Origin of the sequence: Streptomyces sp. NPDC053048 (assembly GCF_044547045.1) — a bacterium.
GTDB lineage: Bacteria > Actinomycetota > Actinomycetes > Streptomycetales > Streptomycetaceae > Streptomyces.
Genome location: NZ_JBITZS010000007.1, coordinates 57,672 through 115,342 on the forward strand (window position 1 = coordinate 57,672; position 57,671 = coordinate 115,342).

47 protein-coding genes (2 of these 47 cut by a window edge) are annotated in these 57,671 nt (G+C 73.0%); 34 read left to right on the top strand and 13 right to left on the bottom strand.

Annotation, left to right across the window (positions count from 1 at the left end; translation table 11 throughout):
• Positions 1 to 106: the 5' end (the start) of a GNAT family N-acetyltransferase gene (locus tag ACIG36_RS19560; protein ID WP_399929077.1), read on the bottom strand. 356 nt of this gene lie to the left of the window's left edge; 106 of the gene's 462 nt are visible here — the first part of the coding sequence; the start codon lies at positions 104 to 106; the stop codon falls past the left edge of the window.
• Between the two features lie 382 nt (positions 107 to 488).
• On the opposite strand from ACIG36_RS19560, the gene ACIG36_RS19565 reads away from it, so the two are divergent.
• A complete protein-coding gene (locus tag ACIG36_RS19565; RefSeq protein ID WP_399929080.1) occupies positions 489 to 1,346 on the top strand; it encodes a hypothetical protein in 858 nt (285 codons plus the stop codon).
• A 549-nt stretch (positions 1,347 to 1,895) separates the two neighbouring features.
• Here the strand turns inward: ACIG36_RS19565 and ACIG36_RS19570 are convergent.
• Genes ACIG36_RS19570 through ACIG36_RS19580 form a run of 3 tightly spaced genes read right to left on the bottom strand, consistent with a single transcriptional unit; the run spans position 1,896 to position 4,850 of the window.
• A complete protein-coding gene (locus ACIG36_RS19570; protein ID WP_399929083.1) occupies positions 1,896 to 2,153 on the bottom strand; it encodes a phosphopantetheine-binding protein in 258 nt (85 codons plus the stop codon).
• Positions 2,153 to 3,538 (bottom strand): condensation domain-containing protein, encoded by a 1,386-nt coding sequence (locus ACIG36_RS19575; RefSeq protein ID WP_399929086.1) that lies wholly within the window; start codon positions 3,536 to 3,538, stop codon positions 2,153 to 2,155. Before ACIG36_RS19575 ends, ACIG36_RS19570 begins: the two co-directional genes overlap by 1 nt.
• Positions 3,525 to 4,850 carry an MFS transporter gene (locus ACIG36_RS19580; protein ID WP_399929088.1) on the bottom strand — a complete coding sequence of 442 codons (1,326 nt, stop codon included), beginning with the start codon at positions 4,848 to 4,850 and terminating at the stop codon, positions 3,525 to 3,527. The genes ACIG36_RS19575 and ACIG36_RS19580 overlap by 14 nt, the downstream gene beginning before the upstream one ends.
• 112 nt (positions 4,851 to 4,962) lie before the next feature.
• Here ACIG36_RS19580 and ACIG36_RS19585 point away from each other — a divergent pair, with 112 nt between their 5' ends.
• On the top strand, positions 4,963 to 6,156 hold the full coding sequence (locus ACIG36_RS19585; RefSeq protein ID WP_399929091.1) for an acyl-CoA dehydrogenase family protein: 1,194 nt from the start codon (positions 4,963 to 4,965) through the stop codon (positions 6,154 to 6,156).
• 55 nt (positions 6,157 to 6,211) lie between these two features.
• Complete coding sequence (locus ACIG36_RS19590) at positions 6,212 to 6,625, top strand: SgcJ/EcaC family oxidoreductase (protein ID WP_399929093.1); 414 nt, start codon at positions 6,212 to 6,214, stop codon at positions 6,623 to 6,625.
• Between the two features lie 69 nt (positions 6,626 to 6,694).
• On the opposite strand, the gene ACIG36_RS19595 is transcribed toward ACIG36_RS19590, so the two are convergent.
• Both ACIG36_RS19595 and ACIG36_RS19600 read right to left on the bottom strand, forming a co-directional pair.
• Positions 6,695 to 8,284 carry an MFS transporter gene (locus ACIG36_RS19595; RefSeq protein ID WP_399929096.1) on the bottom strand — a complete coding sequence of 530 codons (1,590 nt, stop codon included), beginning with the start codon at positions 8,282 to 8,284 and terminating at the stop codon, positions 6,695 to 6,697.
• A gap of 127 nt (positions 8,285 to 8,411) precedes the next feature.
• Positions 8,412 to 9,035 (bottom strand): ScbR family autoregulator-binding transcription factor, encoded by a 624-nt coding sequence (locus ACIG36_RS19600; RefSeq protein ID WP_399929099.1) that lies wholly within the window; start codon positions 9,033 to 9,035, stop codon positions 8,412 to 8,414.
• A gap of 234 nt (positions 9,036 to 9,269) precedes the next feature.
• Between ACIG36_RS19600 and ACIG36_RS19605 the strand changes: the two genes are divergently transcribed.
• From ACIG36_RS19605 to ACIG36_RS19635, 7 genes are all read left to right on the top strand, one after another.
• Positions 9,270 to 10,241 carry a DUF1702 family protein gene (locus tag ACIG36_RS19605; RefSeq protein ID WP_399930063.1) on the top strand — a complete coding sequence of 324 codons (972 nt, stop codon included), beginning with the start codon at positions 9,270 to 9,272 and terminating at the stop codon, positions 10,239 to 10,241.
• A gap of 110 nt (positions 10,242 to 10,351) precedes the next feature.
• Positions 10,352 to 11,323: a DUF1702 family protein gene (locus ACIG36_RS19610; RefSeq protein WP_399929101.1), complete on the top strand. Its 972-nt coding sequence runs from the start codon at positions 10,352 to 10,354 to the stop codon at positions 11,321 to 11,323.
• A gap of 63 nt (positions 11,324 to 11,386) precedes the next feature.
• Positions 11,387 to 13,234: a CRTAC1 family protein gene (locus ACIG36_RS19615; RefSeq protein WP_399930066.1), complete on the top strand. Its 1,848-nt coding sequence runs from the start codon at positions 11,387 to 11,389 to the stop codon at positions 13,232 to 13,234.
• Positions 13,235 to 13,239: 5 nt separating this feature from the next.
• Positions 13,240 to 14,226, top strand: a complete 987-nt coding sequence (locus ACIG36_RS19620; protein WP_399929104.1) for an enediyne biosynthesis protein — start codon at positions 13,240 to 13,242, stop codon at positions 14,224 to 14,226.
• Positions 14,223 to 20,006 carry an SDR family NAD(P)-dependent oxidoreductase gene (locus tag ACIG36_RS19625; RefSeq protein WP_399929107.1) on the top strand — a complete coding sequence of 1,928 codons (5,784 nt, stop codon included), beginning with the start codon at positions 14,223 to 14,225 and terminating at the stop codon, positions 20,004 to 20,006. Before ACIG36_RS19620 ends, ACIG36_RS19625 begins: the two co-directional genes overlap by 4 nt.
• Positions 20,003 to 20,464 carry an acyl-CoA thioesterase gene (locus ACIG36_RS19630; RefSeq protein WP_399929110.1) on the top strand — a complete coding sequence of 154 codons (462 nt, stop codon included), beginning with the start codon at positions 20,003 to 20,005 and terminating at the stop codon, positions 20,462 to 20,464. Before ACIG36_RS19625 ends, ACIG36_RS19630 begins: the two co-directional genes overlap by 4 nt.
• Positions 20,461 to 21,807, top strand: a complete 1,347-nt coding sequence (locus tag ACIG36_RS19635) for a cytochrome P450 (RefSeq protein WP_399929111.1) — start codon at positions 20,461 to 20,463, stop codon at positions 21,805 to 21,807. Before ACIG36_RS19630 ends, ACIG36_RS19635 begins: the two co-directional genes overlap by 4 nt.
• Before the next feature lie 60 nt (positions 21,808 to 21,867).
• On the opposite strand, the gene ACIG36_RS19640 is transcribed toward ACIG36_RS19635, so the two are convergent.
• Together ACIG36_RS19640 and ACIG36_RS19645 are read right to left on the bottom strand one after the other, a co-directional pair.
• The gene (locus ACIG36_RS19640; RefSeq protein WP_399929113.1) at positions 21,868 to 22,632 is read right to left on the bottom strand and encodes a helix-turn-helix domain-containing protein; all 765 of its coding nucleotides are present in this window, start codon (positions 22,630 to 22,632) and stop codon (positions 21,868 to 21,870) included.
• Positions 22,633 to 22,677: 45 nt separating this feature from the next.
• The gene (locus tag ACIG36_RS19645; protein ID WP_399929115.1) at positions 22,678 to 23,589 is read right to left on the bottom strand and encodes a ParB N-terminal domain-containing protein; all 912 of its coding nucleotides are present in this window, start codon (positions 23,587 to 23,589) and stop codon (positions 22,678 to 22,680) included.
• A 414-nt stretch (positions 23,590 to 24,003) separates the two neighbouring features.
• Between ACIG36_RS19645 and ACIG36_RS19650 the strand changes: the two genes are divergently transcribed.
• From ACIG36_RS19650 to ACIG36_RS19670, 5 genes are all read left to right on the top strand, one after another.
• Positions 24,004 to 24,423 carry a DUF5987 family protein gene (locus ACIG36_RS19650; protein ID WP_399930069.1) on the top strand — a complete coding sequence of 140 codons (420 nt, stop codon included), beginning with the start codon at positions 24,004 to 24,006 and terminating at the stop codon, positions 24,421 to 24,423.
• Entirely contained in the window at positions 24,420 to 26,066 is a 1,647-nt protein-coding gene (locus tag ACIG36_RS19655; RefSeq protein WP_399929118.1) for an FAD-dependent oxidoreductase, read from the top strand. Before ACIG36_RS19650 ends, ACIG36_RS19655 begins: the two co-directional genes overlap by 4 nt.
• Before the next feature lie 5 nt (positions 26,067 to 26,071).
• Positions 26,072 to 27,076, top strand: coding sequence for a carboxymuconolactone decarboxylase family protein (locus ACIG36_RS19660; protein WP_399929121.1), 1,005 nt, complete (start codon positions 26,072 to 26,074; stop codon positions 27,074 to 27,076).
• A 48-nt stretch (positions 27,077 to 27,124) separates the two neighbouring features.
• Positions 27,125 to 27,916 (top strand): TIGR03084 family metal-binding protein, encoded by a 792-nt coding sequence (locus tag ACIG36_RS19665; RefSeq protein ID WP_399929124.1) that lies wholly within the window; start codon positions 27,125 to 27,127, stop codon positions 27,914 to 27,916.
• Between the two features lie 208 nt (positions 27,917 to 28,124).
• Positions 28,125 to 29,270 (top strand): serine hydrolase domain-containing protein, encoded by a 1,146-nt coding sequence (locus ACIG36_RS19670; RefSeq protein WP_399929127.1) that lies wholly within the window; start codon positions 28,125 to 28,127, stop codon positions 29,268 to 29,270.
• An 85-nt stretch (positions 29,271 to 29,355) separates the two neighbouring features.
• On the opposite strand, the gene ACIG36_RS19675 is transcribed toward ACIG36_RS19670, so the two are convergent.
• Genes ACIG36_RS19675 through ACIG36_RS19685 form a run of 3 tightly spaced genes read right to left on the bottom strand, consistent with a single transcriptional unit; the run spans position 29,356 to position 32,446 of the window.
• A complete protein-coding gene (locus tag ACIG36_RS19675; RefSeq protein ID WP_399929131.1) occupies positions 29,356 to 30,942 on the bottom strand; it encodes a 4-hydroxyphenylacetate 3-hydroxylase family protein in 1,587 nt (528 codons plus the stop codon).
• The gene (locus ACIG36_RS19680; RefSeq protein WP_399929134.1) at positions 30,943 to 31,158 is read right to left on the bottom strand and encodes a DUF6052 family protein; all 216 of its coding nucleotides are present in this window, start codon (positions 31,156 to 31,158) and stop codon (positions 30,943 to 30,945) included.
• The gene (locus tag ACIG36_RS19685; RefSeq protein WP_399929137.1) at positions 31,139 to 32,446 is read right to left on the bottom strand and encodes a phenylacetate--CoA ligase family protein; all 1,308 of its coding nucleotides are present in this window, start codon (positions 32,444 to 32,446) and stop codon (positions 31,139 to 31,141) included. The genes ACIG36_RS19680 and ACIG36_RS19685 overlap by 20 nt, the downstream gene beginning before the upstream one ends.
• Before the next feature lie 179 nt (positions 32,447 to 32,625).
• Between ACIG36_RS19685 and ACIG36_RS19690 the strand changes: the two genes are divergently transcribed.
• From ACIG36_RS19690 to ACIG36_RS19750, 13 genes are all read left to right on the top strand, one after another.
• Entirely contained in the window at positions 32,626 to 33,942 is a 1,317-nt protein-coding gene (locus ACIG36_RS19690) for an acyltransferase family protein (protein ID WP_399929140.1), read from the top strand.
• Positions 33,939 to 34,610 (top strand): flavodoxin family protein, encoded by a 672-nt coding sequence (locus tag ACIG36_RS19695; RefSeq protein WP_399929142.1) that lies wholly within the window; start codon positions 33,939 to 33,941, stop codon positions 34,608 to 34,610. The genes ACIG36_RS19690 and ACIG36_RS19695 overlap by 4 nt, the downstream gene beginning before the upstream one ends.
• Positions 34,607 to 36,058: a phenylacetate--CoA ligase family protein gene (locus ACIG36_RS19700; RefSeq protein ID WP_399929144.1), complete on the top strand. Its 1,452-nt coding sequence runs from the start codon at positions 34,607 to 34,609 to the stop codon at positions 36,056 to 36,058. The genes ACIG36_RS19695 and ACIG36_RS19700 overlap by 4 nt, the downstream gene beginning before the upstream one ends.
• A 17-nt stretch (positions 36,059 to 36,075) precedes the next feature.
• Entirely contained in the window at positions 36,076 to 37,545 is a 1,470-nt protein-coding gene (locus ACIG36_RS19705; protein ID WP_399929147.1) for an anthranilate synthase component I family protein, read from the top strand.
• A 17-nt stretch (positions 37,546 to 37,562) separates the two neighbouring features.
• Positions 37,563 to 38,189, top strand: coding sequence for an anthranilate synthase component II (locus ACIG36_RS19710; protein ID WP_399930072.1), 627 nt, complete (start codon positions 37,563 to 37,565; stop codon positions 38,187 to 38,189).
• A 47-nt stretch (positions 38,190 to 38,236) separates the two neighbouring features.
• Positions 38,237 to 39,394 carry an epoxide hydrolase family protein gene (locus ACIG36_RS19715; protein WP_399929150.1) on the top strand — a complete coding sequence of 386 codons (1,158 nt, stop codon included), beginning with the start codon at positions 38,237 to 38,239 and terminating at the stop codon, positions 39,392 to 39,394.
• Positions 39,391 to 40,398 (top strand): NAD(P)-dependent alcohol dehydrogenase, encoded by a 1,008-nt coding sequence (locus ACIG36_RS19720; protein ID WP_399929153.1) that lies wholly within the window; start codon positions 39,391 to 39,393, stop codon positions 40,396 to 40,398. Before ACIG36_RS19715 ends, ACIG36_RS19720 begins: the two co-directional genes overlap by 4 nt.
• A gap of 43 nt (positions 40,399 to 40,441) precedes the next feature.
• Positions 40,442 to 41,737, top strand: coding sequence for a class I SAM-dependent methyltransferase (locus ACIG36_RS19725; protein ID WP_399929156.1), 1,296 nt, complete (start codon positions 40,442 to 40,444; stop codon positions 41,735 to 41,737).
• Complete coding sequence (locus tag ACIG36_RS19730; protein ID WP_399929159.1) at positions 41,734 to 42,969, top strand: methyltransferase domain-containing protein; 1,236 nt, start codon at positions 41,734 to 41,736, stop codon at positions 42,967 to 42,969. Before ACIG36_RS19725 ends, ACIG36_RS19730 begins: the two co-directional genes overlap by 4 nt.
• Before the next feature lie 47 nt (positions 42,970 to 43,016).
• The gene (locus tag ACIG36_RS19735; protein ID WP_399929162.1) at positions 43,017 to 44,174 is read left to right on the top strand and encodes an aminotransferase class I/II-fold pyridoxal phosphate-dependent enzyme; all 1,158 of its coding nucleotides are present in this window, start codon (positions 43,017 to 43,019) and stop codon (positions 44,172 to 44,174) included.
• Positions 44,175 to 44,177: 3 nt separating this feature from the next.
• A complete protein-coding gene (locus ACIG36_RS19740) occupies positions 44,178 to 44,897 on the top strand; it encodes a class I SAM-dependent methyltransferase (protein WP_399929164.1) in 720 nt (239 codons plus the stop codon).
• A 139-nt stretch (positions 44,898 to 45,036) separates the two neighbouring features.
• Positions 45,037 to 45,480, top strand: coding sequence for an enediyne antibiotic chromoprotein (locus ACIG36_RS19745; RefSeq protein ID WP_399929167.1), 444 nt, complete (start codon positions 45,037 to 45,039; stop codon positions 45,478 to 45,480).
• Positions 45,481 to 45,627: 147 nt separating this feature from the next.
• On the top strand, positions 45,628 to 46,068 hold the full coding sequence (locus ACIG36_RS19750) for an enediyne antibiotic chromoprotein (RefSeq protein ID WP_399929170.1): 441 nt from the start codon (positions 45,628 to 45,630) through the stop codon (positions 46,066 to 46,068).
• A 62-nt stretch (positions 46,069 to 46,130) separates the two neighbouring features.
• On the opposite strand, the gene ACIG36_RS19755 is transcribed toward ACIG36_RS19750, so the two are convergent.
• Positions 46,131 to 47,198 carry a glucose-1-phosphate thymidylyltransferase gene (locus ACIG36_RS19755; protein ID WP_399929172.1) on the bottom strand — a complete coding sequence of 356 codons (1,068 nt, stop codon included), beginning with the start codon at positions 47,196 to 47,198 and terminating at the stop codon, positions 46,131 to 46,133.
• A gap of 104 nt (positions 47,199 to 47,302) precedes the next feature.
• Between ACIG36_RS19755 and ACIG36_RS19760 the strand changes: the two genes are divergently transcribed.
• From ACIG36_RS19760 to ACIG36_RS19780, 5 genes are all read left to right on the top strand, one after another.
• Positions 47,303 to 48,835 carry a tryptophan 7-halogenase gene (locus tag ACIG36_RS19760; protein ID WP_399929175.1) on the top strand — a complete coding sequence of 511 codons (1,533 nt, stop codon included), beginning with the start codon at positions 47,303 to 47,305 and terminating at the stop codon, positions 48,833 to 48,835.
• Positions 48,822 to 50,156, top strand: a complete 1,335-nt coding sequence (locus ACIG36_RS19765; protein ID WP_399929178.1) for a cation:proton antiporter — start codon at positions 48,822 to 48,824, stop codon at positions 50,154 to 50,156. Before ACIG36_RS19760 ends, ACIG36_RS19765 begins: the two co-directional genes overlap by 14 nt.
• Before the next feature lie 93 nt (positions 50,157 to 50,249).
• Positions 50,250 to 51,338 carry a methyltransferase gene (locus ACIG36_RS19770; RefSeq protein ID WP_399929180.1) on the top strand — a complete coding sequence of 363 codons (1,089 nt, stop codon included), beginning with the start codon at positions 50,250 to 50,252 and terminating at the stop codon, positions 51,336 to 51,338.
• Positions 51,335 to 53,641, top strand: coding sequence for an ATP-binding cassette domain-containing protein (locus tag ACIG36_RS19775; RefSeq protein WP_399929183.1), 2,307 nt, complete (start codon positions 51,335 to 51,337; stop codon positions 53,639 to 53,641). Before ACIG36_RS19770 ends, ACIG36_RS19775 begins: the two co-directional genes overlap by 4 nt.
• The gene (locus tag ACIG36_RS19780; RefSeq protein ID WP_399929186.1) at positions 53,638 to 54,846 is read left to right on the top strand and encodes a cytochrome P450; all 1,209 of its coding nucleotides are present in this window, start codon (positions 53,638 to 53,640) and stop codon (positions 54,844 to 54,846) included. The genes ACIG36_RS19775 and ACIG36_RS19780 overlap by 4 nt, the downstream gene beginning before the upstream one ends.
• Positions 54,847 to 54,910: 64 nt before the next feature.
• Here the strand turns inward: ACIG36_RS19780 and ACIG36_RS19785 are convergent, their stop codons facing one another.
• Positions 54,911 to 56,224, bottom strand: coding sequence for an extracellular solute-binding protein (locus ACIG36_RS19785; RefSeq protein WP_399929189.1), 1,314 nt, complete (start codon positions 56,222 to 56,224; stop codon positions 54,911 to 54,913).
• Between the two features lie 196 nt (positions 56,225 to 56,420).
• Between ACIG36_RS19785 and ACIG36_RS19790 the strand changes: the two genes are divergently transcribed.
• Positions 56,421 to 57,671 carry the 5' portion of an FAD-dependent oxidoreductase gene (locus ACIG36_RS19790; protein ID WP_399929191.1) on the top strand. The gene runs 144 nt beyond the window's last position, so 1,251 of the gene's 1,395 nt are visible here — the first part of the coding sequence; it begins with the start codon at positions 56,421 to 56,423; its stop codon lies off the right edge, out of view.

Below are 57,671 nucleotides of genomic sequence, written 5' to 3' on the forward strand. Positions count from 1 at the left end.
TGATGATCGTGGCGTACTGCCCTTGGTAGGCGCCGGACCTCCGCATCAGCGCGGTGAGGGCCTCGGCGTCCTGTTCCGTGGCACGCCTGATCGTCATGGGCTGCATATGCCGGAGTATAGGGGTGCAGGCCGTCTGCGGCCATTACACACCCCGCCCGAAGCTCGGGGGCCGGGCGGGGGTGACGTCGTCAACCGTGCGGCTACAGGTGTTTTCGCCGGTCCGCCGACACCTGAGCTTCGGGGGCCGGGATTCGAGCGCTTTCTTCAAGGAATGGGCGGTGGGTGATAACCCACCCACCCTCCCAAGTCCCGCCGCAGCACAGTCAGATGACTTTGTGCAACCTGGTCGCCACCATCCGCTGTCGGCGTGTAGCGTGCGCCACAACGAACAACCCCCGCCGGTGCTGACAACACCGAACGGGGGTCTGACCACCTTCGATCGATCAGGAGTCGATCTCGTGGCTGATGCCAACCTTACCGCTGTTCCCATGGCCGCGTCCGGATACGGCAAGCAATCCGCGCCCGACCAAGCACCCCGCACCCGCAGCGACTTCGCACACCTGCCTCTCCGTGAGGCCGCCGTCGCCGCCTTCGTCGACCGGCTCCCCGACGGTTCCGCCGTCGACATCAAGACCCTCGCCAAGCACATCCCCGCCTATGGGCAACAGGCCGTCGCCACTGCTCTCAACGCCCTCTCCAGGGCCGGTCACCTGCGGCGATTCCGGGAACCCGTCGGCGAGGGCCGTACGCAGTGGGTCTCCCGTACGTACTTCTCCCGCACCGCACGGGATGACGCCTGGTGGGGCCGCTTCCTTGCCGAAGGCGTTGTTCCGGAGACGGTTCCGGAGACGGTTCCGGTGCCAGCTCCGGAGCCAGTTCCGGTGCCCGCACCGTCGACCGGACGGCCCACCCACTCCCCCGCCTACCTCGCCCTCGCCACCCTCGGCCGCGTCGAGCCCCGCCTCGGCCTCTCCGCCGCCGAGTGCGCCGACCTCGAACCCCTCGCCGCCGAGTGGCTGGCCCGGGGCATCGCCCCGCCCGACCTCGTCCGGGCCCTCGCCGCCGGGATCCCCGATGTCATCCAGAGCCCCGGTGGATTCACCCGCAAGAGGCTCATCGACAAATTGCCGCCCGAGCTGCCGTCGCCACTGGCGCCATCGGTGCTCCCGCCTCGCATGATGGAATGCACCGGCTGCGGCGCCCCGGGCCACCCCGAAGCGCTCTCCGGCGGCCTCTGCCGCACCTGCCACGGCGACCCGCCGTCCACCGAGCTCCCCGTCCCGGCCGGCGCCGACGTCCACGCCCGCGTCAACCAGCTCAGAGCCCTCGCCCGCAGCAACCGCTGACTTACCGGCAACGCCCAACTCGCGGGCCACAAACCGCTATTGTGATCCGTGGCGCACCTCGTGCGCCCCCTCCCACGAGGACGCGTAAACCTCTCCGGACGCTCGCCCAGGGCGCCCGGCATGGGCGTCCTCCGGAGCACCCCCGGGCAGGGTGCAGCGTAGGGAGGGGGCGCCCATGGGACGCCACCGGAAGAAGTCACTTTTCGAACGCATCTGCGCGGTGATCCGCGAGTTCGGGAGGTGGCTGATCGGACGGTGACCGGCAGTCCTCACAGGCGCTGAGGGCTGACGGCCACACGCCGTCCTATCGCCTTTCGGCGGGCTCTCGTCGCGGAATTGCCCCTTCCGCGGCGGGGGCCCTTTTGAACAGCCGGGGTCGGCAGTCCTCAAAGAAGCTGAGGGCTGACGGCCACACGCCGTCTCATCATCTTTCGGCGGCTCTCGTCGCGGACCTAGTCCTCCACGGCGGGAGCCATTTGAGCCGCCGGGCGCCCAGCCGCTCGGACATCAAGCTAGCACTCGCAGCCTCGATCGCACCACGGCAACGCCTCAGGCCTCCGCCTCCGCCCGCGCCGCCGCTACGACACCGTCCGCGAACGTCTCCATGTCCGGGTCGTCGAAGAACGCTCCGACGTCGATCCAGACGCCCAGTTCCTCCTGGACCCGGCCCGCGATGCGGACCGCCGCGATCGACTGGCCGCTCAGTTCGAAGAACGTCGCCTTCTCCTGGCCCGGTCCCATGCCCAGGACCTCCGCCCAGATCTCCGCCGCCCGCTTGCCGATCTCCCTGAGCTCCCCGGTCTCCATCAGAGGAGGACCTTCTCGTCCGGAGTCGTCACGACCGTCCGCAACACGCCCAGGTAGTCCGCCAGCAGGCCGTCCATCGTGTCCGGGCGGAGGCGGTTGGTGTTGAAGCCCAGGCTGCCCGCCATGTCGCCCGAGTGGTCCAGGTGCAGGGTCCACAGCACGCCGTCCGGGACGTCCGAGCCCACCGGCTGGGACAGCACGCGCTTCCAGATCTTGGAGTAGCGCACGTCCCCCGCCGTCCCGCCGTCCTCCGCGAACGGCGGGATCGCCGCCTGGAACGCCGAGACCTGGCCGTCGTCCGCCATCGCCGGGACCATCAGCTCCGGGGCTCCCGCCACCACGTGCCCGAAGGGGATCTCGTGCGAGTAGGCCTCGAGACAGGTCCTGCGGACCCTCTCGACGACCTGCCGGAACGACTCGCACCCGGCCAGGTCCGTGCGCAGCGGCAGGAAGTTGATGAAGGAACCCACCGTTTCCTGGAAGCGCTCCTGGCCGCGGCCCGCCGAGAACGTCGGCACCACGATGTCGGTCGCGCCCGTCAGCCGGCTCAGCTGCACCTTGTAGGCCGCCAGCAGGATCATGAACGGGGAGCTCTTCGTGTCCTCCGCCAGCCTTCCCACCAGCGCGCCCAGTTCCGGCTCCACGCCGAAGCGGTGCCACGCCGTCGCCTTGGGCAGCTTCTCCGAGCGGGCCCGGTCCGTGGGCAGCGCGTGCACCTGGGCGCCGCTCAGCTTCTCCCGCCAGTACGCCCGGGACCTCGCCGCCGCCGCGCCCTCCGCCCGCTCGCGCTCCCAGCGCGCGTAGTCCTGGTACTGGGGGACCGTCGGCAGCGCGGGCGCCGTCCCGTCCCGCCGGGCCGCGTAGAACGCCATCAGGTCGCGCATGATGACGTGCATCGACCAGGCGTCGGCCGCCGTGTGGTGGGCGACCAGGGCCAGCACCGCGTCCCGCGCGTCGAAGCGGCCCACCACCGCGCGCAGCAACGGCAATTCGCCGATCGGCACCGTGCCCGACTCGACCTCGTTGAGCAGGTCCTCCGCCCGCCGCTCGCGGTCGGCCTCCGCCGTCCCCGCCAGGTCGCGGACCTCGAGGGCCGCCGGGGCCGGCGGAACGATCCGCTGGTGCTGCGCCGAGCCGTCCCGGACGATCTCCGTGCGCAGCGCCTCGTGCCGCGCCACGACGTCGTCCAGGGCCGACTGCAGTGAGGGGACGTCCAGTTCGCCCGTCAGGTGCCAGGCGCCCACGATGTGGTAGCGCGGGCCGAAGGGTCCCTCGTCGTCACCGCCGTCGAACATGCAGAGGAATTCCTGGTGGAAGGAGAGCGGAATCCTTTTCTCCGGGCCGTCCGGCCCACTCGGCGTTGCTGCCTTCTCATCGACGGTCATGGTGCCCACCCTCCACCGGAAACGGATCCTTCGTGTCCTGCATGTGCGGCGCGGTCAACGCTAAGGCGCGCGGCCTCGCCGCGGCTTCTCCCAGATTGCGAGCCGGCCACGCCAGCAGCACCGCCGCCGCCACCGCCACCGCGAACCAGCCGCCCGCCCCGCGCTCGCCCAGGTACGCGGCCAGGTACGGCGTGACGCCGCCGAGCACGGCGGTGGTCGTCGCGTGCGGCAGCCCGATGCCCAGGGCGCGCACCTCGGGCGGGAAGAGCCCGGCGAGGACCTTGGGCATCACGGCCGTCGCGCACCCCATGTAGAGCACGCCGCTGCCATAGGCGAACAGCAGGCTCGCGAACGAACCGCTCATGCGCGTGAAGGCGTACGGGCCCACGAGCGCGAACGCCGCGCTCGCCACGACGAGGAACCGCCCGGCCCCCACGCGGTCCGCCAGCATCCCCAGTCCGGGCAGCAGCACGGACACGCCCGCCGTCGCGCAGACCACCACCCAGAACATCGTCCCCGGCGCGGCCAGCCGGTGACCGGTGGCCGGCACCACCGTCGACCAGGTGCCGGTGACCACGGCGAGGCCCGCGACCAGCAGCACGGTCAGCAGCACCTGCCGCCGGTGGGAGCGCAGCAGCCCGCGCAGCGAGCCCCGTCCGGCACGCGCGCGTACCTCGCGCTGGAAGACCGGGGTCTCGGTGAGGCGGTTGCGGGCGAGCAGCAGACCCGCGCCGAGCAGCCCGCCGACGAGGAACGGCACCCGCCAGCCCCAGTCCGCCATCGCCGCGGGCCCGAACCACGCGGTCAGCCCGCCGCCCAGCAGGGACGCGGCGAACGCGCCCGCGGCGGCCGTCATCGAGAACAGGCTGCCGTAGAGGCACTTGCGGTGCGGCGGCGCCAGCTCCATCAGGTACGTCACCGCCGCCGGCCACTCGCCGCCCGAGGAGACGCCCTGCGCCATCCGGGCCAGGAGCAGCAGCACGGGCGCCAGCAGGCCCACCGTCCCGTACGTGGGCGCGACGCCGATGAGCGTCGACCCGGCGGCCATCAGCGCCACCGACACCATCAGCGCGGGCCTGCGGCCCCGGCGGTCGGCCAGCCGGCCGAGCAGGATGCCGCCCAGGGGGCGGCACAGCATGCCGGTGCCGAACACCGCGAGCGCGCCGAGCAGCGAGGTGACGGCGTTGTCGGACGGGAAGAAGCGGGCGGCGAACAGCGGGGCGAACAGCCCGTAGGCCAGCCAGTCGAAGTACTCCACGAAATTGCCGACCACAGTGGTGGCGACCGAACGTCGGTGCGGATTGTCGTTCACGCACCCGAATGTGGCAGCACGGCGCACGGCGAAGCTTCTTCCAAAATGCCGGAAAGCGGACTTCGCAATCCCGAAGATGCCGCTCCGGTCGGGCGGGTGCCACGGTCGGCGCATGGACAACGTGTTGAGCACGCAAGCTCCGACGCGGGAGGAATGGCTCGGCCGCGCCTCGGAATTGGTTCCCGTTCTGCGCGAGCGGGCGGCATGGTCGGAGGAGAACCGGCGCCTGCACGACGACTCCGTCGCGGCCCTCGCCGGGGCCGGCGTCTTCCGGATGCGGGTGCCCGCCAGATACGGCGGCTACGAGTGCGACACCCGCACGCTGGCCGAGGTGGCCGCCGTCATCGCGCGGGGCGACGGCTCCGCCGCGTGGACGGCGGCCGTCTACTGGATACCGACGTGGATGGCGAGCCTGTTCCCGGACAAGGTCCAGGACGAGGTGTTCGCCACCCCTGACGTACGGATCTGCGGGACGCTCAGCCCCACCGCCCAGGCCGTACCGGCCGACGGCGGCGTCGTGCTGAACGGCAAGTGGGGCTTCATGAGCGGTGCCCCGCACAGCCACTGGCAGGTCGTGGTGGCCGTCCGCCTCGAGCCGGGCGCGCAGCCCATGCCGGTGGTCGGGCTGGTCCCGATGTCCGACCTGCGGGTGGTCGACGACTGGCACACCTCCGGGCTGCGCGGCACGGGCAGCGTCACCACGGTGGCCGAGAACGTCTTCGTGCCGGAGGAGCGGTTGCTGCCGCTGCCCGTGGTCCTGGAGGGCCGGGGCGGGGCCTCGAAGATCAACGCCGACTCCCCCGTCTACCGGCCACCGCTGCTGCCGGTGGCCGCCGCCTCGTCCGTCGGGACGGCGGTGGGGCTGGCCGCGGCGGCCCGGGAGACCTTCCTCGAGGCGCTGCCCGGCCGGGCCATCACCTACACCTCGTACACCAGCCGGCGCGAGGCACCGGTGACCCATCTGCAGGTGGCCGAGGCGACGTTCAAGGCCGACCAGGCCGAGTTCCACGCCCACCGGCTGACGGGCCTGGTCGACGCCAAGGCCGCCGACGGCTCGCCGTGGACGCCGGAGGAGCGGGTGCGCGCCCGTGCCGACGTGGGGGCGACCGCCCGGCTCGCCAAGGAGTCCGTCGACGTGCTCAACGCCGCCAGCGGCGGCTCGTCCATCTACAGCCACGTGCCCATCCAGCGGATCGCCCGCGACGTCCAGGCGCTCACCCAGCACGCGCTGATCCAGCCGGACACCAACGCCGAGCTCTACGGCCGGGTGCTGTGCGGCCTGGAGCCCAACACGCAGTACCTGTGACGCGACCTCCGGCACAACCTCTGACACCACCTCTGACACGGAAGGCGGAACCGAGATGACAGAGAACGGGCTCCCGGACGACCCCGAGCTGGCGGCGGCCGCGGCCGTTCCCGGGCGCATCGTCGAGGCCTGGGCCCGCCACGACGCGGAGGCCTTCGCCGGGGTGTTCACCGACGACGGCACCATGATCCTGCCGGGTGTCTTCCAGAAGGGCCGGGCGGCGATCCAGGAGTTCATGACCGGCGCGTTCCAGGGCCCGTTCAAGGGCTCCCGGGTGACCGGCACGCCCGTCGACGTCCGGCGGCTGTCCGCCGACAGCGCGCTGCTGATCACCCAGGGCGGCATCCTGGCGGACGGCGACAGCGAGCTCCACGCCGAACGGGCCGTCCGGGCGTCGTGGGTGCTCGTCCGGCAGGACGGCGACTGGCGGCTGGCCGCCTACCAGAACAGCCCGCGCGGCGTCGCGTAGCGGCAGCCGGAACGGAACCGGCCGCCGGCATCCCGCCGGCGGCCGGTTCCGCGTTCCGGGCACGCGCACTCAGGGGATGACGGCCCCGCCCGGCTCCTCCACCTTGCGGCCGCCGTCCTCGCGGCCCGCGCCGTCCGCGCCGCGCACCGCCGTGACCGTCTCCCGCCCGCGCGTCGCGACGGCCGCCGCGGCCAGCGCCATGGGCACCGCCACCACGGCGGCCACCCGGCTGATGGACATGAACGACGTCATCCAGGCGATCAGCGGCGGCCCGAACATGCCCCCGGACTTGCCGCATGCCGCCGCCAGTCCGCTGCCCATCCCCCGGAACGCCGTCGGATAGGTCTGCGCGGCGTACGGGCCCATGACCGCGACGACGCCGCTGGCGCCCGTCAGCAGGCCCATCAGCACCAGGACGACGGCCGGCGCGCTGCGCAGCGGGATCACCAGCAGGGCGAGCAGGGACACCGCGGTGACGGCCCCGTAGAGGGCCATCGTCCTGCGCGAGGACCACCGGCTGTAGAGCCAGGCGCCGACCGCGGTGCCGGGGATGGACAGGAGCGAGGAGACGAACAGGATCTGCGGGGGCTTCGCGCCGACGCCCGCCTTGCCCAGCAGGCTGGGCAGGAAGGTCAGGAAGCCCCAGTAGATGACGCCCCAGGCCAGCCCGTAACCGCAGATGATCAGAGTCTGGGTGAGGTAGTCGCGGCCGAAGAGGGCACCGGGGCCCTGCCGCCGGGCCGGGACCGCCGCCCTGGGCGTGGTGGACAGCCCGAACAGACGGCTCATCCGGCGGGCCTCGGCGAGGCGGCCCCGGGAGGCGAGGAAGGCGGGCGACTCGGGGATCCAGCGGTTGAGGGCCAGCAGGGCGAGCGCCAGGGGGAGCTGGACGAACCACAGGATGCGCCAGCCGGCGATCGGCTCGAAGACGGCGGCGAGTCCGCTGGCGGCGAGGTAGCCGCCCACGGTCGTCAGCCCGGCCTGCAGGACCATCACTCCGCTGCGGCCGGGCAGCACCTCGGACATCAGGGCGTAGACGATGGGCAGCATGCCGCCGGCGGACATGCCCATCAGCAGGCACATCAGCACGCTGGCCTCGAAGCTGGGCATCGCCCCGCACACGGTCGTCGCGACGAACAGCAGCGCGGCCAGCAGGACGGCGGCCCGGCGGCCGATGCGGTCGGCCAGGTGGCCCCACAGCAGCGAGCCGGCCACCGTGCCGGTCAGCCCGCCCATGGGCAGCCAGGCCACCTCGGCGGCGGTCAGGCCGTACTCGGCGCGGGCGCCGGGCAGCATGAACGCCAGCGTGGCCGGCTTCATCTGGTCGACGACCAGCGCGAACGACAGCACGGCCACCAGCCGCCTGCGGGCGAGGGCCCGGCGGGCCTCGGACACCGGCTCCGGCTCGGGTTCCTCGGGGGCGGGGACGATCGCCGCGGGCAGGCGGCGCGGCACCAGGCCGCCACCCGCCATCACCAGCCCGGCCACGATGGCGGCCATCGCCAGCCACATGGACGCGCCCATCGGCATATGGGCCATGTGGTAGTTCATCGACGCCGAGTCGACGAACATCACCACATGCTCGCCCACCCCTGCCGAGCAGACGAGCACGCCCGCCCAGAAGAGCAGGGGACGGGGGATCAGGACACGGCTCTCCACACGCACTCCTCAACACGGGGACGGGGATTGCAGGGCACCCAGGATGCTGGGGGCCATCCGGACTGTCTTCTCCCGCCGTGCTGTGTCAGTCCGGCGGTGTCAGTCGCGCTGTGCCCGTCCCGCCGCCTCAGTCCCGCTCCGCGAGCACCGCGCCCATCTCCTTGACGCACTCGGCGGTGACCAGGCCGGGCAGCAGCGAGCGCCACAGCGCCGTCGCCCAGCACAAGGGGTCGACGGGCTCGCCGCCCGCCGCCAGGGTCTGGGGCAGGCCGGCGAACGCGGAGACGATCACCACGGCGGTCGGCCCGGGGAGGACGTCCGGCAGCAGGTCGCCCTGCTCGCGCGCCTCCGTCAGCAGTCCCTCGACGGCCGTCACCCACGAGACGAACGGGCGCGGCACCGAGGGCCCGATGAGGTTGCGCTCGGACATCAGCCGCAGCCCCGCGCGCACCCCGGTCTGGTGCAGCAGCATCTGCGCGATGCGGCCCGAGATCTCGATCAGCAGGCGCACCGCGCGCGGGTACTCGGGTCTGAGCCGTTCCGTCAGCTCGGACCACAGGTCGTAGTGCTGGCGGACCACCGCCGCCGCCAGCGCCTCCTTCGACGGGAAGTGGAAGTACAGCGCGCCCTTGCTGATGCCCTGGCCGTCCACGACGTCCTCGAGCCGGGTGCCCACGTATCCGCGGTCGTCGAAGACCGTTGCCGCGGCCCGGAGAATGACGTCGCGGGTCCGGCTCGCGCGATCCTGCATGTGCGTACTACCGCCTCCAGCGCTCTGACTCCTCGGTATCCAACGCGGCGGCGGCTTCCCCCGGCAACCTCGAGATTGCTCGCACGGGCCGGAGCACCGTGGGCGAACGGCCGTGATTCCGCCGTGCGTTCCGCGTGAGTTCCGCACATCCGGAGATGCCACTACCGCTCGGTTGGCATGACCATGAAGCTCTCCGCCACCGGCGGGACGGTGGCCCAGGGTGAGGAGACGGCCGTGCCCACGGTTCTCGGATCGCTGCGCAGACTCGCACTGACCCCGCCCCTGGCGAGCGTCGGTTTCGCCGCCCGCCGCTTCCCGGGCGCCTCCTCCCCCGCGGCTCCCCGGCTGGAGGCCATCCCCCAGGCGGTGGTCTGCGGGTTCGAGTGGGCGATCGACGCCCGCGACCTGTGGGAGACCGAGCGCAGGCTCGAGCTCGCGGACCCCGAGCTGCGCGGCTTCGCCTACGAGGGCGCGACCATGGCCCTGACGGTCCGCGACGTCATGGGGCCCCGGACCGGGCACCGTACCCGCGACCTGCTGCTGGGGCCGGGCCGCCCGCACATCTTCCTCAACTACATCGGCATCGGCTTCGCCATGGCCCGGCTGCCGAGGGTGCTGTGGCGGAAGGTCCTGCCCGACCTGACCGGCTCCCCGTACTACCCGGTGATGAGCTGGCTGGCCGTCGACGGCTACGGCTTCGACCTGGCCTACTTCCACACCCGGCGCTGGGTGGACGAGCAGCGGGTGCCCGCCCCCCACCCCTGGCAGGGGGCGCCGGAGTACTTCCCGCGCGCCGTGGACCAGGGCATCGGCCGGGCGCTGTGGTTCATCCACGGAGCCCGCACCGATCACGTCGCCGCCGCCGTGGGCCGCTTCGCCTCACACCGGCACGCGGACCTGTGGAGCGGGGTGGGGCTCGCCGCCACGTTCGCCGGCGGCGCCACCGCCGCGGACCTGGCCGCCCTGCGCCGCGCGGCGGGCGAGCACGCGGCCGAGCTGGCGCAGGGGGCGGTCTTCGCGGCCAAGGCCCGCGACCACTCCGGCACGGTGCCCGGCCACACCCACGCCGCCGTCACGGCCCTGGCCGGAATCGGCGTGGAGAAGGCCGCCGCGCTGGCCGACGACCACGCCGTCGGCCCCTCCGCACCGGGCGCCGTCCCGGCATATGAAACATGGCGCGGAAACGTACGGAACCACCTGCAATAGCAGGGGAATTGAGCACTCCTGAAGTAGACGGCCGTTCCGTTCGGCTGTGTACATTCGCATTCGGCTGACCGAGCACGACGATCCATATCGACGAGGGGCGGTACAGCGCGTTGTCAACTCTTCTGCGTGCGCTCAGGCGCAAGATCCTCACCCCCAACGTATCGGCCACAAGCCTGGATCAACGCGGCTTCCACAAGAAGAATTCGGCTGCCCAGGATTTGCTGGAGACCATCGGCCGGACCTTTCTCGAAGGGTACGGACACGCGGTCGGGACGCGTTCGCCCGCCGAGGCGGAGGCGCTGCTGGAGACCGTGCCCCGGCAGTTCCGCGGCTTCGCCTACGAGGGCGCCGCGATGGGCGCCGTCGTCCTCGACGCGCTGCCGGGCAGCGGCGGGCGGCGGCTGGACGGGCTGCTCTCCGGCCAGGGCCGGCTGCATGTGTACATGGCCTACGTCGGCGTGGGCTGGGCCATGGCCCGGCTGCCGAAGTTCCTGTGGCCCGACGTGCGGCGCACCGATCCCCTGCTGCGCTGGCTGGTCCTCGACGGATACGGCTTCCACCAGGCGTACTTCCACACCGAGCGCTATGTGCGCGGGCAGTTCCAGGACCTGGGCTTCTCCTGGGCCGCGACCCCGGCCTCGTACCAGCAGAACGCCATCGACCAGGGCATCGGGCGCGCCCTGTGGTTCGTGGCGGGCACCGACCCCGAGCGTGCGGCGGACCTGATCGACGCCTATCCGGCGCACCGGCGGCCCGACCTGTACAGCGGTACGGGCCTGGCGGCCACCTACGCGGGCGGCGCCGACGAGAGCGAGCTGCGGTACCTCGCCGAGCGCGCCGGGTCGTACCTGCCGCAGCTGCTGCAGGGCGTGGCCTTCGCGGCCGAGGCCCGCGAGCGGGCGGGGCTGAGCGTCGCGCACACGAAGCTCGCCACCGCGACGCTGTGCGGCATGGACCCGGAACAGGCGGCCAAGGTGTGTTCCGGCACCCGCCCCGACGCGACGGCCGGCACCGATGTTCCCGCCTATGAGATCTGGCGGCGGCGGATCGCCGAGGAACTCGTTTCCCGGGAAAGGGGCTGACGCGTCGTGGCAATACGTGGCTGGATGTTCAAACAACTTCCCGGAATTGTCGCGCTGGTGGTGATGGTGGGCATGTTCGTCGCCGTGCGCCCGCCGTCCACTTCGGCGGCCGACAAGGCGGAGATGGCGAAGAAGTACGCGTTCACTCCGATGACCGTCGAGCTGCCCGGCGGATACCGCCAGCAGAACATCCGTAAGGTCAACAAGGCCTACAAGCACATCGAGGGCTGGATTTCCTCGGTCGGCGCCGGCATCTCCATGAACGACGTCGACGGCGACGGCCTGGCGAACGACCTGTGCGTCACCGACCCCCGCACCGACCGGGTCTCGCTGACGCCCGCGCCCGGAAAGAACGCCGGGCGCTACAAGCCGTTCGCGCTCGACGCGGCCCCGCTGCCGATGACGCGGACCATGGCCCCGATGGGCTGCACGGCGGGCGACTTCAACGAGGACGGACGCACCGACCTGCTGGTCTACTACTGGGGCCGCACGCCGGTCCTGTTCATGGCCCGAGCCGGCTCCGACGGCCGCTCGGCCGCCGCGTTCGAGCCCACCGAGCTGGTGCGCGGCGTCACCGACGGCGGCGAGTACACCGGCCCGCAGTGGAACAGCAACGCCACCACCGTCGCGGACTTCGACGGCGACGGCCACGAGGACATCCTCATCGGCAACTACTTCCCCGACAGCCCCGTGCTGGACGCCACCAAGGACGGCGGCGTGGTCATGAACGACTCGCTGTCCAACGCGCGCAACGGCGGCGAGGACCATGTGCTGCGCTGGACGCCCGGCGGCTTCGAGGAGGCCAAGGGCGCCCTGCCCAAGCAGGTGCGCAACGGCTGGACGCTGGCGCTGTCCGCCACCGACCTCGACGGCGACCAGCTGCCCGAGGTCTACATGGCGCACGACTTCGGCACCTCCAAGCTGCTCTACAACAAGTCGACGCCCGGGAAGATCGCCTTCGCGGTGGTGGACGCCGCCCGGGACGCGACGACCCCCAAGTCCAAGCAGCTGGGCCGCAGTTCCTTCAAGGGCATGGGCGTGGACTTCGGCGACCTGGACAACGACGGCCGCTACGACATGTTCGTCAGCAACATCACCACCTCGTTCGGCATCCAGGAGTCCAACTTCGCCTTCTTCGACACCTCGCGCGACGCCAAGGGCACCCGCAAGAGCTTCCGCGCCGGCGAGGCGCCCTACACCGACCGCAGCGCGCCGCTGGGCCTGGCCTGGTCCGGCTGGGGCTGGGACGTCAAGACGGGCGACTTCGACAACGACGGCGACCTGGAGATCAGCCAGGCCACCGGCTTCGTCAAGGGCAAGACCAACCGCTGGCCGCAGCTGCAGGAGCTCGCCACCGCCAACGACCAGCTGACGCACAACCCCCTGTGGTGGCCCAACGTCCGTTACGGCGACGACCTCGCCGGCAGCCAGGAGATGCGGTTCTTCGCCAAGGGCGACGGCGGCCGCTACACCAACCTCTCCAAGCCCCTGGGCCTGGCCGTCCCCGTCCCGACCCGCGGCATCGCCACCGGTGACGCCGACGGCGACGGGCGCCTGGACATGGCGGTCGCCCGCCAGTGGGGCGAGCCGGTCTTCTACCGCAACGACTCCGCCTCCGCCGGCGACTTCCTGGGCCTGACGCTCACCCACCCCTCCGGCTCGCCCGTGGTGGACGCCCACGTCACCGTCACCCTCCCGGACGGCACCAGGCGCGTCGCCCGCGTCGACGGCGGCGGCGGGCACTCGGGCAAGCGCAGCCACGAGGTCCACATCGGCCTGGGCAAGGCCGAAGGGCCCCTGCAGGTCCACCTGACCTGGCGCGACCGGACCGGCCAGGTGCGCGAGGCGGACCTGCGCACGAGCCCCGGCCGGCACACCATCCAGCTCGGCTCCGAAGCCAAGGAGAAGTGACGCAGATGGCCACCAAGGCAGGCAGCCCCCCGCAGCAGCACCACGACCCCAAGGTCGTCACCGCGCTCCGCCGCTTCGCGATCTCCATCACGGTCCTGAACATCCTCGGCTACACCGTGCTCGGCTTCGAACAGCCGTGGACCTGGCCGTTCATAGCGGTCGCCACCGCGTACACAGTGGAGATCGCGCTGGAGGCGATCGCGGCCAGGGTGGAGGGCCGCGCACCGCGCTTCACGGGCCGCGGCCCGCGCGGCATGGTGGAGTTCCTCTTCCCCTCGCACATCACCGGCCTCGCCGTGAACATGCTCACCTACGTCAACGACCTCGTCTGGGTGATGATCTTCGGGGTCGTGGTGGCCGTCGGCACCAAGTGGGTGCTCAGGGCCCCGCTACGCGGCCGCATGCGGCACTTCATGAACCCCTCGAACTTCGGCATCGCGGTGATCCTGCTGCTGTTCCCCTGGGCCAGCATCGCACCGCCGTACCACTTCACCGAGAACATCGGCGGCCCCTTCGACTGGGGCCTGCCGCTGGTCATCATCGGCCTCGGCACGCTCCTGAACGCCAAGCTCACCGAGCGGATGTGGCTGATCGGCGCGTGGCTGGTGGGCTACGCCCTGCAGGCCGTCGTGCGTGGCCTGGTCTTCGGCACCTCCATCCCGGCGGCCCTGGGCATGATGACGGGCACCGCCTTCGTGCTCTTCACCAACTACATGGTCACCGACCCCGGCACCTCCCCCTCCCGGCGGAACTCCCAGATCGCCTTCGGCGGCGGCGTCGCCGCGATGTACGGGCTGCTGACCGCGCTGGGCATCGCCTACGGGATCTTCTTCGCCACCGCCGCCGTCTGCCTGATCCGCGGCGGCTACCTGTGGTGGCTGCACCTGATCACGCAACGGGCGGCCGCGGAGGCCGCAGCGGGGACGGCGGCCGGCGGAACGGAGCCCACCGCGCCCTCCTCCGGAGCGGGAAAGGAAGCGGTGGCTGCATGAGCAGGATCGCCATCGTCGGCATGGCGTGCCGCTACCCGGACGCCGCCTCCCCGCGCGAGCTGTGGGAGAACGCCGTCGCCGGACGCAGGGCCTTCCGCAGGCTCCCCGACGTCCGGATGCGGCTGGAGGACCACTGGGACGCGGACCCGGCCGCCGAGGACCGCTTCTACGCGCGCGAGGCCGCCGTCCTCGAGGGCTACGCGTTCGACCGCGTCGCCCACAAGGTCGCCGGCAGCACCTACCGCTCGACGGACCTGACCCACTGGCTCGCCCTCGACGTCGCCGGACGGGCACTCGCCGACGCGGGCTTCCCCCAGGGCGAGGGCCTTCCGCGCGAACGCACCGGCGTGGTCGTGGGCAACACCCTCACCGGGGAGTTCGCGCGGGCCAACGTCATGCGGCTGCGCTGGCCCTACGTACGGCGCGTCATGGCGGCGGCGCTCAGGGAACAGGACTGGGACGACGACCGGCTCACCGCGTTCCTCGACGACGTCGAGGCCGCGTACAAGAGCCCGTTCCCCGCCGTCGACGAGGACACCCTCGCCGGCGGCCTGTCCAACACCATCGCCGGACGCGTCTGCAACCACTTCGACCTGGGCGGCGGCGGCTACACCGTCGACGGCGCCTGCTCCTCCTCGCTGCTGTCGGTCACCACGGCCGCCTCCTCGCTCCTCGCCGGCGACATCGACGTCGCCGTCGCCGGCGGCGTCGACCTGTCCATCGACCCGTTCGAGATCACCGGCTTCGCCAAGACCGGCGCCCTCGCCCGGCACGAGATGAAGGTCTACGACAAGGCCGCCAACGGCTTCTGGCCCGGCGAGGGCTGCGGCATGGTGGTGCTGATGCGCGAGGCGGACGCCCTGGCGGCCGGCCACCGCGTCTACGCCACCGTCGCGGGCTGGGGCGTCTCCTCCGACGGCCAGGGCGGCATCACCCGGCCCGAGGTCGCCGGCTACCAGCTCGCGCTGCGCCGCGCCTACGAACGCGCCGGGTTCGGCATCCAGACCGTGCCCCTCTTCGAGGGGCACGGCACGGGCACGGCCGTCGGGGACACCACCGAGCTGCGGGCCCTGATGCTGGCCAGGACCACCGCCGACCCCGAGGCCGCGCCCGCCGTCATCAGCTCGATCAAGGCGATGATCGGGCACACCAAGGCCGCCGCCGGAGTGGCCGGCCTGATCAAGGCCGCCATGGCCGTCGACGCCCGCATGCTGCCCCCGGCCATCGGCTGCACCGACCCGCACGAGCTGCTGACCGCCCCCTCGGCGTCCCTGCGCGTGCTGCGCCGGGCCGAGCCCTGGCCGGACGGGGCACCGCTGCGCGCCGGCGTGACCGCCATGGGCTTCGGCGGCATCAACACCCACGTCGTCCTCGACAAACCCGGCCCGCACCGGCACCCGGTCACCGCCCCCCGCGACCGGATCCTGGCCTCCTCGGCCCAGGACGCCGAACTGCTGCTGGTCGACGGCGACTCGCCGCAGGAGCTCGGCGCCCGGCTCGACCGGCTGACCGCCTTCGTGCCGCAACTCGCCTACGCCGAACTGGCGGACCTCGCCGCGACCCTCCAGCGGGAGCTGCGCGACGCGCCCTACCGGGCCGCCGCCGTCGTCTCCTCGCCCGCCGACGCCGAGCGGCGGCTGCGGCAGCTGCGGGACGCGGTGGAGGCGGGCGAGACCAGCCTGGTCGCCGCCGACGGCAGGGCCTTCCTCGGCCGCGTCTCCGGCCCCGGCCGGATCGGCTTCCTCTTCCCCGGCCAGGGCTCCGGAAACGGCACGAGCGGAGGCGCGCTGGGCCGGCGCCTGGCCGAGGCCGCACAGGTCTACGAGCGGGCGGAACTGCCCGCCGGCGGGGACATGGTGGCGACGGCCGTCGCCCAGCCGCGCATAGTCACCGGCTCGCTGGCGGGACTGCGCGCCCTGCGGGCGCTGGGCGTCGAGGCGACCGTCGCGGTCGGCCACAGCCTCGGCGAGATCTCCGCGCTGCACTGGGCCGGGGCGATGGACGAGGAGACCCTACTGCGCGTGGCCGCCGTCCGCGGCCGGGCCATGACCGAGCACAGCGACTCGGGCACCATGGCCTCCCTCGCCGCCTCCCCCGAGGCGGTGGGCACGCTCACGGCCGGGCTGCCCGTGGTCGTCGCCGGCTACAACGGGCCCGAGCGGACCGTCGTCGCCGGGCCCGCCGAGGCCGTCGAGGAGGTGGAGCGGCGCGCCCGCGACGCCGGCACGCACTGCGTGCGGCTGCCCGTCTCGCACGCCTTCCACTCGCCGCTGGTGGCACCCGCCGCCGACGCCTTCGGCACCTGGCTGGCCGGCGTGCGGTTCGCGCCGCCCGCCCGCAGGATCGTCTCCACCGTCACCGGCAGGGCCCTGGCGCCCGGCACGGACGTCCCGGACCTGCTGCGCCGCCAGATCACCGAGCCCGTGCTGTTCGCCCAGGCGGTGGAGCTGGCGGCCAAGGACGTCTGCCTGTTCGTCGAGGTGGGCCCCGGGCGGGTGCTCAGCCAACTGGCCGCGGCCGCCACCGACGTCCCGGCCGTCGCGCTGGACACCGACGACGAGTCGCTGCGCGGACTGCTGCAGGTGGCCGGAGCCGCCTGGGTCGCGGGCAGCCCGCTGGCCCACGAACGGCTCTTCCACGACCGCCTGGTCCGGCCGCTGGAGATCGGCGCCGAGCTGCGCTTCCTGGCCAGCCCCTGCGAACAGGCCCCACCGGCCCCGGCCCGCGGCACCCGCCCCGCGCCCGCCCGTGCGGCCGACCCGCAGGACGCGCCCGCAGGCAGGGGCACGGACGGCGACGAGAACACCGGCGAGCCGGCCGCCGGGCTGCTGCGCCGGCTGGTCGCCGAACGCGCCGAGCTGCCCGAGGAGCTGGTGGGCGACGACAGCAGGCTGCTCGACGATCTGCACCTGAGCTCCATCACGGTCGGCCAGCTCGTCAACCGCGCCGCCCAGCGCCTGGGCATCCCCCCGGCGCAGGTGCCCACCAACTTCGCCACGGCGACCGTGGGCGAGCTCTCCGAGGCGCTGCAGGCCCTGGCCGGCACCGGCCGGCCGGCGGAAGCCGCCGCACCGGTCGTCGCGGGCGCCGCCCCCTGGGCCCGCGCCTTCGCCCCCGGCTTCGACGAACCGCCCCTGCCGGCCCGGACCGCGCCCGAGGCCGGCGGCCCCTGGCGGCTGTTCACGGCACCCGGCACCCCGCACGCCGAGCGGCTGCGGACGGCGCTGGAGAGCGCGGAGGTCGGGCCGGGCGTCCTGGTCTGGCTGCCCCCCGACTGCCCGTACGAGCAGCTCGAGCGGGCGCTGGAGGGCGCCAGGGCGGCGCTGGCGGACGAGGGGGCCGGCCGGTTCGTGCTCGTCCAGCACGGGCGGGGCGCGGCCGGGCTCGCCAAGACCCTGCACCTGGAGGCACCGCACCTGCGCACCACCGTGGTGCACGTGCCCGAGGAGACGCCGGAGGCCGTCGGGTGGGTGGTGGCCGAGACCGCCGCGACCACCCGCTTCGCCGAGGCGCACTACGACGCCGACGGCACCCGCCGGGTGCCCGTCCTGCGCGCGCTGCCCATCGCCCCGGCCCGCACCGAACAGCCGCTGGGCGAGGAGGACGTGCTGCTGGTGACCGGCGGCGGCAAGGGCATCTCCGCCGAGTGCGCGCTGGCGATCGCCGTCGGCAGCAGCGCCCGTCTGGCCGTCCTGGGCCGCTCCGACCCGGGCGAGGACCCCGAACTGGCCGCGAACCTGCGCCGGATGGCCGACAGCGGCGTCACCGTCCGCTACGCCCGCGCCGACCTCGCCGACGCCGGGCGCACCCGTGCCGCCGTCGAGGAGCTGACGCGGGAGCTGGGCCCGGTCACCGCCGTGCTGCACGGCGCGGGCCGCAACGAGCCCACCGCCCTGACCGGCCTGGACATGGCGGAGTTCCGGCGGACGTTCGCCCCCAAGGTCGACGGCCTCCGCAACCTGCTGGACGCGCTCGAGCCCGAGCGGCTGCGGCTGCTGGTGGCCTTCGGCAGCGTCATCGGCCGCTCCGGGCTGCGCGGCGAGGCCCACTACGCCACCGCCAACGAGTGGCTGACGGACCTCACCGAGGGGGTGGCCCGGCGCCATCCGCACCTGCGGGCGCTGTGTCTGGAGTGGTCGGTGTGGTCCGGGGTGGGCATGGGCGAACGGCTGTCCGTCGTCGAGTCCCTGGCCCGCGAGGGCATCACGCCCATCTCCCCCGACCGGGGCGTGGAGATCCTGCTGCGGCTGATCGCCGACCCGGACGCGCCCACCACCGTGGTGGTCACCGGGCGCACCGAGGGCGTCGGGACGATGCGGCACGACCTGCCGCCGCTGCCGCTGCTGCGGTTCGCGGGCCGACCCCTGGTGCGCTACCACGGCGTGGAGCTGGTGACCGAGGTCGAGCTGAACGCGGGCACCGACCCGTACCTGGCCGACCACCTGCTGGACGGTGACCTGCTCTTCCCGGCCGTCCTGGGCCTGGAGGCGATGACCCAGGTGGCCACGGCCGCCACCGGCTGGACGGCCGTGCCGGTCGTCGAACGGGCCGAGTTCCTGCGGCCCGTCGTCGTCCCGCCGGACGGCAGCACGACGATCCGCGTCGCCGCGACCGTCACCGGCCCCGAGACCGTCGACGTGGCGGTCCACAGCGAGGAGACCGGGTTCGCCGCCGAGCACTTCCGCGCCCGGCTGGTGTTCTCCGGCGCCGCCGTCCCCCAGGGCCCGCCCCTGCCGGCGGCCGGCGAGGCACCACCAGTGCCGCTGGACCCGGCCGCCGACCTGTACGGGGACGTGCTGTTCCAGGGCACGCGCTTCCAGCGGCTGCGGCGCTTCCACCGGGCCGCCGCCCGGCACGTCGACGCCGACGTGGCGACGGCGGAGCCGGCGGGCTGGTTCGCCGGCTTCCTGCCCGCCCGGCTGCTGCTGGGCGACCCCGGCATGCGGGACGCCCTGATGCACGGCAACCAGGTGTGCGTCCCCGACGCCACCCTGCTGCCCGCGGGCATCGAGCGCGTCCATCCGCTCGGCGGCGGCGAGGGGCCCGCCGGCGAACTGCGCTACTGCGCCGTCGAGCGCGAGCGGGACGGCGACACGTACGTCTACGACATCGCGGTGCGCGACGAGCGGGGCGAGGTCGTCGAGCGCTGGGAGGGCCTGCGGCTGCGGGCCGTGCGGCGGCGCGACGGCTCCGGGCCCTGGGCGGCCCCGCTGCTGGGCCCCTATCTGGAGCGCGCGCTGGAGGACGTCCTGGACGCGCGGATCGCCGTCGCCGTCGAACCGGCGGCCGGCGAGGACGACCGCCGGGCCCGCACGGCCCTCGCTCTCGAACGGGCCCTGGGGCACCCCGCCGAGGTCCGCCACCGGCCCGACGGCCGCCCGGAGACCGACGGCCACTCCCTCTCGGCCTCCCACGGCGCGGGGGTGACCCTGTGCGCGGTCGCCGACGACGAGGTGGCCTGCGACGTCGAGACGGTCACCGCCCGGACGGCCGCGGACTGGGACGGGCTGCTCGGCGACCACGCCCCGCTGGCCGCCCTGCTCGCCGGCCAGACCGGCGAGGACCACGACAGCGCCGCCACCCGGGTGTGGTGCGCCCTGGAGTGCCTGAAGAAGGCCGGGGTCATGGACGGCGCCCCGCTCACCCTGGACCCGGGGCGCCGGGACGGCTGGGCGGTCCTCGCCTCGGGCGGCCTGCGTATCGCCACGTTCGTCACCGCCCTGCGGGACGAACCGCGCCCGGTCGTCCTCGCGTTCCTCACGGGAGGGTCACACGGATGACCACGGACTGGTTCGAGTACCGGCACACGGTGGGCCTGGAGGAGACCAACCTCGTCGGCAACGTCTACTACGTGCACTACCTGCGCTGGCAGGGACGCTGCCGGGAGATGTTCCTCAAGGAGCGCGCGCCGGGCGTCCTCGCGGAACTGCGCGAGGACCTCAAGCTGTTCACCCTGAAGGTGGACTGCGAGTTCTTCGCCGAGATCACCGCGTTCGACGAGCTGTCGGTGCGCATGCGGCTGACGGAACTGGCCCAGACCCAGGTCGAGTTCACCTTCGACTACGTGCGGCTGGGCCCGGACGGAGCCGAGAGCCTCGTCGCGCGGGGCCGGCAGCGCGTCGCGTGCATGCGCGGCCCCAACACCGCCACCGCCCCGGCCCTGGTGCCCGAGGCCCTGGTGCGGGCGCTGGAGCCGTACGCCGCCCGGGGCCGGTCCCTCGCGGGGAGGCCGGCATGAGCCGCACGCCCCCGGGCCCGCCGCGCAGGGCACTGCCCGGCCTGCTGAGGAAGCTGGCCACCGACCGGCTGGCGCTGATGCGGGACGCCGCGGACCTCGGCGACGCGGTCCGGGTGTCCATGGGCCCCAAGACGCTCTACATCTTCAACCACCCCGACCACGCCAAGCACGTGCTCGCCGACAACAGCGCCAACTACCACAAGGGCATCGGCCTGGTGGAGGCCCGGCGCGCCCTGGGCGACGGCCTGCTCACCAGCGACGGCGAGCGCTGGCGCGCCCAGCGCCGCACGATCCAGCCGGTGTTCCAGGCGAAACGGATCGCCGCGCAGGCCGGGGTCGTCGCCGAGGAGGCGGCCAAGCTGGTGGCGCGGCTGCGGGCGTACGAGCACGGGGCGCCGGTCGACGTGGTGCGGGAGCTGACGGGCCTGACGCTCGGCGTGCTCGGGCACACCCTGCTGGACGCCGACCTGGCCGCCCACGCCTCGGTGGCGCACGACTTCGAGGCCGTGCAGGACCAGGCGATGTTCGAGATGGTCTCGCAGGGCCTGGTGCCCATGTGGGTGCCGCTCCCGCACCAGCTGCGCTTCCGGCGTGCCCGCAGGCGGCTGTACGAGGTGGTGGACCGCCTCGTCGCCGAGCGCACCGCCCGCCCGGACGGCGGCGGTGACGGGGACGACGCGCTGTCGCGGCTGATCCGTTCGGTCCGCGAGGAGGCGGACCCGGGGGCGGGCCGGCAGCGCCTGCACGACGAGCTGGTCACCCTGCTGCTGGCCGGGCACGAGACGACGGCGAGCACGCTCGGCTGGACCTTCCACCTCCTCGACCGGCATCCCGAGGCGCGGGCCCGGGTGCGCGAGGAGGCGCTGGCGGTGCTCGGCGACCGGATGCCGGGCTTCGAGGACCTGCCGCGGCTGGCGTACACCACGGCGGTGGTGCAGGAGGCGATGCGGCTCTTCCCCCCGGTGTGGATCCTGCCGCGCCGGGCCCAGGGGCCGGACGACGTCGGCGGCTGGGGCGTCCCGGCCGGCTCGGACGTGCTGATCTGCCCGTACACCCTGCACCGGCACCCGGCGTTCTGGGACGCCCCCGAGCGCTTCGACCCTGACCGCTTCGGGCCGGGCGGCGGGGCGGACCGGCCGCGGTACGCCTACATCCCGTTCGGCGGCGGGCCGCGGTTCTGCGTGGGCAGCAATCTCGGCATGATGGAGGCCGTCTTCGTGACGGCGATGGTCGTCCGCGAGCTCACGCTGAGCACGGTCCCGGGCCACCGGGTGGTGCCCGAGCCGATGCTCTCCCTGCGGATGCGGGGCGGGCTGCCGATGGCCGTGCGGGCCGCGGCATGAGGGGCGGGAGGCCCGCGCCGCGGCCGCCGCCCCGGCCCGTGGCGGCCCATCCGGGCCGCCCTAGCCCGCGACCGCCTCGAGCGCCGCCATCCGCATGTCCAGCAGGGCCAGCAGCACCGGCGGGTCGAGGGCGCGCACCGACCGCAGCGGAAGGTCGAGGGGCAGCAGGGTGGTGTCGGGGTGGACCGCGAGCGGGCCGAAGGAGGCGACGCACGGGGTCAGGGCGTCGCCCAGACCCGAGGGCACGCCCTCGTAGCCGTAGGGCACCGAGTGCGCCAGCACGTGCCAGGTGCCCAGGGGCACGTCCGGCAGTTCGTAGGGGCCCGGCCCGTCCAGCACGGCACAGCGCACCGGCTGGCCCTGGGGGACGCAGCCGGGGAAGACCCCGATGAAGACGAAGCCCGGGGAGCGGGCGGGAGGAAGCACCACCTCGCCCTTGAGGGACTGCCCGCCGACCGCCGGAGGGCCGTCGTCGGTCCTGATCTCGGTGGTGAACCCGCCGAGCTCGCGATAGGCGGAAGGAGCCACGCCCACACAGATCTTGAACCGCGAACTGAACGTCCCGACGCTGCTGTAGCCGACCTCGCTGCTGATATCGGCGATGCTCATCGAGGTCCCGACGAGTAAGCGCTTGGCCTCCTGGAGCCTGAGCGCGGAAAGGAAGCGCCCCGGTGAGACCCCGGTGGTGTCCCGGAAGATCCGGGTGAAGTGGAACTTGCTGAACATCGCCGTTCGGGCCATGTCGTCGATGGTGAGCTCTTGGCCGAGGTTGGCGTGCATGTCGTCGATGACCCGCTTGACGGCCAGCTCGGTGGAATTCAGCATGACCTCTCCCTGATTCGGTGATGAGGCGTCACGGTGCTTCTCCGGTCATTCGGCGGGCGTACGGCGCCCGAGTTCCCGGGCGATTTCCTGCCAGGTGTCGGAGCACTGCCGGGCCAGTTCGGCCACGGCGTCCGCGCAGTGCGGCGGAACGGCGTCCATCCGTTTCTTCCAGTCGTCGCCCGTGACGACCTGAGTGTGCAGCCAGCGCAGCAGTTCGCGGCCCGCCTCGCTCTGTCGCAGCGAGGGGTCGCCGGCGAGTCTGCGCAGCGTGAAATGAGGATCTCGTGTGCCGCTCCGCCCGTACGGATTCATCCGCGCGCGCTCCGCGCCGCCGCGCGCCTTCGCCCGTCCGCCGGGGACGGGGGCCTCCCCGCGGCGCAGCCGCCGGCGGACGTCGTGGGCGGTGCCCACGGAGATGCCGGCCACCCTGGCGATCTCGCGCAGGGGCAGCTCGGGGCGTTCGGCGATGATCTCGGAGGCCCGCAGCCGCCCGGCGGCGCGGTCCAGGGGGTGCGGCTTGCCGTCGGTGCCGATGCGCACGTTCAGCTGCGGCAGATCCGCGGCTGAACGCCGCCGGATGCCGCCGACCGAGCGGGCGGCCAGGCCCGTGTAGGCAGCGATGGCCCGGTCGGAGAGGAGGGGGTGCGAGGCGAGAATCCGGCCGGCCGCGGCCTTGCGGTCGGCGATCGACAGGGGGAGTCCGTGCGAGACGTTGGCCACGACGGAGCGGAGGAAGGCCTCGGCGTCGGTGCCGTCGAAGAAGGTGGCCGCGATCTCGGTGCGGCCGCCGATCTCGGCCGCCCGTACCCGGTGCATTCCGTCGATGACCCGCATGGTCGGGCGGTGCACCAGGATCGGGGGTAATTCGGAGTCCTTCTCCGCCAGTTGGCGCGCGTGCGCCTCGTCCAGTCCGTTCAGCCGCGGGGAATCCGCGGGCAGGAGGTCGCCGATTCGCACCTGGCAGGCGTAGCACACACTGACGTCGGCTCTTTCCATCCTGTCCCCCGCGGGTCGTTCGAGCCTCGCATGGTCAGTTCTCGAGCGGGCCGTACCTCAGGGCGGAGCAGGCCGAGTTGCCACATATGACGGCGGCCTGGCCCTTGATCGGTCAGAGCCTACCGGCTGACCGGTTTTTGGCAAGAATTTCAAGAAACTTTGCGCCGGAGGATTCGGAACGATTCCCTCCGAAACTCGCCGGCGGCCTGGGGCGGACCCGCACTTCCACCCTATTGCCGATGCGGCGAAAGCCAACTCCACGTACTGGAGGCAGAGTTGCGTGATCTGACGACATCATCACCGCACAGCGAGACCCGGCGGACGCTCGAGGCGTACGCGGACACCATTGTCGACGGCGCGGCGGCGGCCGGCGCCATGGAACTCCTCCAATGGGACGCCACCGGCATCTCGGAGGACCTCGACGAGCTGGCGCGGCTGCTGAACGAGCACGCGCGCGTGGCGGCCGGCGACCAGGAGGCCGCGCCCGGCGGCGCGTTACCGCCCTTCGTCGCCCTGTCCCCGGACCGCCGCGCGGCCCTGGTGCGCCGGCTGACCGCACCCGGCCACCCCGAACGCGAGTTCTGGGTGCTGCTCGCGCTCTTCTGCAACATGGCCTTCGACTCGGCCGCCCACCTGCACACCGCCGACGCCCTCGCCGCCGGCCACCCGGGACTCGCGGCGATGGGCATGACCCTGCCGGACGACGACGGCCTGTGGCGCTACGAGCGCTACTCCTACGGCCGGCCGCTGGCACGGCTGCACCCCGGCACCACACCCTCAGGGAGCCCGGCATGAGCGCCACCGAACGCACGGACGTCCTCGTCGTCGGCAGCGGCTTCGGCGGCGCCATCGCCGCCTACCACCTCGCGGCGGGCGGCGCCCGGGTCACCGTCCTCGAGCGCGGACCGTGGCTGGAGGGCAAGGACTTCGAGCAGGACTACAAGCTCGGCTCCTCCTACACCCGGGCCTTCGACTTCGTCGTCGGCGACGGCATGAGCGTGCTCGGCGGCAACTGCGTCGGCGGCGGCAGCGTCGTCTACTTCGCCGCGATGCCGCGCGCCCCGCGCTTCGTCTTCGACCGGCACGGGAGCATCGGCCGGCGGATGTGGCCGAGGTCCGTCAGCCGCGACACCCTCGACCCCTGGTACGACCGGGTCGCCGAGGCCATGCCCGTCACCCGGCAGGACTGGAGCGACGTCACCTACGCGGGCGGGCTGTGGGCGGCCGCCTGCCACCACGCCGGCCGCACCGCCAATCCGCTGCCGGTGGCCATCGACGCCGAGAAGTGCGTCAACTGCAACTGGATGATGGCCGGCTGCCGCTTCGACGCCAAGCGGTCCCTGCTCTTCAACTACCTGCCCGCCGCCCTGGCGCACGGCGCCGAGATCCGGCCCCTGCACGAGGTGCAGTACCTGGAGAGGACCGACGACGGCGGCTTCCGGGCGCACTACAGAACCGTCGACGAGGAGGACTACCGCATCCTCGGCGAGAGCGGCGCGATCGACGCGAGGATCGTCGTCCTGGCGGCCGGGGCCGGCGCCACCCCCGTCATCCTCCAGCGCAGCGAGGCCACGCTCGGCCCCATGCCCCACGCCGTCGGCCGGTACTTCTCCGGCAACGGCGAGCGGCTGAACACGGCCGTCCTCGACGAGGACCGGGTCGCCGAGGTGCTGGGCCTGACGCGCGGCGACGGCAGGGCCTACGAGGCCAACCACATCGGCAGGGGGCCGACGGCCGCCAGCTGGGACCGCCTCGACGGCTCGCTGCCGGAGTTCTCCCGCTACTCGCTGGAGCAGCTCTACTTCCCGCCCGGCCTCGGCACCATCCTCGCCCAGGCGGCCGGCGCGGACGGCCCGGTGTGGTTCGGGCCGGAGAAGCGGCGCATGCTCGAGCGCTGGCGCTCCTGGCTGACCGTCTTCACCATGAGCGAGGACGACAACGAGGGCGTCTTCGGCCCGCCCCCGCCCACCGGCAACTCCCACCGCATCTCGCAGCAGATGCTCGGCCGCGGCGCCCTGCGCTACGTCCCCACCGCGAACACCCTGCACGGCTGGGCCCGCTCCGACGCCGAGGTCAAGGAGATCCTGGAGAAGGACGGCCTGGCCACGGTCCTGCCCTGGACCAACGACGTCGTCGGCGCCTACACCGTGCATCCGCTCGCCTCCTGCCGCATCGGCGACGACCCGGCCACCTCGGCCCTCGACGACCGCCACGAACTGCGCGGCCACCCCGGCGTCTTCGTCACCGACGGCTCCGCCGTGCCCGGCGCGCTCACGGTCAACCCGGCGATGACCATCGCCGCGCTCGCCGAACGCGCGATGCCGGGCATCGTGCGCGCCGCCCGGGAGCGGGGCGTGGACGTCACCTACGGCGCCCCCGCGCCCGACGGCGCCACCGCGGGGCGGCGCGGCGTGCTGCCCGTGGTCTCGGCGCGGTGACGGCCGTGAGGACGCTGGCCCGCACCGCCCTGCGCGGCTCCCTGGCGGGCATCCGGCACGTGCGGGCCGTACCGCCCGGGGAGGCCGAGGGCCTGGTGGCCGCGGTGTACGCGCAGTCCGAGCGGGAGTTCGGGCTGCTCGCCCCGCCGCTCGCCCTGCACTCCCCCGCGCCCGAGGCCCTGGCGGCCTCCTGGCTGCTGCTGCGCGAGACGCTGCTCGCCGGGGACCGGGTGAGCAGGCCCGCCCGGGAGGCCGTCGCCACCGGCGTCTCGCGGGCCAACTCCTGCCCGTACTGCGTCGAGGTGCACCGGGCGCAGGTGCGCACCCTGCCGCGGGACGCGGCCGCCGGGCGGCTGGCGCGGTGGGCCCTGCGGGGCGGACCACGGCCCTTCCCGGCGGAGGACGCCCCGGAGATCCTGGGCGTGGCGCTCGCCTTCCACTACCTCAACCGCATGGTCAACGTGTTCCTGCGCGAGACGCCCGTCCCGCCGGGCACACCCGCCGCGCTGCGCGGGGGCGTCCTGCGCGTGGTCACCCGCCTCACCCGTCCCTCCGGCCCCGGCGCCCCGGAGCCGGGCGGCTCACTGGGCCTGCTGCCGGACGCGCCGCTGCCCGGGGACCTGTCCTGGGCGGCGGGACGGCCGCACATCGCGGGGGCCCTGGCACGGGCCGCCGCGGCCGTGGACGCCGGCGCCGAGCGCTCGGTGCCGGAGCCTGTCCGCGAGCTCGTCCGGGAGCGGCTGGCCACCGGGACGGGCCCGCCGCCCCCGGGACAGCCATGGATTGACGACACCGGCAAGGCCGTCGCGGCCCTGCCTGCGGCCCTGCGCCCGGCCGGGCGGCTGGCGCTGCTGACGGCCCTGGCCTCGTACCGAGTGGGCCGGAACGTCGTCGACGACTACCGCCGCTCCGGCACGCCCGGCGACCGGGAGCTGATCGAGCTCACCTCGTGGGCCGCCCTGACAGCGGCCCGCAGGGCGTGCTCCACCGATTCCTCCGACCCCTCCTGACCCCTCCTGATCCACTCGACATCCCCTCGACGAACAGGACTTACGGACATGGACAACACCCAGGACGTACTCAAGGACCTGACCGCCGCCGTCGACGACCTCGACCGGCTGGTGACCGGCCTGGACGACGAGCAGTGGCGGACGCCCACCCCGGCGCCCGGCTGGACCGTCGCCGACCAGATCGCCCACCTGACCTTCATCTTCGACATCGCCGGCACGGCGGCCCGGGACGCCGAGGCGTTCAAGGCCCTGGCCGCGGGCGCCGCCGGCGACTTCGACGGCGCGGTCAACGCCGCGCTCCAGCCCTTCAAGAGCCTCACCCCTCAGCAGCTGCTGACCCGCTGGCGGGCATCGGCCGAGGCGTCCGTCGCCGCGCTGGCGGCGGTGCCCGCCGGACAGGTGGTGCCCTGGCTGGTCAACCCGCTGCCGCCGGCCGTGCTGGCCTGCGCCGGGATCATGGAGGTCTTCGCCCACGGCCAGGACGTCGCCGACGCGGTCGGCGTCCGTCCCGAGCCGACCGACCGGCTGCGCCACCTGGCCGGGTTCGCGGTGCTGACCCGCGACTTCGGCTATCTCTCGCGGGGGCTGACGCCTCCCGAGGAGCCCTTCCGCTTCGAGCTGACCGCGCCCTCGGGCACGGCGTGGGCGTTCGGCCCCGAGGACGCCACGCAGAAGATCACCGGCCCCGCCCATGACTTCTGCCTGCTGGTCACCAGGCGCCGGCACCGCGACGACCTGGCGCTCGTGGCCACCGGGGACGAGGCCGACCACTGGCTGTCCATAGCCCAGGCCTACCGGGGCCCGGCCGGTGAGGGGCGCAGGCCGGGGCAGTTCTCCTGAACCCCGTGCCGGCCCGTCCCGTGACGGCCCCGACGTGCCCCGGCCGGGCTCCCCGTCCGGCCGGGGCACATCGGCCCGTACCCGTCAATCCTTGGCCAAAGCCGCCGTCAGTACCGCAATCCAGGAGATGCAGAACCGGAAGCCCGCCCGCCACGATGTGGCGAGTCCAGTGTCCCCGATCACCCCGGGTCTACGAAGGAAATCGGCCATGACTGACATTCAGCAGCAAGTCCAGGAAACGATCGACACCTTGGTCGAGTCCGGTGTGGAAAGGGGCCTGCAGGTCGCCGTCTACCGCAACGGAGAGCTCGTCGTCGACGCCGTGGCGGGCCTCGCCGACGCGGAGACCAAGCGTCCAGTCACCTCCGACACGCCCTTCTACAGCACCTCCACCGGCAAGGGCATCACCACGACCGTCGCCCACGTCCTCGTCGAGCGGGGCGTCCTCAAGTACGACACGCCGGTCGCCGAGCTGTGGCCGGAGTTCGCCGCCAACGGCAAGGAGAGCGCGACCGTACGTCACGTGCTCACGCACGCCACCGGCGTACCGGGCCTGCCGGCCGACACCACCCCGGAGGACCTGGCCAACTGGGACAAGATGGTCGCCGTCATCGCCGACGCCACCCCGTGGTGGGAGCCGGGCACCAAGTTCGGCTACCACGCCCAGACCTACGGCTACCTCGTGGGCGAGCTCGTCCGCCGGGCCACCGGCAAGACGATCTCCGAGGCGCTGCGGGAGTACGTGGCCGTGCCGCTGGGCCTGGAGCGCGAGCTGTTCTTCGGTGTGCCGGAGTCCGAGCTGGCCCGCACCGCCACGCTGGAGGAGGTGCAGAACCCCGACGCCGGCGGCGGCGAGGAGTTCACTCCCGAGATGCTCGCGGAGATCCCCTTCTTCAAGGTCGTGCACGGCTACACCGCTGCCCCCATGGCCGCCCTGCCGGGCGCCGAGTTCGGCAACCGCAACGACATCCTCACCTCCGACATCCCGGCCGGCGGCACCTTCTCGGCCCGCGCCCTGGCCAAGGTGTACGCGGCGCTGCTCGGGGAGGTCGGCGGCGTCCGCCTGGTCTCGCCGGAGCGGCTGCGGACGATGACCGCCGAGGCGGTCAGCGGGGACGACGAGATCCTCGGCTTCCCCACCGCCCGAGGCCTGGGCTACGACATCGGCCTGCCCTCGCCGACCGCCGCCCCGGCCCCGACCGTCTTCGGCACGGCCGGCAGCGAGGGCAGTGCCGCCTTCGCCGACACCGCGTCCAAGGTCACCTTCGCGCTGACCAAGAACCGGGTCACCCAGGGCGACTACTCGGCCGTGGACCGCGTCCACGAGACGGTCGTCAAGGCCCTCGGCCTGTAGGGCCGGCAGGCACACGGTGAAGGGCCCCTCCGTCCGGAGGGGCCCTTCAGCCGTTCTCGCCCGTTTCTCGCCCGTTCTCGGCCGGTCAGCCCTCGAGCAGCCCGTTCCGGGCCTGCCGCAGGCCCTCGAACGAGGTCAGGTCCGGCACCGTCCAGCCGTCCAGGTCGTACTCCGCCAGGCACTCCTCGGCGAAGGCCCGGTAGGAGTCCAGCCGGCCGTCGGCCATCTGCCCCAGCAGCAGCTCGATGCGGGTGTTCTCGTGGTTGCCGGAGTAGTTGCGCTCGTAGAGCTCGTGCCGGCCGCCGAACTCCGAACCGACCGCGTCCCACAGCAGCTTCATCACCTTCACGCGCTCGGTGGCGTCCGCGCCGCCCGAGCCGCGCAGGTACTTCTCCAGGTACGGGCGCACCTCGGGGTTGCGGAAGTCCTCCGTGCCGGAGTTGACGTACATCAGCGCGCTGGCCACGTCCTGCTGCACGATCTCCAGCACCCGCGGATAGCCCAGCTGCATGAACCACCGGTAGGCCATGCCGTACTGCGGGTTGGGCAGCAGCGTGCCGCCCTTCCAGGGCACCGGGTTGCGCGCGGCCGCGTCCGACAGGCCCCAGAAGAGGTTGCGCCAGGCCAGCACCTCGCCCAGCCGGGTCTGCACGCCGCGGAAGTCCTTGGCGCCGGTGATCTCCAGCGCCTTGGCCAGCAGCCCGGCGATGAACTCGAGCTTGACCGCGAGCCGGGTGCAGCCGTGGAAGGTGGCCCGCTCGATCATGCCGGACTGCCCGGTGAACAGGCGGACCTTGCCCAGGTGCCCGTAGATGAAGACGTTCTCCCACGGGACCAGCACCTTGTCGAGGACCAGGATGCCGTCGTTCTCGTCCAGCCGCGAGGACAGCGGATGGTCGAACGGGCTGCCCATCACCGCCGCCGTGGCGGAGTAGGACGGGCGGCAGATCAGCTTCAGCCCCGGCGCGTCCATGGGCAGCGTGGCCACCAGCGCGAACCTGCGGTCCTTGACCGGCAGCCCGGTGTGGGCGATGAAGCAGTGGTGGGTCAGCGCCGAGCCCGTGGCCACGACCTTGGCGCCGCTGACGACCAGGCCCGCGTCGGTCTCCTTCTCCACGTGGACGAAGACGTCCGCGACCTCGTCCGCCGGCCGCTCCCGGTCGACCGGAGGGTGCAGCAGCGCGTGATTCCAGTAGAGGACCTTCTCCTGCGATTCCCGGTACCAGCGGCGGGCGTTGTCCGCGAACGGCTCGTAGAAGGCGGCGTTGACGCCGAGCGTGCCGAGGAAGGACGCCTTGTAGTCGGGGCTGCGCCCCATCCAGCCGTAGCTCATGCGCGCCCACGCGGCGACGGCCCGCTGGTCGGCGACCATGTCGTCCACCGTGCGGGGGGCGGTGAAGAACCGGTGGGTGAACCCGCCGCCGGTGTCGGTGGGCGCGGTCAGCAGCTCGCGCTTGTCCGGGTCGTGCAGGCTGTCGTAGAGCCGCGCGGTCATCCGCACCGGGTTGCGGAACGCCGCGTGCGTGGTGACGTCCTTGACGCGCTCGCCGTAGAGGTAGACCTCGCGGTCGTCGCGCAGGCTCTCGACGTACTCGTCGCCCGTCAGCGGACGGGTCGCCGCCGGGCGGGCGGCCGTCCCGTCCGGGCCGTCCGGCCCGTCCTGCGGGGGCATTCAGCTCCTCCCGGCCGGTGACGGGGCGAAGAAGTCGAAGTCCACGGCCTGGCCGTCGAGGGCCACCCGTAGCTCGGCGAGGGCGGCGCCCACCGCCGCCGTCACCGCCGGCACCTCGCACGACCGCGCCAGGCCGCCCAGCGCGGTGTACGCGTCGAGGAGCACGCGCTCCTGCTCCGGGGTGAGGCCGGCGGGTTCAGCTCGCTCGTTCGTCATGAAACCTCTTCGCCTTCATCTCGAATCGGGGCAGGGCTCCGGGCGCGGCGGTCTCCACCTCGGGGCGGATGCCGATGTCGCGCTTGATCTCCGTGCTGATGCGCGCGCACAGCGCCGCCGCGTCCAGGCCGGGGACATCCTTGGGCTCCACCCGCACGACGATCGTGTCGAGGCCGCGCACGGTGCGGATGACCGTCTGGAACTCCACGACCTCGGGGAAGCCCCGCATCACGTCCTCGATCATCACGGGGGTGACCGAGACGCCGCGTATCTTGCGCATGTCGTCGGTGCGGCCGATGATCCCGCCCTCGTACCAGTCCCAGGTGCGGCCGCAGCCGCACTCGTGCCAGGGCCTGCGCACCACCAGGTCCTCGGTCCAGTGCCGGAAGATCTGCATGCTCTCGCGGGCCAGGCCCGTGGTCACCCGCACGCCCAGCTCGCCGTAGGGCACCGGCTCCTTGGTGTCCGGGTCCAGCACCTCCTCGATCACCGCCGGCTCGATGATGTGGCAGGCACCCCTGCGGGCGGGGCACTCGAACATGAAGACCGCGCCCAGCTCGGTGGTGCCCGCCGCGTTGAAGACCCGGGCGCCGAAGGCGTCCTCGATGGCCCGGGTGGTGGAGTCCGGACGCGGCTCGGCGCCGGCCAGGATGGTCTTCACATTGGCCTCGGCGGCCAGGTCGACGCCCATCTCCTGGGCCGTCTCGATCAGCCGCATCGCATAGCTGGGCGTCAGCCCCAGCACCTCGATCCGGTGGTCGACCAGCAGCCGGATGCGGGACCGGGAGTCCAGCCCGCCCGACGGCACCACCGTGCACCCCATGCGCTCCAGGGCGTAGTGCATGCCCCAGAAGCCCATGAACAGGCCGTAGCCGAACGCCACCATGCCGCTCTGCCCCGCCCGGACCCCCATGCCGTACAGGGCGGTGCAGAAGGTGTCCACCGACCAGGCCCAGTCGCGCTGAGTGTCGAAGGTACGCACCGGAGGGTTCCCGGTCGTACCGCTGGTCTGGTGGTACCTGATGCCCAGCGACGGATCCACCGACGGCCAGCTGCCGTACAGCGGTGCCGTCCGCTGGGCGGCGAGCAGGTCCGACTTGTAGAGCAGCGGAACCCGAGCGGAATACTCCTCGAGCGACCCGAGTGATTCGACATCATCGGGGAGCCGTTCATTCCAGAACGGCGACGAGCGCTTTGCATGGATCAAAGCACGCTGCAGCTTCCGCCACTGCCATCCGGCCAGCTCCTGCCGGGGCATGGTCTCTGTCTTCCGGTTCCAGTACTCCACCCCGGCATCGTCACGTTCGCCTGCTCTGTGCCGCATCTCCTGAATTGCTGCGTGCCGCCGCAGGTCACCGGAGGGGCGTCCGCCGCTGGCCAACGCAGCATTTCAGGAGATGCGGCGCCCAGTTGACCGGCCGGACCATGCCGTGGAGCGAACCGGGAACAATTGCGAGGGAGCACGCCATGGGGGAACGGGTCAGTCTGCGCGATGTGGGGGGCGGAAACGCCGCGCGGATCCCGACGTTCGAGGGCCTCCGCGGAATCCTGGCATTCGGCGTGGTCGTCTATCACGTCGCTTTCCAGTCGGGTGTCAGCAGCTTCATCGACCAGCCGGGCAAAGGAATCTGGGGCACCCTCGCGGACGGCCTCGGAGTATGCCTGCCGCCCTTCTTCGTGCTCTCCGGGCTGATGCTCTACCGCCCCTTCGCACGCGCCACCCTCGTCGGCACCCGCAAACCCGAAGTGCGCCCCTTCCTCTGGCGGCGCGCCCTGCGCATCCTGCCCGCCTACTGGCTGCTGATCGCCTTCACCATGCCGGCGTTCAACTCCGACGCCCTCAACAGCCCGTGGGACGTGCTGCGCCCGCTGCTGATGATCCACTTCTTCTGGAACACCGGCCAGCCGATGCACGGCATCGACCCGACGTGGACCGTGCCGACCGAGTTCGCGTTCTACCTCGCGCTGCCGGTGCTCGCCTGGATCGCCCACCGCTGGGCCCGGAGCACCGAGGACCCGCTCCGGCGGATGCGGCGCATGCTGGCCCCTCTGCTGGTGCTCGAGCTCTTCAGCATCGGCTGGATCGTCTACACCAACCTGCCGTCCACCGGTCAGACAACGCTCTGGTACTGGCCGCCGTACTACGTCGGGTACTTCGCCGGCGGCATGCTGCTGGCGATCCTGTCCGCCTACGCCGAGATATCGCCCCGCACCCCCGCCGTGCACCGGTGGATGGGCGCGCACCCGATGCTGTTCTGGCTGGCCGGGCTGGGGATCTACGCGCTCTACGCCGCCAAGCTCATCGGTATATCGGGCATGGGCAACATGGCCGCGCTCTGGCAGGAGGTCTTCGACCACTTCCTGGTCGCCGCCTTCGCCCTGCTGATCGTCGGGCCGATGACCGTGCCGGGCGTCAAGTCCCGTCTGATGGACGGGCTGCTGGCCAACAAGCCGGTGCGCTACCTGGGGCAGGTCTCCTTCGGCGTGTACCTCTGGCACGAGATCGTCATCAACGTCTACCTCGAGAACGGCAGCATCTTCGGCTCCCCGGCCCTGCCCACCCCCGAGTTCCGCGGCTCCGTCGGCTTCTGGGAGCTGCTCGCCTTCACCCTGCCGGTCAGCGTCGCCATCGCCACGGCCAGCTACTACCTGCTGGAGCGCCCGGTCGCGCGCTGGGGCAAGCGGTGGGGCCCCGGCAGCCGGAGGACGGCCCCCGCCGCACCGGCTCCCGTGCCCGGCGACCGACCGACCGCAACCGACCCCGCCAAGGAGACGGCACCGTGACAGCCCAACCGAAGATCGTCGCGATCAATGGCTCGGAACGGGACGGGAACACCGCCGACGTCCTGCGGCACGCCGCGGCCGTCGCCGCCAAGCGGAACGTCGACCTCGAGGCCGTCGACCTGCGCAACCTGCGCATGGAGCGGTGCGGCCCGTGCGGCGACTGCAACGACCGACCGCTGCCGTGCGCGGTGGCCGACGACATCCCCGGCGTGGTCGCGAAGATGATCGCGGCGGACGGCATCATCTTCGCCGCGCCCGTGCACGGCTTCGGCACCGCCAGCCTGATGCAGACCTTCATCGAGCGGGCCGGAGTGGGCTATCTGCGCTTCGACCGGCCGCTGAGCAACAAGGTCGCCGGGATCATCTCCGTCGCCCGCCGCTACAGCGCCGGCGAGGTCTGGGCCCAGCTGACCGTCAACGCCCTGCTCAACCGCATGATCCTGGTCGGCAGCGGCTTCCCCGCCACCGTCCACGCCCTGCACCGGGGCGACGCGGCCAAGGACGAGGAGGGCCTGACCAACGTCACCCGGCTCGTCGACCGCATGACCGACATGATCGAGCTGCTCGCCGAGCACCGCCGGCTGACGGGCCGCGACGACATCTTCCGCCCCGCCGAACGCAACGAGCGCGTCGGCCTCGCCCTCAACGAACTGCAGGACCAGCGGTGAGCGCTCCCGCCGCCACCGAACCTCCCGGTGCGCCCGGCGACTTCGCGGCCTTCGCGGCCGCCTACGGGCGCACGTTCCGCGCCTTCCACGACGGCACGCTCACCCGCGCCGACCTCGACCGCTGGAACGCCGAGCGGCTGACCGCCGTGCTGCGGCACGTCACCGAACGCTCGCCGTTCTACCGCCGCCGGCTGGCCGGCACGGACATCGCCGCCGTCACTCCGGACACCCTGCACCACCTGCCCTTCACCACCAAGGACGACCTGCGCCGCGAGATGTACGACGTGCTCTCCGGCAGCCCCGCCGAGGCCACCGTCTTCTACGAGACGACCGGCACCACCGGCGCGTCCACGCCCTGCCCGCGCGGCCCCAAGGACGTGCTGACCAGCAACGCCTTCGTCGAGGAATCCTGGCGGCACCTGCTGCGGGAGCGCTTCGGGGACCGGCTGCCGGTGGTCGGGCTGATGGGCCCCTCCGAGCTGTACGCGTTCGGCGACGTGTTCACGGCCGTCACCGCCGCGCTCGGCGCCTGCCACGTCAAGATCTGGCCCGAGTCGCCCCGGGTGGGCTTCCGCAAGGCGCTGCGCCTGATCGAGGAACTGGGCGTCGAGGTGCTGGTCTGCGCGCCCGCCCTGTGCCTGAGCCTGGCCCAGGCGGCGCTGCACCACGGCTACGACCCGGCGAAGCTGCCCGTGAAGCTGTTCCTGGTGCTCGGCGAGATCTGCACCCCGCAGTTCGCCGCCAACGTCTCCTCCGTCTGGCCGTCGGCCGTCGTACGCCCCACCCTCTACGGCTCGCAGGAGGCGCTGTGCGTGGCCACCGGGGCCGACACCGGCCGGCTGCACCTGGCCCAGCTCAACTACCTGGTGGAGCTCGTCGACCCGGACACCGGCGCCCCGCTCGCCACCGGCGCCGAAGGCGGTGAGGGCGAGCTGGTGCTGACCATGCTGACCGACGGCATCAAGCCGCTGATCCGCTACCGCACCGGCGACCTCGTCCGCATCACCCCGGCGCCCGCCGACAGCCCGCTGCCGGGCCCGGTCGTCGACGTCGTCGGCCGCACCGCCGACCGCATCCGCCTGGGCGACGCCATGCTGCACCCGGCGGAGCTGGAGGCGGCGGTGCTGGACGGGGTGCGCGGCTGCCTCGGCTACCAGGTCGTCATCGACCGGCGGGCCGACGGCTCCGACGAGGTCACCGTCCGCATGGATCTGATGCCGGGCGCGAGCGGCGGAACGGCCGCCATCGGCGCGGGGGTGGGCGCCCGGCTGCGCGAGCGGGCCGGGGTGGGGGCGCACGTCGTCGTCGACACCGACCTGGACCCGGTGACCACCACCGGGTCCTTCGTCTCCTGGAAGGCGGCCCGGATCCTCGACAACCGCTCGGCGGCGGACAGCGCCGCGCTCGCCGCCCGGCGGGTCGCCCACCGGTACGCGATCACCAACTGAGCTGCGGGGGCGATGCGATGAGCGTGCGCGTGCGAACCGTGCGGCGCAGGGTGCCGCAGCCCGGTGTCCTGTCCGCCTACCTCGCCCTGGCCGGGCGCTTCGGCCGCGACCAGGTGTACCTGCTGGAGTCGGCCGCGGGCCCGGCACGCGACCGCAGATACCAGTTCACCGGCTTCGGCACCCTGCTCACCGTGTCCGTGACCGACGGCGTCGTACGGCTCGAGGGGGTGCCCGCGCTGCGCGAGGCCGTGCTGCGGCACACCGGACCGCTCCTCGACGCCGCTACCGGGGACGGCGGACCCCGGCTGCGCCGGCGGAGCGACCTGTGGCCGCTGCTGCGGGCCGTGCGGGACGTCTTCCGGGCGGACGACTCGCCCTCCCGCTTCCGCTTCGGCTTCCTCGCCTACTTCGGCTACGACACCGCCCGCTACATCGAGGAGCTGCCCCACCTCATCGAGCGCGGCCCCGACCTGCCGGACGTCCACCTGGTGCTGCACCGGGGCTGTCTGGTCACCGACCTGGCCGACGGGAGCTCGGAGCTGATGCTCCACGAGTCCGACGCCTGGCCCCCGCTCGATACGGAAGCGGTCACCGCGCTCCTCGCGGACGCGGACCGCGCGCACCCGGCGCCGCCCGACGCGGTGCTGCCACCGGCCGCCGTCGCCGACGACACCGACGCCGCCGGCTTCAAGGAGACCGCCCGCCGCTGCCTCAAGCACATCGCGGTCGGCGACATCTACCAGGTCCAGATCGGCCACGAACTGACCGTCCGCAGCACGCTCGACCCCGTCGACGCCTACCGCCGCCTGCGCCGGCGCAACGCCTCGCCCTACATGTACCTGGCGACCGTGGCCGGGCACACCGTCATCGGCGCCAGCCCCGAGCTGTTCGTCCGCGTCGAGGACGGCACCGTCACCATGCGGCCCATCGCCGGCACCGTCCCGCGCGCCGGCGGCGGCCGTGAGGGCGAGGCGGCCGCGGCACACCGGCTGCGCTCGGACCCCAAGGAGGTCGCCGAGCACACCATGCTCGTCGACCTGTGCCGCAACGACATCGGCCGGATCTGCCGCGCCGACTCCATGGACGTGCCCGACCGGCTGGTCGTCGAGGGCTACTCGCACGTCCTGCACCTGGTCTCGACCGTCACCGGACAGGCCGAGGAGGGCAAGGACGGCTTCGACGTCATCGCCGCGCTGTTCCCCGCCGGCACCATGACCGGCACCCCGAAGATCCGCGCGATGGAGATCATCGAGGACATGGAGCGCAGCCGCCGCGGGCTGTACGCCGGGGCGCTCGGCCTGATCGGCACGGGCGGCTACGTCAACCTCGCCCTGTGCATCCGCACGCTCTTCCACCGCGACGGCGTCTATCGCACCCGGGCGTCGGCCGGGATCGTCGCGGACTCCGTTCCCGAGCGCGAATGGAACGAGACCCTCGCCAAGATGAGCGCCACCTACTGGGCGGTGACCGGAAAGGAGCTGTTGTGAGCGAGGCGCGCCCGCCGGTGGAGATCCTCGTCGTCGACGCGTTCGACAGCTTCGTCCACATCCTCCGGCAGTACCTGATGTCCGCCGGGGCCGCCCCGGTGACCGTGCGCTCCAACGAGCTGCGCCTCGCCGACGTGCGGCGGATGCGGCCCGCCGCGATCCTCCTGGGCCCCGGGCCCGGCCACCCGGCCGGATCCGGGCACGTCGAGATCGTCCGGGCGTTCGCCGGCGAGGTCCCGATCCTCGGCGTGTGCCTGGGCCACCAGGCCATCGGCCTGGCCTACGGCGCCCGGGTGGTGCCCGCCCAGCACCTGATGCACGGCAAGACCAGCCGCATCCACCACGACGGGCGGGGGCTGTTCGCCGGGATGCGCGACGGCTTCCGCGCGACCCGCTACCACTCGCTGGTGCTGGTCGAGAGCACCGTGCCCGCCTGCCTGGAGGTCACGGCCCACTCGCACGACGACGGCTATGTGATGGGGCTGCGGCACGCCACGCTGCCCCTGGAGTCGGTGCAGTTCCACCCCGAGAGCATCTTCACCGAGGACGGCATGCGCATGATCCGCAATTTCGTCGCGGCCTGCGCCCGCTTCCCCGCGTGGAGCCCGGCCGCCACCGCCGCGGCCCGGCTCAGCGCGGCCTGAACCACCCCCCTTTTCGCGACGTCCGCCCGCCATTGGAAAGGCTTCCCATGCGCCCGTTCCGCATCGAGATCCCCCAGGCCGACCTCGACGACCTGCACCGCCGCATCGACGCGACCCGCTGGCCCGACGAGATACCGGGCGCCGGCTGGGAGCGCGGCATCCCGCTGGACTACCTCAAGGAGCTCACCCACTACTGGCGCAATCGGTACGACTGGCGGGCGGCCGAGCGGCAGCTCAACGCGTTCCCGCAGTTCCTCACCGAGATCGACGGCGCCCAGGTGCACTTCCTGCACGTCCGCTCGCCCGAACCGGACGCGACGCCGCTGGTCCTCACCCACGGCTGGCCCGGCTCGGTCGCCGAATTCCTCGACGTCATCGGCCCCTTGAGTGACCCGCGCGCGCACGGCGGCGACCCCGCCGACGCCTTCCACGTGGTCGTCCCCTCGATTCCCGGCTACGGCTTCTCCGGCCCGACCCGGCAGGCCGGCTGGGACGTCCGCCGCGTCGCCCGCGCCTGGGCCGAGCTGATGAGCCGGCTGGGCTACGAGCGGTACGTGGCCCAGGGCGGCGACTGGGGCAAGGCGATCTCCCTGGAGCTCGGGCTCGCGGACCCCGAGCACGTCGCGGGCGTCCACCTCAACATGCTGGTGACGTTCCCGCCGGACGACCCGGCCGCCCTGGCCTCCCTCGGCGAGGCCGACATGGCGCGGATGGCGCACGGCGGCCACTTCGCGGACGACGGCATGGGCTGGGCCCGCATCCAGTCCACCCGCCCGCAGACCCTCGCCTACGGCCTGACCGACTCGCCCGTAGGCCAACTCGCCTGGATCGCGGAGAAGTACAAGGAGTGGACGGACTCGGAGAAGGCGCCCGAGGACGCCGTGGACCGCGACCGGCTGCTGACCCAGGTGATGATCTACTGGCTCACCGCGACGGCGGGCTCCAGCGCGCAGCTCTACTACGAGTCCACCCACCTGACCCCCGACTTCGTCCGCACCTGGGGCGGCCCGTGGCCGCTGCAGATGCCGGTGGGCGTGGCCGTCTTCCCGGCGGACGCCACCCGCCCGGTGCGCGCCTTCGCCGAGCGGATCCTGCCGACGCTGACGCGCTGGACGGAGTTCGAGCGGGGCGGCCACTTCGCCGCCATGGAGCAGCCGGAGCAACTGACCGGCGACATCCGGGCGTTCGTCCGCACGCTGCGGTGAGGTACTACCACCTCCCCCGCTTCGAGGGCCCCGGCGCGCTGCGGCTGGGCAGGCGCGAGGTGCCGGTGCCCGGCCCGCACCGGGTGCTGGTGCGCATGCGGGCCTGGTCCCTCAACCACCGGGACCTGCTGATCGCCCACGACCGGTACGGGCCCGGCGTCCGGCCCGGCGTGGTGCCGCTGTCCGACGGGGCGGGCGAGGTGGCGGCCACCGGGGAGGGCGTGACCCGGTGGCGCACGGGCGACCGGGTGGTGGGCGCCTTCCTGCCGGCGTGGGACGCCGGGCCCGCCGACGAGGCGAAGACGGGACCGGCGCTCGGCGGCACCGTCGACGGGGTGCTGGCCGAGTACGTGACGTTCGACGAACGGGCCCTGGTCGCCGTGCCCTCCCACCTGAGCCTCGAGGAGGCGGCGACGCTGCCGTGCGCCGCTGTCACCGCCTGGCACGCCCTCGTCGAGGCGGGGCGGCTGCGGCCGGGGCAGAGCGTCCTGACCCTCGGCAGCGGCGGCGTCTCCGTCTTCGCGCTGCAGCTGGCCGTGGCGGGCGGCGCGCGGGTCGTGGCCACGTCCGGCAGCGACACCAAGCTGGAGCGGCTGCGGGAGCTGGGCGCGTCCGACCTGGTCAACCACGCGGACGTCCCCGAGTGGGGGGCGGTGGTGGCCGAGCTGACCGGGGGCGGCGTGGACCACGTCGTCGAGGTCGGCGGCGCCGGCACCCTGCGGCAGTCCGTCACGGCCGCGCGCACCGGCGGCCGGATCAGCGTCATCGGCGTACTCAGCCGGGGCGCCGGCCTGAGCCCGGTGCCCCTGCTGCGCAAGGCACTGACCGTCCAGGGGGTCGTGGTGGGCAGCCGGGAGATGTTCGAGGCGATGAACCGGACGCTGGAGCTGCACCGCCTGCGTCCCGTCGTCGACAGCGTCTTCCCGTTCTCCGACGCCCAGGCCGCCTACCGCCGCCTGGAGTCGGGCCGGCACCTGGGGAAGGTCGTGATAGCCGCGGACTGACCGGCGCGCGAACGGGCATCACAGGGCTTCTTCAGGAGGGGACATGCAGGGCGAGGTCAAACGGGTCGCGGCGTGCCGGGTGTGCGGCGCCGACGACTGGATCGAGGTCATTTCGTTCGGGGCGATGCCGCCGGCCAACGGCTTCCTGGAGCCCGCCGGCGAGGACGGGCTCCCGGCCGAGCCCGCGCATCCGACGGACGTCGTGCTGTGCCGGGCGTGCCGGCTGATGTGCCTGCGGCACGTCGTCGACCCGGAGACGCTCTTCCGTGACTACGTCTACGTCTCCTCCGACTCCGAGCAGATGCGCCGGCACATGCGGCGGATCGTGGAGCTGGGCATCCACGCCGGGGAGCTCGCGGACGGCGACCTGGTCGTCGAGCTGGGCAGCAACGTCGGCACCCAGCTCGGCTTCTTCCAGGAGGCCGGCCTGCGCGTGGTGGGCGTCGACCCCGCGGCCAACCTCGCCGCGCGGGCGAACGCGCGCGGCATCGAGACGCATCCCGCGTTCTTCGGCCCCGAGCCGGCCGCCCGGATCGCGCACGACAAGGGCCGGGCCCGCCTGGTGCTGGGCCGGCAGTGCTTCGCGCACATCGACGACGTGCACAACGTCCTCAAGGGCGTCGGCGAGGTCCTCGCCCCCGAGGGCGCGTTGATCATCGAGGTGCCGTACCTGGTGGACCTCCTGGACCACAACCAGTTCGACACGATCTACCACGAGCACCTGTCCTACTTCTCCCTCACCACTCTCGGCCGCCTCTTCGCCGCCCACGGCCTGCGGATCACCGACGTCGAGCGGGTCGCGGTGCACGGCGGCTCGATCGCGGTCGTCGCCACGCCGGAGAGCGCCGCGCGCCCGCCGCAGCCGTCCGTCGCCGCACTGCTGGACCTGGAGCACGGGCGCGGCCTGCACACCGAGCGCCCCTACCTCGAGTTCGCCGACCGCGTCCGCGCCCTGACCCGCGCCATCGGCGAGACCGTCCGCGAACTCGCCGCCGGCGGGGCGACGGTCGCCGGCTACGGGGCGCCCTCCAAGGGCAGCGCGCTGCTCCTGATGTGCGGGCTCGGCCCCCGGGAGGTGCGGTTCTGCGGTGACACCACCCCCATGAAGCACGGCAAGCTGCTGCCCGGCACCCACATCCCGGTGTGCTCGCCCGAGGAGGCCGCCGCGCGCGAGCCCGACTACTACCTGCTGCTCGCCTGGAACTACGCCGAGGAGATCATCCGCAAGGAACGTGCCTTCCTCGAGCGCGGCGGCCGCTTCATCGTGCCCATCCCCGAACCGGTGATCGTCTCGGCGGACGACGCGGACTCCTTCTCGCTCGCCGGGGGGCCGGCATGACGGGCGGTACGACGGGCGCGACGTGCCGCATCTGCGGCGGCACCGTCCAGGAATGCCTCGACCTGGGCCGGCAGCCGGTCTCCAACGCCTTCCTCGAGCCGAAGGACGCCGGGCGCGAGACCTTCTACCGGCTCACGGTGGGCTTCTGCACCTCGTGCACGATGGTGCAGCAGCTCGAGGAGGTGCCGCGGGACGCGATGTTCCGCACCGACTACCCCTACCGCTCCTCGCTGTCCACGGCGATGCGCGACCACTTCGAGGGGGTGGCCCAGCACTTCCTGGACGAGGTGCTGACCGGGCCGGACCCCTTCCTCGTCGAGATCGGCAGCAACGACGGCGTCATGCTGAACACCATCGGCCGGGCCGGGGTGCGCCACCTGGGCGTCGACCCCTCCCGCGATGCCGCCGAGGTGGCCAGGAGGCAGGGCACCAGGGTGCTGGTGGACTTCTTCGAGGAGTCCACGGCACGGGCGATCCGCGCCGAGGACGGGCCGGCGGACGTGATCTACTCGGCCAACTGCTTCAGCCACATCGCCTACATCGGCTCCATCCTGCGCGGCGTGGACGTCCTCCTCGCGCCCGAGGGCCTGTTCGTCTTCGAGGACCGCTACCTCGGCGACATCATCGAGCAGACCTCCTTCGACCAGATCTACGACGAGCACTTCTACCTCTTCGCCGTGCACTCGGTCCGGGCCATGGCCGAGCGCTTCGGCTTCGAGCTCGTCGACGTCACACGCCTGGCCGTGCACGGCGGCGCCATCCGCTACACCGTCGCCCGGCCGGGCGTGCGGGAGCCGTCCGCCGCCGTCCACGCGATGCTGGCCGACGAGCGGCGGCGGGGCCTGGCCCGCGAGGAGACGTTCCTGGCCTTCGGAGCGGGCATCGAGCGCATCCGCGCCGACCTGGTCAAACTCCTGGGCGAGCTGCGCGCCGACGGCCGGCGGGTGGTCGGCTACGGCGCCACGTCCCGCAGCGCCACCGTCACCGGCTACTGCGGCATCGGGCCCGACCTGGTCCCGTTCATCTGCGACTCGACGCCCGAGAAGCAGGGCCGGATCACCCCCGGATCGCACATCCCCATCCGCCCGCCGGAGGCCTTCCGCGACCCCTACCCCGACTACGCCCTGCTGTTCGCCTGGAACCACGCCGAGGAGATCATGGCGAAGGAACGGGCCTTCCGCGAGGCGGGCGGCAGGTGGGTGCTGTACGTGCCGGACGTCCACGTCCGCTGACCGCGCGCCGATGCGCGCGCCGACCGTGCCGAAAGGAACGATCCACCATGCCCCGCACCCCCATGTTCAGTGAGCCGCTGCACGTCGGCCGTCCCAACGTCGGCGACCGGGACCGTCTGCTGCGGCTGATCAACGACGCCCTCGACCGGCTGTGGCTGACCAACAACGGCCCGCTGGTGCGGGAGTTCGAGGAGAAGGTGGCCGAGCGCGCGGGGACCAGGCACTGCGTCGCCGTCGCCAACGCCACCTCCGGCATGCAGATCGCCGCCACGGCGGCCGGCGTCCGGCCCGGGCAGGAGGTGATCATCCCGGCGTTCACCTGGATCGCGACGCCCCACGCCATGGAGTGGGCCGGAATGGTGCCCGTCTTCTGCGACGTCGACGAGGAGAGCGGCACCATCGACCCGGAGCACGCCGAGAAGCTGATCGGGCCCCGGACCGGCGGCATCCTCGGCGTCCACGTCTACGGCCGGCCCTGCCCGGTGGACGAGCTGACCGACCTGGCCGGACGGCACGGCCTGTCGCTGCTGTTCGACGCCGCGCACGCCTTCGGCAACACCTACCGGCAGCGGCCGGTCGGCGGGTTCGGGACGGCGGAGGTGTTCAGCTTCCACGCCACCAAGTTCGTCAACAGCTTCGAGGGCGGCGCGATCGTCACGAACGACGACGGGCTGGCCGAACGCGCGCGGGCCCTGCACCACCTGGGCCTCGGCCCCGGCCGCGAGATCGTCTCCCGGGGCACCAACGCGCGGATGAGCGAGATCCACGCCGCGATGGGGCTGGTCTCGCTGGAGATCACGGACGAGCTGATGGAGGTCAACCGGCGCAACGAACAGTGGTACCGGGACGGCCTGGCCGGCCTCCCCGGCGTCACGGTGCGCCCGCAGGCCCCCGGGGAGCGCGCCAACCGCCAGTACGTGGTGATCGATGTCGACGAGCGGGCCGCGGGCGTGCACCGGGACGCCGTGCACGACGCCCTGCACGAGAACAACGTCCTCTCACGGCGCTACTTCCACCCCGGCTGCCACCTCAGCGAGCCCTACCGGGCCGCCCCCGCCGTCCACGCCCCGCTCCCGCTGCCCGTCACCGAGGCACTGACCGAGCGGGTGCTGGCGCTGCCGTCCGGCACGGCCGTCGGCAGCGTCGAGATCGCGGGAGTCTGCGAGATCATCGCCCGGACGGTCACCGGGCCGCGGGGCGTGTAGCGGATGTACGAGAGCGACTTCGCCGCCGTCTACGACGACATCTGCCGCACCCAGCGGGACTACGCGGCGCAGGCGGCCCGGACGCTGGACCTGGTCCGGGCCCGCCGGCCGGACGCGGCCTCCCTGCTGGACGTGGGGTGCGGCACCGGCGAGGAACTGGTCCACCTGCGCGAGCACTTCGAGGTGACCGGCGTCGACCTGTCCGAGCCCATGGTGCGGGTGGCGCGGGCCAAGCTCGAGGGCGTCGAGGTGCACCGGGCGGACATGCTGGCGTTCGACCTGGGGCGGACCTTCGACGTCGTCGGATCCTTCTACAGCGCGGTGGGCTACCTGGCGGACACCGCCGAACTCGGCGCGGCCGTACGGAACATGGCCGCGCACCTGGTGCCGGGTGGCATCCTCGTCGTCGAGCCGTTCTTCCTCCCGGAGCGGTGGAACGGCGGCGACCTGGTCGACACGGTCTTCGAGGCGGGCGGACGACGGATCGCTCGCATGGGCAAATGGCACACCGAGGAGGGCCGGTGTCATGTGGCCATGCACTATCTCGTCGGCGACCCCGCGCGGGAATCCGGGGAGGTGCGGCACTTCGTGGACCGCCAGACGCTGACGCTCTTCGGCCGCGAGGACTACGAACGGGCCTTCACCGACGCCGGCTGCACGGTCGAGTTCCTGCCGGACGGATATCTGGACCGGGGGGTGTTCATCGGCGTCCGGCGGTTCTGAGTCGGGCGGTCCTGGGTCCGGCGGCCCTGAGGGGGAGGGCGCAGCAATATCGAAGATGCCCCGCCGGGACGGCATTTGTGATCATTTCAATGCGCAAGGAATTCACCGTTCCGAGACCCCCTACGGAAGGGATACCGGAGTGACAGCGAAGGACAGGACCGGCATGGTCCGCCGGCTCGGCGTGGCCGCCGCACTGGCCCTCGGCGTCTTCGCCACGGCCCAGGCCCCGGCACTCGCCGCGCAGGCGGCACAGGTCACCGTGACCCCCTCGCAGAACCTCACCGACGGCCAGAGCGTCACCGTTTCGGTGACCGGCGCACAGCCCGGCACGGAATACTTCATCGGCCTGTGCGGCTCCGTCAACGGCGCCGAGGCCTGCGACCCGTCCTCGGCCAAGACCTATCGCACCGACGCGGCGGGCAACGCCTCGTTCGCGTTCGTCGTCCACAAGTCCTTCCAGGGCGTCTCCCCCACCGGTGAGGTGGTCGGATCCGTGGACTGCGCCGCCACCGCCTGCTCCGTGGGAACGGGCCGGCCGGGCGAGGACATCGGCAACGTGCAGCTCGGATTCGTCCGGAATTAATGGCGCACGATTCCGGACTCTCGAACTGCCTTCGGATTTACGGAATTCAACGATCCGGCAGAGCAATTTGAGAGATGCGTGCGGTGGCGGGGAGCGGGAGTGTGCCGTGTGCACGGTTCCATCCGACCACGGGAAGTGGAGAGTCGAATGAACCGCAAGTTCAGCTCACGGCTTCTTCCGAAACTCGCCACCACCGCTGTTCTGGCCCTCGGCGTCTCCGTCGCGGCCCAGGCCCCCGCCCTCGCGGCGGAGGCGCAGATCTCCGTCACCCCGTCGGACGACCTCACCGACGGGCAGACGGTCACCGTGACCGTCACGGACGCCGATCCCGACACCGAGTACTTCATCGGCCAGTGCGGGACCGTCCAGCGCGCGCAGGCGTGCGACGCGGACACCGGCACCATCTACCGCACGGACGACGAGGGCATGGCCGCCTTCCCGTTCGTCGTGCACCGGACCTTCCTGGGCGAGACGCCCGAGGGCCGGCGCGTGGGCGCGGTGGACTGCACGACCGTCCGCTGTTACATCGGCACGGGCAAGCCGGGCGAGGACCTCGGCAACGTGCAGATCCACTTCGCCGGGAAGTAACAGCCGGAACAGGGTGCCGGGCCGCCACGGGCGGCCCGGCACCACGGCGTCCGGGGGCGCCCCTACGCCGCGAACTCGATCCGCACGTGGTCGCCCACCACCAGCCGGTGGCCGTCCGTCCCGGCCGTACCCGGCCCGACCGTGGCGCAGCGCCCGATGACCGACCCGTACAGGCCGCGCACCGCCTCGATCGTCGCCCCCTCCAGCACGATGGAGTCGGCGAGGCGGGCACCGCGCAGCACACAGCGCGGGCCGACGGCCGCGTACGGGCCGACGTGGCTGTCCTCGACCACGGTGCCGGCGCCGATGATCGCCGGTCCCTCGATCCGGGAGCGCACGACGCGGGCGCCCGGTTCGAGGACGACCTGGCCCCGCAGCTCGCTGGCGGCGTCGACGTGCCCCTCGGCGCGCGAGCGCAGCTCGTCGAGCAGCCGGCGGTTGCACTCCAGCAGGTCCTCCATCCGGCCGGTGTCCTTCCAGAAGCCCGCGAACTCCCCCGCCCGCACCTGGTGGCCGCGGGCCACCAGCCACTGCACGGCGTCGGTGATCTCCAGCTCGCCGCGGGCGCTCGGGGCGATCGCTGCGACGGCCTCGTGGACGGCGGCGGTGAAGAAATAGACGCCGGTCAGCGCGAGATCGCTGCGCGGGTGCTCGGGCTTTTCCGCCAGCCGCAGCACGCTGCCGTCCGGGGCCGTCTCCACGACGCCGAATTCCCGGGGGTCGGCGACCTTCTGCACCAGCAGCTGGGCGGCCGGGCGGCGGCCGAGGAATTCCGCGTGGACCGCCTCGAGGCCGCCTTCCAGAACGATGTCGCCGAGGTAGAGCACGAAGTCGTCACCGGCCAGGAACCGCCGCGCCAGCCGTACGCAGTGGGCCAGTCCCAGCGGCCGTTCCTGGCGAATCCAGGTGATCCGCGCGCCGAATCGGGAGCCGTCCCCGATCGCCGCCCCGATCTCCGCCGCCCAGTCGCCGACGACGATGCCGATCTCCGTGACGCCCAGCCCCCTGACCTTTTCCAGTACGTGCTCCAGCACGGGTTTGTTGGCAATCGGCACGAGCTGTTTCGGCATGGTGTGGCTGATAGGGCGCAGACGGGTGCCCGACCCGCCGGACAGCACCAGTGCCTTCATGGCAGTCGTCCCCTCGCGGAGGCCTTGGAATTCGGCCACTCTAACCGGCCGCCAACTCCCGTGTCCTTCTCGCAAATTGCCTAATCACCGGCGCAATCCAGGAGATGCGCCCGCCGCGCGCCGCCGACCACGATGCGGGCAGGGCAACGAAGGAGAAAACGGTGAACGCTCAGGAGCGGTACGACGTCATCGTGGTGGGGGGCGGCCCGGCCGGCTCCACCGTGTCCACCCTTGTCGCGAAGCGGGGCCACCGGGTGCTCCTGCTGGAGAAGGAGACCTTTCCCCGCTACCAGATCGGCGAGTCGCTGCTGCCGGCGACCGTGCACGGAATCGCGCACATCCTGGGCGTCGACGAGCGGCTGCGGGAGGCCGGATTCACCGTCAAGCACGGCGGCACCTTCAAATGGGGCAGCAACCCCGAGCCGTGGACCTTCGACTTCGCCGTCTCGCGCCGCATGGCCGGACCCACCTCGTACGCCTATCAGGTGGAGCGGATGAAGTTCGACCAGATCCTGCTCGACAACGCCCGCGAGAACGGCGTGGAGGTCCGCGAGAACACCCCGGTGGCCGGTGTGCTGCTCGAGGAGGGCCGGGTGACGGGCGTGCGCTACCGCAACGGCGCCGGGCGGGCCGTGGAGGCCCGCGCCCGGTACGTCGTCGACGCCTCCGGCAACACCGGCCGCATCCACGGCGAGAGCGCCGAGCGCCGCGAGTACTCGCCGTTCTTCCGCAACCTCGCCCTGTTCACCTACTTCGAGGGCGGGGCCCGGCTGCCGGAGCCCAACGCGGGCAACATCCTGTGCGTCGCGTTCGAACACGGCTGGTTCTGGTACATCCCGCTCAGCGAGACGCTCACCAGCGTCGGCGCGGTCGTCCACCAGGACGCGGCGGCGCTCGTCCAGGGCGACCCCGAGGAGGCCATGCGCGGCTTCATCGAGGCCTGTCCCATCGTCCGGGACAACCTCGCCGACGCCAAGCGCGTCACCGACGGACCCTACGGCCGGTTCCGGGTGCGCAAGGACTGGTCGTACTGCACCACGCGGTTCTGGGGGCCGGGGAAGGTGCTGGTGGGCGACGCGGCGTGCTTCGTCGACCCGGTCTTCTCCTCCGGCGTGCACCTGGCCACCTACGGCGGGCTGCTGGCCGCCCGGTCCCTCAACTCCTGCCTGGCGGGAACGGTGGACGAGGAGAGCGCCTTCGCCGAGTTCGAGACGCGCTACCGCCGCGAGTACGGCCGCTTCTACGAGTTCCTCGTCGGCTTCTACGACATGCACCACTCGGCCGACTCCTACTTCTGGCAGGCGCGCAAGGTCTCCAACACCGCCACCACCGACCTGGAGTCCTTCGTCGAGCTGGTCGGCGGCGTGTCCTCGGACGAGTTCGCCGACGCCGCCATGGCCCGGCAGCGGTTCTCCGCCGCCTCCGCCGAGATGACCCGGGCCGCGGCGGGCGAGGAGGCGGGCGACCACTTCGGGGCGGCCAGCGGCGCGGTCGTCGGACGGCTGATGGAGGAGGGCGCCGCGCTGCAGGCCCGTGCCCTGGCCGGGGCGGAGGCGGGCGAGGGACGGCCGCTGCGGCCGGGCGGGCTGGCCGCGTCCGCGGACGGCCTGGCCTGGGTCCGGGATGAACGTTCCTGAGCCGGGCCTGGCGGTGGCCCACGCCGTCGTGGCACCGCTCGGCCGGCACCAGTCCCTGGTCTTCCTGCTGCAGCTGGCGCTGCTCCTGCTGCTGGCCCGGGGACTCGGCAGGCTCGCCGCCCGGCTCGGGCTGCCCGCCCTGGTGGGCGAACTGCTCGCCGGGGTGCTCCTGGGCCCCACCGTCCTCGGCAACGCGGCACCTGCCGTCTCCCGGTGGCTGTTCCCCGCCGCCCCGGCGCAGGCCCACCTCCTGGACGCGGTCGGGCTGTTCGGGATGCTGCTGCTGGTCGCCGTCACCGGCGCACAGTTCGACGCGCGGCTGCTGCGCCGGCACGGCACAGTGGCCGCCCGCGTGAGCCTGGCGGGCCTGCTGGTGCCCCTGGGGCTGGGGATCGCCACGGGCTTCGTGCTGCCGTCCGCGCTGGTGGCCGACGGGGCACGGCGGGAGATCTTCGCGCTGTTCCTGGGCGTCGCGATGTGCGTGACCGCCATCCCCGTGATCGCCAAGACCCTGCACGACCTGGACCTGCTGCACCGCACCGTGGGCCAGATCGTCATCGCCGCCGCCCTCTTCGACGACGCCGCCGGCTGGCTGCTGCTCTCGCTGGTCTCCGCCCTCGCGGCGGGCGGCGGCGGGGGGCAGGTGCTGGTGACCACGGCCTGGACGGCGGTGTTCCTGGCCGCCGTCCTGCTCGGCGGCCGACCGCTCGCCCGCCGGCTGCTGGCGGGTGCCCGGTGGACGGCGGCCCCGGGCGCCGTCACCGCCGGCGCCGTGGTGCTCGTCCTCTTCAGCGCCGCCGCGACGGCGGCCGCGGGCATGGAGGCGCTGTTCGGCGCCTTCGTGGCCGGGGCGGCGGTACTGAGCCTGGCCGACCCGGCCCTTCTGGCGCCCCTGCGCACGCTCGTGATGTCCGTCCTCGCGCCCGTCTTCCTCGCCACGGTCGGCCTGCGCGTCGACCTGACGGCCCTGGCCGACCCCCGGGTGCTGGGCGCCGGTGCCGCCGTCCTGCTCGTCGCCACGCTCGGCAAGTTCCTCGGCGCCTACCTCGGCGCCCGCAGCGGACGGCTGGGGCACTGGGAGGGGATGGCCCTGGGGGCGGGCATGAACTCGCGCGGCATGGTCGAGGTCGTCATCGCCATGGCGGGCCTGCGGCTCGGGGTGCTCAACACGGCCGCCTTCACCGTCGTCGTCCTCGTCGCGATCGCCACCTCCCTGACCGCGCCCCCGCTGCTGCGCTGGGCCACCGCCCGCATCCCGGCCGACGCCGAGGAGCACGAACGCAAACAGCGGCTGGCAGGGCTGACGCCACAGGCACGGTGAGCGGCCCCGCGACAGACGTCACACCGATGACGCCGATGACAGCAATTACGAAGAAGACACTCCGCTTCCCCTTGGGACAGGCTGGAGGCCGCCATGCCGCCGAAGGCCACCGAGGCCCGTGGCACCGAGAAGGAGAACCCCCTGTTGGCAGGCGAGGACGACACCGGCGCCGCGCTCTGGGCGCTGGCACACCTGGCGACCCCGATGGCCATCCGCGTGGCGGCCACCCTGCGCGTCGCCGACCACCTGGCCGGCGCCCCGCGCACCGCGGCCGAGCTGGCCGGCGCGGTCGGGGCCGACACCGACGCACTCGACCGCGTGCTGCGCCACCTGGCCGCCAAGGGCGTGCTGCGCCGCGACGCGGAGCACCGCTACGCGCTGACCGCCCTGGGACGTCCCCTGCGCGCGGACCACCCCTCGGGCCTGCGCGACATGCTCGACATCGAGGGCGCCGTCGGCCGGGCCGAGCTGGCCTTCGTCCAGCTGCTGCACTGCGTGCGCACCGGAGACGCCGGCCACCCCGGGCAGTACGGCCTGTCCTTCTGGGACGACCTGGCAGCCGACCCCGCCCGTGCCGCCTCCTTCGACGCCCGGATGGGCGCCGACGCCCGCCTGCGCGCACCCCACATCGCCGCCGCCCACGACTGGGGCTCGCTGGGGCACGTCACCGACGTCGGCGGCGGCGACGGCACCCTGCTGACCGCCCTGCTGACCGCCCACCCCGCCCTGCGCGGCACGGTCGTCGACCTGCCGGAGACCGCCGCGGCCGCGCGGAAGACCTTCGCGGCAGCGGGTCTGGCCGACCGCGCCGAGGCCGTCCCCGGCAGCTTCTTCGACCCGCTGCCGGTGCGCGGGGGCGGCTACCTGCTCTCCTGCGTCCTGCACGACTGGGACGACGAGGCGGCCGGCGCCGTCCTGCGGCGCTGCGCCGAGGCGGCGGGCCCCGGCGGCCCGGTGTTCGTCGTGGAGCGCACGGCCGGCGACGACAGGCCGCCGACCACCATGGACCTGCGGATGCTCGTCTACTACGGCGGCCGGGAGCGCTCGGTGCGCCAACTGGCCGCGCTCGCGGCGGACTCCGGCCTGCGGCCGGCCGCGGTGCGTCCGGCGGGCCCGCTGACGATCGTCGAATTCACGGCCGCCGGAACCACCGGCACACGTACGAAGGGGAAACTCCAGTGAGCGTCACCGAAGACACCTCCCGCGGCGGGGACGACCGCGCCGCCATCCGGATCACCGGGGCCCGGGTGCACAACCTCAAGGACGTGTCCCTGAGCATCCCGCAGAACCGGATCACCGTCTTCACGGGGGTCTCCGGATCGGGCAAGTCCTCCATCGTCTTCGACACGGTGGCCGTCGAGGCGCAGCGGCAGCTCAACAGCACGTTCAGCTGGTTCATCCGCAACCAGTTACCGAAGTACGAGCGCCCCCAGGTGGACGCCGTCGAGAACCTGACGACGCCCGTCATCGTCGACCAGAAGCCGATGGGCGGCAACGCCCGCTCCACCGTCGGCACCATCACCGACATCTACCCCATGATCCGGGCGCTGTTCGCGCGGTTCGGCAGCCCGTCCGACGGCCGCGTCTCGCGCTACTCCTTCAACGACCCGCAGGGCATGTGCACCGCCTGCGACGGCCTGGGCCAGGCCGTGGCGCTCGACCTCGACCGGATGCTGGACCGCGACAAGTCGCTGGACGAGGGCGCGGTCCTCTTCCCCGAGTACAAGGTGGGCAGCCCCGACTGGCAGATCTGGGCCAGGTCCGGGCGGCTGGACCCCGCCAAGCCGCTGCGCGACTACAGCGACGAGGAGATGCGCGAGCTGCTGCACGGCAGCGGCGGCGAGAAGATCACGCTCACCACCAAGAACTCCACGTTCCAGACCCACTACGAGGGTCTGGCCGACCGGTTCACCCGGCTCAACCTCAAGCGCGACCTGAGCGCGCTCAGCGACCGCAAGCGCGAGGTCGTCGAGCGGTTCATCACCGACGGCATCTGCTCCGCCTGCGACGGCGCCCGGCTCAACCCCGAGGCGCTGGCCACCCTCGTCGACGGGCGCAACATCGCCGAGTGGAGCCGGATGGAGATCGGCGACCTCGTCGGCGTCCTCGCGGCCGTCAAGGACCCCGCCGCCGCGCCGCTGGCCGAGGCCGCCCGCACCGCGCTCGAGCGGGTGGTCTCCATCGGTCTGGGCTACCTCAGCCTGGACCGCCCCACCACCACCCTCTCCGGCGGCGAGGGCCAGCGCCTCAAGCTCGTCCGCCACCTCGGCAGCAGCCTGGCCGGCCTGACGTACATCTTCGACGAGCCCAGCATCGGGCTGCACCCGCGCGACGTGGGCCGACTCAACAGCCTGCTGAAGGTCCTGCGCGACAAGGGCAACACCGTGCTCGTCGTCGAGCACGACCCGGACGTCATCGCCATCGCCGACCACGTCGTCGACGTCGGCCCCGCGGCCGGCACACACGGCGGGCGGATCGTCTTCGAGGGGCCGGTGGACCGGCTGCGCGAGGCCGACACCCCCACCGGCCGCGGCCTGCGCCGCGCCACCGGGCTCAAGGAGACCGTCCGCCGGCCGGGCGGGACGCTGCCCATCCGCAACGCCTCCCTGCACAACCTCAAGAAGGTCTCCGTCGACGTCCCCACCGGGGTGCTCACCGTGGTGACGGGCGTCGCCGGATCGGGCAAGAGCAGCCTGATCGCCGAGGTGTTCACCAAGGCCCACCCCGGTGCCGTCTTCGTCGACCAGTCGCCGATCCCCGCCTCCTCCCGCTCCACCCCGCTGACCTGGCTCGGTCTGATGGACCCGCTGCGCAAGCTGTTCGCCAAGGCCAGCGGCGAGGCGCCGGGGCTGTTCAGCTTCAACTCCAAGGGCGCCTGCGAGGAGTGCCAGGGCCGCGGCGTGATCATCACCGAGCTGGCCTTCATGGACCCGGTCACCACCCACTGCGACTCCTGCGACGGCCGCCGCTTCAAGGACGAGGTGCTGGCCCACACGCTGCGCGGCAAGTCCATCGCCGACGTCCTGGAGATGCCGGCGGAGGAGGCGCTGGAGTTCTTCACCGAACGCGCCCTGAAGGACAAGCTGCGCACGCTCACCGAGGTGGGCCTGGACTACCTCGGGCTCGGCCAGCCGCTCAGCAGCCTCTCCGGCGGCGAGCTGCAGCGCATCAAGCTCGCCGACCGGCTGAACGAGACCGGCAGCGTCTACGTCCTGGACGAGCCCACCACCGGCCTGCACATGGCGGACGTCGACCGGCTCGTCGCCCTGCTGGACGGCATGGTCGACCGGGGCAACACCGTGGTCGTCATCGAGCACAACCTCGACGTCGTCCAGCAGGCCGACTGGATCATCGACCTCGGCCCGGAGGGCGGCAAGGACGGCGGCGAGATCGTCTTCACCGGCACACCACGGCAACTGCTGGACGACGCGGACTCCCTCACCGGCGAGCACCTGCGGCGCCACCGGGCCGCCACCGCGCAGTGACCACCCGGACCCGGCGGCACGCCCAGGAGGAACTGGCGGCCCTGCTCTCGGCCGAGGGCCGCCGGAATCCCTACCCCCGCTACGAGGCGCTGCGGGCGCACGGCGACGTGGTGCGGGTCAAGGACGGCCTGCTGGCCGTCCTCGGCCACGCCGCGTGCGCCCGCGCCCTGCGCGAGAGCGGCCTGCGGGTCCAGGACGCGGAGGGCTTCGACCTCCTCAACCCCCGCTGGCGCGCCCACTCCTCGCTGCGCGGCTGGGCCCGCTCCATGCTCTACCGCAACGCGCCCGACCACACCCGGCTGCGCCGCGCGGTCGCCGGATCCTTCACCCCGCGCCACGTCGCACGGCTCGAGCCCGCCGTCGAACGGCTGACGGAGGACCTCCTGGACCACCTCGCGGACCTGGGGGCGGGCGGGCGCACGGTGGACTTCATGGACGCCTTCGCCTACCGGCTGCCCGTCGCGGTGATCAGCGAGCTGCTGGGGGTGCCGCGCGGCGACCAGGGCTGGTTCCGGGCCGTCGCGGCGGACGTGACCATCGCCCTGGAGGGCATCACCAGCCCCTCCGGCCTCGAACGCGCCGACGCGGCCATGGACGACCTCTCGGCGTACTTCGCCCGCCTCATCGCCCACCGCCGCGCCCACCCCGCCGACGACCTCGTCAGCGCGCTGGCCGGGCAGCTGGACGAGCAGGAGCTGACGGCCAACCTCGTCCTGCTGCTGTCCGCCGGCTTCGACACGACGACGCACCTGCTCGGCCACGGCCTGCACCACGCCCTCGCCCGGCCGCGCTGGGCCGCACGCCTGCGCACCGAGCCGGGCTTCGCGCCCGGGTACGTCGAGGAGACCCTGCGCTACGAGCCACCGGTGCAGGCCACCAGCCGCTGGGCGGCCCACGGCCTCCACCTGCTGGACACGCCCGTACCGGCGGGCACCAAGGTGCTCGTCGTCCTCGGCGCCGGCAACCGCGACCCGCGCCGCTTCCACCGCCCGCAGCTCTTCGACCCCGACCGCCCGGACAACCAGCCACTGAGCTTCGGCGGCGGCTTCCACTTCTGCCTGGGGGCGGGCCTGGCCCGGATGGAGGCCAGGGTGGCGCTGCCGCGCCTGCTGCGCCGCTTCCCGGCGCTCGCCCCGGCCGGGCCGGAGGTCTACCGCGACCGCTGGCTGGTCCGGGGGCACGAGACGTTCCCGGTACGGCTGTGACCACGGGCCTGCTGTGACCACGGGCCTGCTGTCCGGTGCCCGGCACCGGACAGCAGGCGGCGGCTCAGCGCCCGTGCGCCGCCTCGTACGCGTCCAGGAGCCGCTGGGCGGCCGCCGTGGCCAGGGCGAAGCGCTCGGCCGGCTTGTCGCCGCGCAGCAGCACGTCCTCCATGGCCTCCGTCAGCACCTCGCCGATGCCGGCGAGGTCGCCCACCAGCGGGCCCAGCGCCGCCGGTGAGCGGTGTGCGGCGGCCAGCCGCTCGGACGCGACCCGCCGGTGCGGATAGCGGTCGAACCAGCCCTGCGCCACCAGCAGGTCGTACGCCGCCCCGGTGACGGGCACGAAGCCGTTGAGCCGGTGCCACTCGCCCGCGTTCCGGGGGTTGATCAGGTACTGGGTGAACGCCAGCGCCGCGTCCCGCGTCCGCTCGTCCAGCCCGTCCGCCAGCCACAGCGAGTCGCCGGAGACGAAGTTGCCGGCGTCGGGCACCCGCGGGTTGTGGGGCACCGCGCCCAGGCCCACGGCGAAGCCGCCGCGCTCGCCCGCCCGGACCAGTTCCTCGGCGGCCTTCGACGAGTCCACCACGAACGCCACCCGCTGCCCGGCGAAGGCCTCGAACGCCCCGCCCCAGTCGGAGCGCTGCCCGGTGCAGAGGTAGTGGCCCGCCTCGTGCAGGCCCTGCCACCACTCCACCCACGCCAGCAGCTCCGCGGACGTCAGGTCGAGCGAACGCGCCCGGCCCGATCGCCCGTTGTCGTGGTCGGCGAGCAGGCCGCCCTGCTGGGCGACGGCCTGCTGGAACAGCCAGCCGTCGTTGGCCCAGGTGATGCCGTGCGAGGCGGTCCCGGGGGCGGTGCGGGCGACGGCCCGGCACGCCGCCTCGACCTCCGCCCACGTGGCCGGGAGCCGGTCGACGCCGGCCGCCTCGAGCAGGGTCGTGTTGGCGTAGAGCAGCACGGTCGTGGCGGTGACGGGCACCGAGAACAGCTCGCCGTCGCGGGTGTGGAAGTCGCGCACCGCCGGGACGAGGTCGCCGAGCACGACCGGCTCGCCCAGGATCTCCGTCCGCCCGGCCACGGCCTGCTCCACCGACGTGAACAGCGGCCGCCCGGAGGCGTCCACCGCGTCCCGGGCGTGCTGGGAGTCGGCGGCGTAGTAGCCGGCCAGGTGCGGCGCCTCACCGCGCGCGGCGGCCCGCGCCACGGCGGGCGGCATCTCCCAAAAGGGATGGCTCTCGATCTCGACGCGATACCCGGGATGCGCCCGCGCGAATTCCTCGGCCCGTTTCCGTACGGGCGCCAGGAATTCCTGTCCGTCATAGGTGGAGAACGGATAGTCCGCGAACCAGGCGCGGACGGTGATTTCCCCGTCGGTCAAGGCCTTCTCCTCAGCGACAGCGGCCCGTTGGCGGCCGGCCGGATCCCGCCGCATTCTTTCCCCGGCCGCCCGGCCCGCGCATCTTCAGGATTGCTGAATTCCGGTGCCCGGATCCAGCAATCCTGAAGATGCCCCCGCCCGTTGCACCGCACGACGATCCAACGGGCGCAGGGGATTTCAGGGAGGCGGGCGAACAATGGAAAATCAGCGGGAAGGCCGTGCGATCGTCCTGGGCGGCGGCATGGCCGGGCTGCTCGCCGCGCGCGTGCTGGCCGAGTCGTACGCGCGCGTGCTGATCGTCGACCGGGACCGGCTCACCGGCGTGCTCGGCCCGCGCCGCGGCGTCCCCCACGGCCGGCACGCCCACGCGCTGCTCGCGCGGGGCCACCAGATCCTGGGCGAGCTGTTCCCGGGGCTGGACACCGACCTCGCGGCCGCGGGGGTGGCCTCCGGGGACCTGGCGGGCGACCTGCGCTGGTACTTCAACGGCAGGCGGCTGGCTCCCGCCCGCACCGGGCTGGTCAGCGTCTCGGCCACCCGCCCCGTCCTCGAGGCCCACGTCCGGACGCGGGTGAGCGCGCTGCCGCAGGTGGAGCTGCTGGAGGAGTGCGCGGTGCGCGGCCTTGCCGCGGCGCCGGACCGCTCGCGGATCACCGGCGTGCGCGTCCTGCGCGAGGGCGCCGGCACCGCCGAGGAGACGCTGGCCGCCGACCTGGTCGTCGACACCACAGGACGCGGCTCCCGGGCCCCCGCCTGGCTGGACGAACTCGGCTACGCGCGCCCCACCGAGGACCGGGTGAAGGTCGACCTCGCCTACACCACCCGCCACTTCCGGCTGAAGAACGATCCCTACGGAAGCGATCTGTCCATCAATCCCGTCGCCTCGCCGGCCAATCCCCGCGGCGCGTTCTTCCCCCGGCTCGAGGACGGCACTTCCATGCTCTCCCTCACCGGCATTCTGGGCGATCACCCGCCCACCGACGACGAGGGTTTCATGAACTTCGTGAAGTCGCTCGCCGCGCCGGAGATCCATGAAGCCGTACGGGACGCGGAACCGGTCGACGAAGCGGTCACATTCCACTTCCCGGCGAGTGTGCGCCGCCGCTACGAACAGCTGCGGCGATTCCCCGACGGCCTGCTGGTCATGGGCGACAGCGTCTGCAGCTTCAATCCGGTCTACGGCCAGGGAATGACCGTCGCCGCCCTCGAGGCGGTCGCACTGCGCGAGCATCTGCGGCGCGAAAGGCGGCCCCAGCCGCAGAAGTTCTTCCAGGAGATGTCCGCGCTCCTCGACGCACCCTGGGACATTTCCGCGGGCGGCGACCTGAACTTCCCCGGCGTCGAGGGCCCCCGGCCGCTCAAGGTGCGGATGGCCAACGCCTACATGGCCCGCCTGCACGCGGCCGCCGCCCACGACGCCGCGGTCACCGCCGCCTTCTTCCGGGTC

What these genes read in the sequence shown, in the direction of transcription:
- ACIG36_RS19565 (WP_399929080.1), top strand. Translation starts at nt 489, where the DNA reads ATGGCCGCGTCCGGATACGGCAAGCAATCCGCGCCCGACCAAGCACCC.
- ACIG36_RS19570 (WP_399929083.1), bottom strand. Translation starts at nt 2,153, where the DNA reads ATGGAGACCGGGGAGCTCAGGGAGATCGGCAAGCGGGCGGCGGAGATC.
- ACIG36_RS19575 (WP_399929086.1), bottom strand. Translation starts at nt 3,538, where the DNA reads ATGACCGTCGATGAGAAGGCAGCAACGCCGAGTGGGCCGGACGGCCCG.
- ACIG36_RS19585 (WP_399929091.1), top strand. Translation starts at nt 4,963, where the DNA reads ATGGACAACGTGTTGAGCACGCAAGCTCCGACGCGGGAGGAATGGCTC.
- ACIG36_RS19590 (WP_399929093.1), top strand. Translation starts at nt 6,212, where the DNA reads ATGACAGAGAACGGGCTCCCGGACGACCCCGAGCTGGCGGCGGCCGCG.
- ACIG36_RS19600 (WP_399929099.1), bottom strand. Translation starts at nt 9,035, where the DNA reads ATGCAGGATCGCGCGAGCCGGACCCGCGACGTCATTCTCCGGGCCGCG.
- ACIG36_RS19615 (WP_399930066.1), top strand. Translation starts at nt 11,387, where the DNA reads ATGGTGGGCATGTTCGTCGCCGTGCGCCCGCCGTCCACTTCGGCGGCC.
- ACIG36_RS19620 (WP_399929104.1), top strand. Translation starts at nt 13,240, where the DNA reads ATGGCCACCAAGGCAGGCAGCCCCCCGCAGCAGCACCACGACCCCAAG.
- ACIG36_RS19625 (WP_399929107.1), top strand. Translation starts at nt 14,223, where the DNA reads ATGAGCAGGATCGCCATCGTCGGCATGGCGTGCCGCTACCCGGACGCC.
- ACIG36_RS19630 (WP_399929110.1), top strand. Translation starts at nt 20,003, where the DNA reads ATGACCACGGACTGGTTCGAGTACCGGCACACGGTGGGCCTGGAGGAG.
- ACIG36_RS19635 (WP_399929111.1), top strand. Translation starts at nt 20,461, where the DNA reads ATGAGCCGCACGCCCCCGGGCCCGCCGCGCAGGGCACTGCCCGGCCTG.
- ACIG36_RS19640 (WP_399929113.1), bottom strand. Translation starts at nt 22,632, where the DNA reads ATGCTGAATTCCACCGAGCTGGCCGTCAAGCGGGTCATCGACGACATG.
- ACIG36_RS19650 (WP_399930069.1), top strand. Translation starts at nt 24,004, where the DNA reads ATGGAACTCCTCCAATGGGACGCCACCGGCATCTCGGAGGACCTCGAC.
- ACIG36_RS19655 (WP_399929118.1), top strand. Translation starts at nt 24,420, where the DNA reads ATGAGCGCCACCGAACGCACGGACGTCCTCGTCGTCGGCAGCGGCTTC.
- ACIG36_RS19665 (WP_399929124.1), top strand. Translation starts at nt 27,125, where the DNA reads ATGGACAACACCCAGGACGTACTCAAGGACCTGACCGCCGCCGTCGAC.
- ACIG36_RS19670 (WP_399929127.1), top strand. Translation starts at nt 28,125, where the DNA reads ATGACTGACATTCAGCAGCAAGTCCAGGAAACGATCGACACCTTGGTC.
- ACIG36_RS19675 (WP_399929131.1), bottom strand. Translation starts at nt 30,942, where the DNA reads ATGCCCCCGCAGGACGGGCCGGACGGCCCGGACGGGACGGCCGCCCGC.
- ACIG36_RS19680 (WP_399929134.1), bottom strand. Translation starts at nt 31,158, where the DNA reads ATGACGAACGAGCGAGCTGAACCCGCCGGCCTCACCCCGGAGCAGGAG.
- ACIG36_RS19690 (WP_399929140.1), top strand. Translation starts at nt 32,626, where the DNA reads ATGGGGGAACGGGTCAGTCTGCGCGATGTGGGGGGCGGAAACGCCGCG.
- ACIG36_RS19705 (WP_399929147.1), top strand. Translation starts at nt 36,076, where the DNA reads ATGAGCGTGCGCGTGCGAACCGTGCGGCGCAGGGTGCCGCAGCCCGGT.
- ACIG36_RS19715 (WP_399929150.1), top strand. Translation starts at nt 38,237, where the DNA reads ATGCGCCCGTTCCGCATCGAGATCCCCCAGGCCGACCTCGACGACCTG.
- ACIG36_RS19725 (WP_399929156.1), top strand. Translation starts at nt 40,442, where the DNA reads ATGCAGGGCGAGGTCAAACGGGTCGCGGCGTGCCGGGTGTGCGGCGCC.
- ACIG36_RS19730 (WP_399929159.1), top strand. Translation starts at nt 41,734, where the DNA reads ATGACGGGCGGTACGACGGGCGCGACGTGCCGCATCTGCGGCGGCACC.
- ACIG36_RS19735 (WP_399929162.1), top strand. Translation starts at nt 43,017, where the DNA reads ATGCCCCGCACCCCCATGTTCAGTGAGCCGCTGCACGTCGGCCGTCCC.
- ACIG36_RS19740 (WP_399929164.1), top strand. Translation starts at nt 44,178, where the DNA reads ATGTACGAGAGCGACTTCGCCGCCGTCTACGACGACATCTGCCGCACC.
- ACIG36_RS19750 (WP_399929170.1), top strand. Translation starts at nt 45,628, where the DNA reads ATGAACCGCAAGTTCAGCTCACGGCTTCTTCCGAAACTCGCCACCACC.
- ACIG36_RS19755 (WP_399929172.1), bottom strand. Translation starts at nt 47,198, where the DNA reads ATGAAGGCACTGGTGCTGTCCGGCGGGTCGGGCACCCGTCTGCGCCCT.
- ACIG36_RS19760 (WP_399929175.1), top strand. Translation starts at nt 47,303, where the DNA reads ATGCGCCCGCCGCGCGCCGCCGACCACGATGCGGGCAGGGCAACGAAG.
- ACIG36_RS19765 (WP_399929178.1), top strand. Translation starts at nt 48,822, where the DNA reads ATGAACGTTCCTGAGCCGGGCCTGGCGGTGGCCCACGCCGTCGTGGCA.
- ACIG36_RS19770 (WP_399929180.1), top strand. Translation starts at nt 50,250, where the DNA reads ATGCCGCCGAAGGCCACCGAGGCCCGTGGCACCGAGAAGGAGAACCCC.